We start from the raw sequence: 57,671 nt of genomic DNA, 5'->3' as shown, positions 1-57,671 counted from the left end.
CACCGCCATGGCCAGAGGCGGCATCGGACCGGCCGACGAGCGCTTCGGCGAGATCGGAGCCCGACTGGCGGAGACGGCCCGGGCCCTTTCCGTCGAGGTGGTCGCTCTCCTCGAAGGCGTGGCGCCGAACGCGGCGAGCGAACAGCTCGTCCGGGCCGTCCGCCCCGACATCGTCGAGTACGTCGTGGAGCGTTGGCAGACGGGCGACCCCCTCGACGTCGCCTTCGAGGCCCGTTCGATCGCCCAGGTCCTGCGCCTGTCGTCGAAACGCTTCGACTTCAGCCCGTTCGGCCGCGGTTCGGAGGCGACCCCCGACACATCCGTCGCCCTCAGCTTCGTCGCCGCGTCGACGCTGATGGCCTGCCAGACGCTGCCCTACGACTTCCGCGCGGCGGACCCCGCCGGGCTCCCGGGCCGCCTGCTGGAGGCCGTCATCGACGCGGCCAACGAGAACCTGCCGAAGATGATCGTCGAGACCTCGTCCGACGCGGAGGTCAGGACCGTCCTCCAGTCGCTCGTGAAGCACTTCTCCAAGCTCATGCGGGCCGTCTACGAGCGCGAGACCGAGGTCATGGTCCAGCGTGCCGCGAGCATGGACGAGGAGGCCCGCCGGCGCTGGTTCGAGACGCACGACCCGATCGCCGATCTGGTGAAGGACTTCCGCGCCCGGGCCCACAACATCGTCGCCTTCGCGATCGCCACGATGATCGAACCGGGGCGGACACCGGGCCGCGGGCGCCCGCAGGCGGCATGACGATGACCGATCCCGTCGAGCTCTTCGCGGAGTTCCCGCTCCTCAGCGCGCTGATGGCGGCGATCTTCGGCGCGGCCCTGACGTCCTTCGCGGGTCTCGCCGCGTGGCGGCTGCCCCACCGCTGGGGCCTCGTCGAGGAGCCGGACCCGACGCTCGGTCTCGCCTTCCCCCCGTCGTTCTGCGACTCCTGCTCGCGTCCTCTTCCCCCGCTCGCCTGGGTCCCCGTCCTGGGATGGCTGGCCAAGCGGGGGCGCTGTCCGTGCGGGAAGGTGGCGGTCGATCCGGTCTATCCCCTCGCCGAGGCCGCCGTCGGGCTCGCCTCCGCGTTCCTGGTCCTCTTCATCGGGCCGACGCCGGTCACGGCGGCCGTGCTCGCCATCCTCTGGTGCGGCGTCGTCGCCGGCTGGATCGATCTGACCACCGAGCAGATCCCCGAGTGGGTGACCGTCGGGCTGTTCTGGGGCGGCCTTCTCGTCTCGCCGCTCGAGCCGGACCTGCAGATGCGCGTGTACGGAGCCTTCGCCGCCTTCGCGCTGATCGGCGGGGTCTTCGCCCTGAGCGGCTGGATCCTGAAGGTGGACGCGATGTCGGGCGGGGACGTCGCCCTGGCGACGGCCGCCGCCGCGTGGTTCGGACCGATGCCGGCCCTGGCCATGTTCATCCTCTCGGCGGTCACCCTCCTCGTCTATGGGATCCCGATGCGCCGGGCCGGACTGGACTGGACCCCCTACGGCCCCGCGCTGGCCTCCGGCGCCGTCGGAGCCGCGATCCTCCGGGCGGTCGGGCTCGTCTGAAGGAGCGCCCTTCGGATTTTCGTGCTCCGGTGTCAGAACGAACGGCACCTTCGGCGAGGCTCTGAAGGGACCGGAGCGTGATGGACACAATCGCCGGCATCGTCACCCATGTCCGCAAGAAGCCCGAGGAGGGCGGGAGCGGGCTGTACGTCGTCCGCTACGAGACGGCCGGCGGCATGATCGAGGCGAAGGCTTCGACGCGCGGTCTCGCGCTCGAAGTCGGAGACTGGTTCCTCGCCAAGGGCACATGGCGGCCCAACGTCTTCAGGGGCCGGACCGAGCACATCTTCCAGGCCGTCTCCGTGCGGCCCGACCTGCCGGCCACGAAGGACGGAGCCGCCGTCTTCCTCGGACGCATCTTCGAACCCGCCCGGCACGGCGCCTCGCCCGCGACGATCCGGGCCTTCGTCGAGCGCCACGGCGGGGCCGCCTGCCGGAAGGCCGAGCAGTCGCCCGAACTTCTCGCCGAGATCTCGACCGATCCGGCGCGCTTCCGAGGGGCCATCCTGACCGACTGGGCGAGGCGGCTCTCGAACCGGCGCGCCGTGGTCGCCCTGTCCAAGGCCGGCGTCGACGACCACGCGATCGGCCGGATCCTCGACGCCTTCAAGGACGACACCTGGAAGGTGTTGCGGGAGAACCCCTACACGATCTCCAGGGTGCCCGACGTCGGCTTCCAGAACGCCGACAAGATCGGCCTGGACATGGGCCTCGGCCCGGACGACGCGCGGCGCATCGAGTCCGCCATGCTGGCCGTCCTCGACCGTGCCCGGAGCGAGGGCTCGACGGGCCTGCCGGCCGCACGAGCAGCCGACGAGGCGGCCTCGCTGCTCGGGCGCGACGGCGGACTGCGCGGCAAGGTCGAGGCCTGGCTCATGGCCGCGGCGGGTCGCAAGGGCGGCAGCGTCCACGTCGACCGCTCCCCGAAGGGCGTCGTCGTGCACCTTCCCGAGCTGCTGGTGGCCGAAGCCTACGTCGCTCGGAAGGTGATGGAGCTGCTGAAGACCCCGCAGGCCCATGCCGAGGCCCGGGTCGACGACGCCATCGAGCGCGTCTTCGCCCGCAACAGGAAGTTCGCGCGCTTCGACGCCATCCAGCGCGCGGCGGTGCGCGGCGCGGCGCTCTCGCCCGTCTTCATCCTCGCCGGCGGCCCCGGCACCGGCAAGACCACGGTCACGGAGGCGCTGATCGCGGTCCTGGAGGAACTCGGCCACCGGACGCTCGACCTCGTCGCACCGACGGGCAAGGCCGCCAAGCGAGCGTCGGCCGCCACGAAGCGCAAGGCCGTCACCCTTCACCGCCGCCTACTCGCACGCGAGGACAAGAAGACCGGCGGCAGCATGTTCGGGGTCAACCGGGAGCATCCGATGCCCGGCGGCACCGTCCTGCTGATCGACGAGACCTCCATGATCGACGCCCAGACGATGGCTGCCGTCTTCGACGCCATGCCCGCGGACGGCCGTCTGGTGCTGATCGGCGACCCCTACCAGCTGCCGTCCGTGGGGGCCGGCAACGTCCTGTCCGATCTCCTGGCCGCGCGCACGGGCGAGAGGCCGCTCGTGCCTTCGGTCGAGCTCGTCAACATCTACCGCCAGGAGGAGAACTCCAGCATCGCCAGGGAATCCCGGACCGTGAAGGACGGGAAGGTCCCCTTCATGGACAACAAGGTCCGCGGCGGCCTCGCCTTCTACGAGCACGAGGCGTCCGGAATCGCGGACGAGGTCGTCAGGCTCGTGACCGGCCCGATGCGAACCCAGCTCGGCCTGGACCCGACCCGGGACGTGGCGATCATGAGTCCCCAGGCCCCGGGGCCGGCGGGCACCTGGGATCTCAACGCACGCCTCTCCGCGGCGCTCAATCCGTCCGGGCGGCCGATCGAGGGCGTCTCCCACGGTTCCCGCGACGATCCGAAGATGCCGCTCCCGCGCGTCGGCGACCGGGTCATGGCGACGAAGAACGACGAGGAGAACGACGTCTTCAACGGGGACGTCGGAACGATCCTCGGCGTCGAGGAGCAGTCCTCGGACGGCCGTCCCCGCCGCGTGATCAAGGTCGCGTTCGATCCCGACGCGCCGGGAGCGCGACCGCGGCAGGTGGAGTATCCGGTCGCACGGTGGCGGGAGCTGATACTCGCCTACGCCTGCACCATCCACAAGATGCAGGGGTCCCAGGCCACCGCGGCCGTCATCGTCGCCTCGACGGCCCACGCCGGCATGCTCGACCGCACGATCCTGTACACCGGCTGGACGCGTCCGGAGGAGCTCCTGTTCGTGGTCGGCGAGCGGGCCGCTCTGGACGAGGCCGTCTCCCGTCGCGCCTCCGACGCGCGATGGACGAGGCTCGCCGAATTCGTGGAGCGGGCGGCGGTGGAGGTGGGGTTCGCCCCACCCGTCCGCGAGGCCCCCGCACCACGGGCGCAGACGGTCCGGCCGGATGCCGCACCGGCGCCGCGTCCGGCCGCCATGCCGCCGAGGGTCGGCGTCCCGCCGGCGCGGCCGGCCGGGCCCGCCCGGATCGTCCCGCCAGGTCCGCCGCGGATCGGCGCGGCACCGAGACCGTCGCCGCCGCAGGTCGCCTCTTCCCTCAGGCCGCCGGACGGCGCTCGCCCCGCATCGGCCGCGCAGGTGCCGGGCGGAGCGCCGCCGCGCGTCGAACGTCCGGCGGTGGCCCGGATCGCGCTGCCGCGGCCGGTCCCGGTCGTTCCTTCGTCCGGACCGAGGCCCTGATCCGGCCGCGACACCTATGCGGGCCTGAATTCTCGGGCTAGGGTCGACAGGTCCGTTCCTTCGATCCCATCCCTCCGACCCATGCTGGCCGCCTTCGACACCGAGACGACCGGGGTGCCTCACGCGGGACGTCCGCTGGGGCACGCCTCGCAGCCGCGCGTCGTCGAGGTCGGCTGCGTCCTCTATCGGCCGGACGGATCCGTCGTGGACACCTTCCGCACGCTCCTGAGACCGGACGGGTTCACGATCCCGATGGAGATGCGCGACCTGCACGGCATCTCCCAGTCGAAGGCGAAGCGCGAGGGCGTGCCGGCGTCGGAGGCGTTCGGCCTCCTCCGTTCCTTCCTGACGCGCGCCGGCCGCATCGCCATCCACTACGTGCCGTACGACGCGACCCTGGTGGCCATCGAGATGGCCCACGGAGCGCCCGACCCGTTCGGTCCGGGCCGCGACTTCGCCTGCACCTCGGCCGGATCCGGCCGGGCGGTCGGCGCGGGCGGGCATCTCTCCCTGGAGGAGGCCTGCGCAGCGATCCTGAAGCGGCCGCCGCGCCAGCCCCACCGGGCCCTTCCCGACGCCCTGGACGCGATGGACCTCGCCGTCGCGCTCGAGCGGTCGGGCCACCTGCAATCCTTCGATCCGGAGAGCCCCGCATGGGCCTGACCAGCGCACTCGGCACCGTCGGCTCCGTCGTCGCGAGGTATGCGAAGAAGCCGCTCGAATCCTTCTCGGCGCTGGAGACGTCGGAGGGCGGCCACACCATCGTCGCCAAGGACGGGTCGCTGGCCACCGTGCTCCGGATCGACGGCGTCCGCCAGATCCTCGGCAACGACGAGCTCGAACATCTGATCGAACGCCTCACCGTGCAGCTGAGCCCGTACTTCGGGCGTCCCGGCCATGCCCTGCAGGTCTGGTTCGCCCGCGATCCGGACCTGTCCGATCTCGTCGTCAGGAACCTGATGCGACCGCCGCGCAACGTCGCCAACGAGCTGAATCTCGACTTCGAGGATCTCTTCGAGGCCAGGGAGGCGCATCTCCGGAACTTCATCGTCTCCGAAGGCTTCTACTTCGTCCTCTGGACGCGCCTGTCGATCCTGACCAAGCAGGAGCTCCAGCGGGCCAACATCGACCGCAAGCCTCCGAAGGGGTGGCCGACGTTCGCGGAGGCCCAGGACATCAACCGGGCCGTGCGCGCCCTCGTGACCCGGCACGACTCCTTCGTGGCGTCACTGCTGACCGATCTCGGGGACGTCGGCATCCGCGCGGAGGCGCTCGACGCCCACCAGGCGGTCGAGGTGATCCGGTCTTCGGTCTATCCCGACCTCACGGACTCGAAGTGGCAGCCGGCCCTCCCGGGCGATCCCGTCCCTTCCCGCCGTCCGGAGCTCTCGGCCGGCGATGCCAGCCACTACCTGTGGCCGAGGCTGGACGACCAGATCTTCGACCGCGAGGCCGAGCGCGTTAACCCGCGGATCGTCCGCGTGGGCGCCTACAACTTCGCCGGTGTCGACATGACCATCGGCCCGCAGGAGGTCCAGAACTTCGCCTTCCTGCTCAGTCGCATGATCGAAGGCAGCGTATCGAAGGAGTTCCCCTGGCGCGTCTCCTACCTCATCGAGGGGGAGGGGCTCTCGATGCTGGGCATCCAGAGCTTCCTCGCCGCGATCTTCACGATCACCAATCGGGACAACAGGGCCATCCGGGACGCGATCCAGGAGCTCAAGGCGCAGCGTGCGGAGGAGGGCTTGGTCGTCTGCCGCATGCGCATCTCGTTCGCCACGTGGGCCCGATCCGACGATCTGCGCCTGATCGAGGACCGGGCGTCAAAGCTCAAGCGCGCGGTCGAGGGCTGGGGCTACTGCGAAGCCTCGCAGCTCGCCGGCGATCCGCTCGCTTCCGTCATGTCCTCCGCGCTCGCCCTGGACATCGCGTCGACCGCGCCGGCCGGCGTCCCGCCGCTCTCCGACGTCGTGAGGATGCTGCCCTGGAACCGGGACGCCTCGCCGTGGTCGTTCGGCTCCGTGCTCTTCCGGACGGGCGACGGTCGCCCCTGGGCCTACCAGCCCGGGACCGAGAAGCAGGACGCCTTCATCGATCTCGTCTTCGCCCCGCCGGGCAAGGGGAAGTCCGTCTGGCTCAACACCACCGGTCTGGCCTCCTGCCTGTCTCCGGCGGCCACCGTCGGCACGGGCGGCCAGATGCTGCCCCGGATCGCGATCATCGACATCGGGCGCTCGTCCTCCGGTCTCGTCTCGCTTCTCAAGGAGGCGCTGCCGATCGATCAACGGCACCAGGTCGCCTACCATCGCCTGCGGATGACGAAGGACTACGCGATCAACCCCTTCGACACCCAGCTGGGCTGCCGGTACCCGCTGCCGAACGAGAAGGCGTTCCTCGTCAACTTCCTGGCGCTTCTGGGCACCCCGGTCGGTTCCGAACGCTCGCCCGAGGGACTGGCCGACATCGCGGCCCGCGTCGTCGACGAGGTCTATGCGCGCTTCGACGACAAGAAGATCGCCAACTCCGCACCCAAGCGGTACGTCCCCGGCGAGGACTTCGAGGTCGACGAGGCGCTCCGCGGCCGCGGCATCCACGTGTCGGGCGGCGCGACGTGGTGGGACTGCGTCGACGCCCTGTTCGAGCACGGCGCGGAACGCGAGGCCATCCTCGCCCAGCGCCGTGCGGTGCCCCTCCTGGAGGACCTTCAGCTGGTCCTGCGCGACGACCGCATCGTCAACAACTTCGGCACGGCGATGATCTCGACCGGCGAGAAGGTCATCGACGTGTTCGCACGCATGATCACGGCGGTCGCGGCCGCCTATCCGCTCCTGACCGTGCCGACCCGGTTCGACATCGGCGCCGCGCGCGTGGTGTCCCTCGACCTCGACGAGGTGGCGCCGAGCGTGGGCGACTTCGCGGCCAAGTCCACGGCCATGAGCTACATGCTGGCCCGCTACGCGACGGCCCGGGACTTCTACCTCAACGAGGACATCGTGAACCTCATCCCGGATCTCTACCGGGAGCACCACCGCGCCAGGATCCGCCGCATCCGCGAGACCCCCAAGCGCCTCGTGTACGACGAGTTCCACCGCACGAGCGTGGCGCCGCAGGTCCGCGATCAGGTCATGATCGACATGCGCGAGGGCCGGAAGTGGGGCGTCCACATCGTCCTGGCGAGCCAGCTGCTGGACGACTTCCCGAAGGACATGATCGACGTCGCGACCGGGATCTGGGTCATGGGCGTGGCCAACGCGGGGAATGCCCGCGAGGTGGCCGAGCGCTTCGACCTGTCCCGTACGGCGGAGTCCATCATCAAGCACCATCTGAACGGCCCCGCGGCCGGCGGCGCGCCGTTCCTGGTCAAGATCCAGCTCCGCGACGGCCAGCACGAGCACATGCTGGTCAACACGCTTTCGCCGGTGGAGGCGTGGGCCTTCTCGACGACGGCGGAGGACGCGGAGCTGCGTCAGCGGCTCTACGCGGTGCTGGGGCCGAAGGAGGCACGCCGGCGCCTCGCGAACCGGTTCCGCACCGGCAGCGCCAAGAACGAGATCGCGCGACGGCTCAAGGACGCCTTCGAGCAGGGCAGGATCGGCGACGAGGTGAAGAACGGCATCATCGACCGGCTCGTCCTGGAGCTCTCGCCTGAGGAGGCCGCAAGCCGGGGTGTCGCCCATCCTGAGCCACCGCGCCGCGCCGGACGGCAACCCGCGCACGCCTGACGGAAGCAACGAGAGCGGCCGCGTCCGTCATTCCTTAAGCATCGGGACGCCGATGCGTTGACGGATGCGTGCGAAACCGTAATCGTTCCTTCTCATCGAAGGATCGAGCCGTGGACCTCGACGAAGACCAGATGCGCGCGGCGACCCATTCCGGTCCGCGGCCGGCGATCGTCATCGCCGGGCCCGGCTCGGGCAAGACGCGCACGCTGGTCGGCCGCCATCTCCATCTCCACGGCATCGGGGTGCCGCGCGAGTCGATCCTGATCTCGACCTTCACCGTCAAGGCCGCGCAGGAGGTCGGGGTACGGCTCGTCGAGGCCCACGGGGACATCCCCGAGACCGAGCGCCGGCGCATGTTCGTCGGCACCTTCCATTCCCTCTGCGTCCGCCTGCTGCGGCAGTTCCACGACCGGGCGGGGCTGCCGAAGGACTTCGAGATCGTCTCCGGAGACGCCCAGATCGCGCTCCTCAAGGACACCGGGCTGTCGTGGCACGGCGAGTACCAGGACCTCGTCGACATGATCTCCCGCTGGAAGGACCGGCTGGTCTCTCCGGTGGAGGCCGCCGCCGAGGCAGCGCGCCGCCAGACCCCCGACCTCGTCGCGGCGGCGGAGATCTACGCGGCCTACGAGCGGGAGCTGTCCACCCGCGGCATCTGCGACTTCCCGCGCCTCATCATCGCGACCATCAGGGCCTCCAACAACGACCCCGACTTCCGCGCCTATCTGCAGCGGCGGTTCCGCCACATCCTGGTCGACGAGTTCCAGGACACGAACCGGCTCCAGATCGCCCTCCTGGAGACGATGGTGGGTCAGGGCGGCAATCTCTGGGTCGTGGGGGACGACGATCAGGCCCTGTACGGCTGGCGGGGCGCCGACGTGCGCTACGCGACGGATTTCGGGCGCCGCTTCCGCGGGGGCGCCCGATACGTGCTCGCCCGCAACTACCGCTCGACGCCCGCCGTCGTGTCCGCCGCGAACGCGGTCGTGACCGTCAACACCCTCCGCGTCGCGAAGACGATCGTCCCCATGGTCGAGACCGAGCAGGGGGACGGGGTCTCGATCTCCGGCTTCGGCGACGATCGGGAGGAGGCCGCGGCCGTCGCGAAGGCGGTGGCGCGGCGCATACGCGGCGGCGTCGCGCCGCGCCACATCGCCATCCTGTTCCGGTCCGGCTCCCTCGCCCCGGTGGTGCAGACCGCGCTGGCCCGCGAGAAGGTCCCGGTCCGCCTCGTGGGCGTGGGCAGCTTCTGGGCCCTTCCCGAGGTCAGGCTCTTCGTCTGCGTGCTGAAGGCCGCGGCCGGCATCGCGACGAAGGACGAGCGCGAGACCCTGGAGAAGCACCCGCGGCGGCGGCAGATCGCGGCCTTCCTGCACACCATGAAGGGGGTCCCGCTGTCGGCTGCGGCCGAGCCGGCCTCGAACCTTCTCTCGAACCTCGTGCCCGAAGGACTGCCTCCCGACCGCACCGGGCTCTGGATCGAGGCCTCCCAGCAGGCCGCCATCGAGGCGGGCGAGTTCGGGGGCTACGTCGAGTTCTTCGAGCACGTCGCGGCCTCGGCCGGCACCTCGAACGCGGCCGACGGCGAGGAGGCCGTCGTCCTCTCGACGATCCACGCGTCCAAGGGCCTCGAGTGGCCGGTCGTGTTCGTCGTGGGTGCCGAACTCGCGATGCTCCCCCACCACAAGTCGACCGACGTCGAGGAGGAGCGCCGCCTCCTCTACGTCGCCGTGACCCGGGCCATGCGCCAGTGCTTCGTCAGCTACGCCGAGGAGCGCTTCGCCCGCCCGCAGTTCGCCTCGCCGTTCCTCTTCGAGATGGCCGACCGCTGCGATCCCGAATTCCGGATCGGCTGGCGCAACCGGCCGGCGCGCCCGACGCCGCTTCCGGCCGAAGGGGTCTGACCGCAACATGGACCTGGATCGACCAACGATGACGCTCCCCGTCGCCGGGTTCGCCCAAGCCCGCCGTGCGCCTCCGACGCCGCCGGCCTCGTTCCGGACGGCCTCGGGCGCGCCGGCCGCGGCCGACGCCGCCGACCTGCCCTATCCCTACGTGGCCGAGATCTCGCTGCGCGGGAACCGCTGGGCGGTCCCCAACGAGTTCGAAGGCGTCGACGCCGATGACCCGCTGTTCCTGCCCAAGCAGGTCGCGCTGCTGCGCGGGACCCCGCCGCAAGCCCTGGAAAGCTTCTTCAAGCCGCTCCTCCGGAACAACATGCCGGACCCCAGCAGCCTCGTGGACATGGACGCGGCCACCGCCCGCATCGCGGCCGCCGTCCGCAACGGCGAGACGATCGGCCTGCTCGGCGACTACGACGTCGACGGCGCCACGTCGACGGCCATCATGCTGCGCTGGCTCCGGGCCGCGGGGCACCGGGAGGCGCTCTACTACATCCCCGACCGGATCCGGGAAGGCTACGGGCCGAACCCGGGCGCGGTCGACGCGATCGCCGAGGCGGGGGCGACCCTCCTGCTCGTCCTCGACAGCGGCACGCTCGCCCACGGGCCGATCGCCCATGCGCGCGCCAGGGACATGGACGTGGTCGTGGTCGACCATCACGAGCCGAGCCGGACGCTGCCCCTGCCCGATGCGGTGGTGGTCAACCCCAAGCGCCCGGACGACGCGTCCGGTCTGCGGGATCTCTGCACGGCCGGCCTCGCCTTCATGCTCGCGGTCTCGCTGAACCGCCTGCTGCGTGAGACGGGCTACTTCGGCGAGATCGGCGTTCCGATGCCCGACCCGATGGACCTGATCGGTCTCGCGGCCCTGGGCACCGTCGCGGACGTCGTGTCCCTGACCGGCCTCAACCGCGCCCTCGTGGTGCAGGGTCTGCCGAAGCTCGACCGGAATCCCGGCATCCGGGCCCTCGTGGAGGAGACCGGCGAGACGGAGTTCACACCCAAGACGGCGGGCTTCGTGTTCGGGCCCTGCATCAACGCGGCCGGCCGGATCGACGACACGCGTCTGGGCACCCTCCTGCTGGCATCCGAAGACGCCGAGGAGACGCGCGATCTCGCCCGCCGCCTGCGCGAGATCAACGCCCAGCGGCAGGCGATGCAGAAGGCGATGGTGGAGACCGCCGTCGCCAGGGCCCTCTCGGCCGAGTTCGCCGTCGATCCCGTCATCGTCATCGAGGATCCGGAATGGCATCCGGGCATCGTCGGTCTCGTGGCGGCGCGCGTGCGCGAGGCGACGGACAAGCCCGCGGTCGTCGTCGGCGAGTTCGGCAAGGGATCGTGCCGCTCCGTCGACGGCTTCGACGTCGGCTCGGCGATCATCAGGGCCAGGGAGGGCGGCCTCCTCATCGCCGGCGGCGGCCATCGCATGGCGGCAGGGCTCACGATCGAGGCCGGCCGCATCGGCGAGCTGCGTCGCTTCCTGTGCGCGGAGGCGTTCGACTTCGAGCGCCCCGCTACCGAGGTCGACGTGGTCGCAGAGGTGGGTACGACCTCCGTGGACGCGATCGCCCCGCTCGAAGCCCTGGCGCCCTACGGCGCCGGCAACCAGCAGCCCGCGGTCGCGGTGATCGGGGGCGTCGCGCGGCGCGTCCGCATCCTCAAGGAGAAGCACGTCAAGCTGCTGCTGGAGGGGCCCGAGGGAACGACGGAGGCCATCCTGTTCAACGCGATCGGGACCCGCCTGGGCGACGCTCTCGCGGCGAGCGAAGGCCTGCCCGTGGACGTCCTTGGTCGCGTCGCCGTCGACGACTACAACGCCCAGCCCCGAGTGCAGATCAAGATCGACGACGCCATGATCGCCAGGGCGTCCTGAGCCGATCGCCACTTTTCGGCTGTACCGACCTGAAATCGGGATGCCGTCCGTCGGCCGATCCCCGGCATCGACGGCGTCCAGCCATCCCACACGAACACGGAAGAGCCGGCATCAGCATGCGGATCATCGTCTACGCCGACGGAGGCTGCGACCCGAACCCCGGGCCGGGCGGATGGGGGGTCGTCATCGCCGCCCCCGAGGGCACTGTCGAACTGTGCGGCGGGGACCCGGGCACGACCACGAACAACCGCATGGAGCTGACGGCCGCGATCAAGGCGCTCGAGTTCTTCCCGGCCGAGTCCGCTATCCAGATCGAGATGCGGTGCGACAGCCAGTACGTCGTCAAGTCGATCACGGAGTGGATGCGCGGCTGGAAGGCGAAGGGCTGGCGCACGACGACGGGCGAGGTGAAGAACGTCGACCTCATGAAGCGCCTGGACGAGCTGAACGCGGCGCGCGACGTGAAGTGGACCTGGGTCCGGGGGCACGCCGGCGACCGTCTGAACGAGCGCGCGGACGCCCTCGTCCACAAGGGTCGTCGCGAGGCGAAGCTCGGCAAGCTCGAGTCCCGGAGCGGTGCCGAACCCATGCCCATGCCTGCCCCCGTCCCCGCACCGGCTGCGCCGAGGCAGGGTGCCGAGGTGCGCATCGATCTCGCGCTCGGCCTTCAGGTCGCCCGAGCCGCGAAGGCGGCGGGCGTCACGCCGGACGCTCTGGTCGAGGATGCGGTCCGCTTCTACCTCGATCTCGGGCCCGGCGAAGTCGCTCGTTTGAGATCGGGCCGGGCATAGCGGACGGGTCCGATCGCGGCCCCGCTCCATGGCTGGCCGCGCGGACGCCGGACGTTTGCGTTCGGAGAGGCAGTGGCCGATCGGGGAAGCTCACATGAAGCGCCGCTCCGTCGCGAGTTGGCGCGCCTGCGAGGATCTCTTCCAAGCTCGGCAGCCGCCGGAACGTGGAACCCGACAATTTTATCGAATTCCCGCCCGGTTTCTTGAAGTCGGTCGGCGATCCTGGGCGCGCATCGGAGTCTGACGGACCATGTTCAAGACAGCGGCCGGAGTTGCAGCGGCCTTCGCAACCTTCCTCCTCGTCGCGTCGCCCGCGATTGCATCCGAAGGGTGCCAGCCGGTGGATGCCCTGAAGGATCCAGGCAGCCTACCCGGGAAGCGGGGTTGGATCTGGGCCGACAACGAAGTGGCCATGCGCAACAACCGCCAAGGGGTCGGAATGGCGCATACTTGGAAGCAGATCGGCCCAGACCGATGGGTGATCGGTGAAGAACAGGTTCCCTATGGCGAACCTGTCGAGATCGTAAAATACGAAGAATGGTCGGGCACGTCAGGACGTGCGACGGTCAAGACTGATGATGGACGCATCTACATCGTTCCCGGCGGAACGGTGAAGTTATACGAATTCTGGCATTGTTCGGTGACCCAACTGCTGGAGGAGCGCTGGATCATCGACAAGACGATGAAATATCCGCAGAACGTGCGCCATAAGACCGCCAGTACGGCGTGGGTACGGCTCATCGACAAGAGCACGCCCGTCGAGTCGTACCAGGCCTGGGTGAAGCCCGAAGACGTCGCGAAGATAGATCTGATGCTATGCCGGCAGTGGATCGCCCCAGATCAAACGCCGATCCACGGACAATATCCGCTCAGTTGCCAGCCGTTCACGGCAAAGGGATGGGGGCCGGGCGTGTCCCTCGATCCCAAGGCGGTCGAGCTGGTGTCCCCGACGTCGATGAAGATCATGCTTACGAACTGAACGGGCCGGCACGCGTGCCGGGCCGGAGGCGCGGCACCTAGAGGCCTGGGGTCGGCCCGTTCCACGAAGTCGACACATCCGCGTCGTCGACCGGGCTCCGCGGATGCATGTCCCCCTCCGCGTCAAGATCGGCCCCGTCCGAAAGGACCGGCAGACCTGCCCAGGCCAGCGCGCGCGCGACCCCGCCTGCCGCCATGTGCCGGACGTCGGCGACGTCGTAGGCCCGCTCCGTCGAGGCCGCCTTGGACGGTTTGACGACGGCGCGCACCACGTCGACGAAGAACTCGTCGAGGATCATGCGCTCCGCCGAGCCCGCGGCGGGCGGGGCGATGCCCAGCTCTCTGTAGACGTCGATGCGCCGCTCGTAGATGTCGAGAGCCCGTTCGGCGGCGAAGTCCTGCCATGGGGTCATCCGGGCCAGGATCTCGTCGATGGCGGCCGGCAGGCCGGGATCGCCGTCCTCGAAGCCGCGGAGCGCCAGGATGCGGCCGGCGGCCGTGGCCACGAAGGCGAACGGAAGCTTGTCGCTGAGATCCCACCAGCCGAGCGGATCGCCCATGGTCGCCCGATAGACGCGCGCGGAGGGATCGAGCCGGCTTTCGCCCGCGCACCAGGATACCGGGCGACAGCGGATGAATTCGGCATAGTCGGCGAGCGCCTGCTCGAAGGAGGCGGGTGCCGAACCGGACGCGGCCATGGAAAGGTACAGGGCACGTCGCATGATCCATTCGGCCGGAGCGCCGAACGAGCCTCCGGGGAGATCGACGACGGCGGAGGCGTCGGCCCCGGACAGGCTCTGCGGTGCCGACGGATCGCGCGGCTGGGCCTGCGGAGCCGACCGGACCAGTTGCGGCGGTGCGGGAACATCCGTCATGACGAGCGTTCTCCTGTCGAACGGCCCTTGCGTCAAGCGTCATTCCTTCGTTAACGGTCCCCGTCCGTTCCGGTTGACCCTGTCGTCGCCGCATGCACGATGCGGATCCGCATTTCATTCCTTCGAGAACGATTCCAGCCGCTCCGTGTCGCAACCTTCTCGCCTCTCCTCGGGATCGCTCGTCCAGCGTCGGCTCGCCGCGCTCGGGGCGATCCGCCTCGAGGAGGACGATCTCGCCGGCGTCGCCCAGTCCTACGCCCCCGGCGAAACGATCTTCGGCGACGTGGCGCGCGATCTCGTCGCCAACGGCTGGTCGATCTATCCCCAGGAGATCTACGGCGATCGCCGTCTGCCCGGGAAGGTGCCGGGTCGGCACAGTCGGACCGAAGTCATCAAGTGGCGCGAGAACCACCGCCTCGACGAACGCCTGCCGACGCCCGAGGCGCTGGAGGAGTGGATCCGCTGGTGTCCCGCCCTCAACGTCGCCTGCGTGCTCGGTCGCGGGTCGGGCGACGCCTTCTCGATCGACGTCGACGTCCTGGACGAGCTCCTCAGCTTCGACATCAGGCGGCTCGCGGAGGACATCCTCGGTCCGACGCCCCTGCGCCGCGTCGGCAACGCCCCCAAGGTCGCGCTGTTCTTCCGCTGGACCGCGCCCGAGGAGGCGCAGAAGCTGCAGCGGACGGCGTTCAAGTTCCGGGACGAGAGCGGTCGGGGCCGGGAGCAGGGCCTCGACATCCTGAACTACGCCAAGTCGGTCACGATCTACGGCCGCCACCACAAGACCGGCCGCAACTTCAGCTGGGAGGCCGGCACGCCTCTGACGACCCGGCCGCAGGACCTGCCCGCGGTCACCGCCGAGGATGTCCAGCGCTTCATCGACGCCGTCGACGTCCTGCACCCGTTCGCCCGCGGTGCCGGCTTCCAGGCCGGCGAGGTCGTGCTCGAGTTCGACGAGACCACGCAGCTCACGGTCCCCCGCCGGCGCAGGAGCGCGGACGGGGCCGCGAACTGGGTCGAGGACGCGGACGGCAAGATCGCCGACGGCCGCGAGGAGTATCTGCGCCATCTGGCCTGGACGATCGTGCCGATGAACGCCGAGGCCGCGCTCGCGGAGGGCGGTCTCGAGCGCCTGACCGCCATCGTGGTCGAGCAGTTCCAGCAGAACGCGCTCGTCGACGGCAAGTGGGCGTCGCGCCTCCTGTTCGAGGCCCGCGGCAAGGTGCGCTTCACGATCGACAAGCTCCGCCGCGGCGAGATCAAGCCCTGGACCCCGGAACGGAAGCGCCCGGGCCGCGTGATCGGCCGGGCCGCGGTCGCTCCCCGCGCCGCCGCACCTCGCGCGTCCCGCGATGCGCTCTCGTTCCTGCCGAAGCCCGCCGCCAGCCTCGACCCGTCGAAGGCCCAGGGGCGAACGGCTCTTCCGATCAGCGTCTCCGCCGGCGTGGAGGGCGCGGCCGAGGCCCGCGCGCTCCGCCCGGACCGGACCGCGACCGGCTCGGTCGTGACCTCCGGCATCCAGACGGTGCTCAAGCAGTTCTTCGACGCGATCTACCAGCCCGTCGAGCAGCGTCGCGCGCCGCTCACGCTCATCCAGGCGCCGACGGGTGCCGGCAAGACGTCCCAGACCCTGGAGTTCATCGCAAAGGACGGCACCGAGCGGCCGGATCCGGACGTGACGGGCGGGTTTCTGGGGCCGCGGGTCGCCGAGGACTACGAGTACCTCGACGAGAACGGCGACAAGGTCGTGGGCCGGTGCCCGATCGTGTTCATGCTGCCGACCTACGCCAACATCGAGGAGCTGCGTCAGCGTGCGCACATCCTCGGCCTCGATCCGCGCGCCGCGTCCTCGGATCTGCGTCGCGAAGCGGCCGAGCTCGGGCTGATCGAGGAGGATGCCGCCGAGGCGCGTCTCGCCGAACTGGTCGGTCAGGCGCGCAACCTCAAGCTCCGCTGCATGATCTACAAGGGGAAGATCCAGGCCGGCTGCGCGATGCGCGACAAGGTCGAGCTGGCGGCCCAGGCCGGCATCGGGACCGCCGGCTTCTGCTCGTCGGAGTCCGGCGCCGGGCTCGAACGCACCACCAAGTACTGCGAGTTCCACCCGGCCGTGAACCAGCAGGAGCCGTGCCCGGCGATCGAGCAGCGCTACCGGATCCGCGAGATGGACGTGGTGTTCCTGCCCCACGCCTTCTTCGCGCTGCCGCTGCCGCCCGAGCTGCAGCACGTCCGCGCGGTGATCGCCGACGAGCGGGTGCACCATCTCTTCCTGCACACCGACCGCTTCGAACTCGGCATCCTGCGCAAGGAGCGCCCGACCCCGAAGCTGACGAAGAAGGAGCGCGACGCCGGCATCGACCCCGAGACCATCCTCGAAGGGCGGCGGCAGGCCGTGGACGTGGTCATGGACGCCCTGGTCGCCCGCTCTGCCGACGATCCGGTTGCGGCCCTGATGCGCTTCCCGGAGGCCGGCGAATGGGTCAAGTGCGCCGTCCGCTGCTGCAGCACCGCCTTCGACGTCGGGCGCCTGATCACACCGGAGCTGGATCTGGACCAGGTCGCGGAGATCTGCTCGCGGCCGACCGGTCTCGGCATCAAGCAGGAGCACCGCTTCTGGCAGATCGTGGCCGAACGGCTCGAGGCCGCGAACGTGGACCGGGTCCATCGCGAACTCTCGGAGGCGCGCCGGCTCCCGTGGGAGCGTCGCCTGCAGGAGATCGAGACCGAGCTGGCGGGGGCCGAGCCGGCCTCGGAGAACGAGCGGGTCCTCCTCGAGGAGCAGGAGAACCTGACCAAGGATCTGCGGATGCTGGTGTGGCGGGACCGCGCCAAGGGCCCGCGCGACATGCGCATCCAGCGCGTCGAGGAGCGGGCGACCGACGGAAGCGCCCGCTACTACGTGCGGATCTCCTGGCGCACGGAGCCGAACTGGATCGACAAGCCGCTCCTCCTCCTGGACGCGTCCGCGCAGCCCGAGATCATTGCCCGCATCTGGACGCGCTCCGGGGAGGACGACCGGCAGGCCGAGGTCGCGGTCGTCCGCGATCTGAACGTGCGCGTGGTCGCCATCGCGGACTCGACCTATGCCACCTCGAAGCTGCTGCCGGGTCGCGGCGCCACGCCGGCGGTCGCCCAGGACTGCGCGCGGCGTCTCGCGAAGGTGCGGCGCGCGATCTCCCTGATCTCGGCCATGTACGGCCACAGCCGCGTCGTGGCCGGCGCGACCATGAAGGCCCGCCGGCTGATCAACACAGGATGGAAGTCGCCCGAGAACGTCGACTGGATGCACTACGGCGCCGTGCGCGGTCTCGACTTCGCCAAGCACCACGACGCGGCCATCTCCTTCGGTCGGCTGGAGCCGCCGGTCTGGGTGGTCGACGGCGTGGTCGCGGCGCTGACCTACGACGAGGACGCCCCCGAGGAGCCGTTCGACGGCAACGGGAACGGCCTCGACGCCCAGGGCAACGCGCTGCGCGTGCCGCCGGACGACATGATCGTGCACATGCGCTCGGGCCACGACGTCCGGATCGAGGTGCCGCGCTATCCCGGCAAGTGGGCGAGGATGGTCCAGCGGCAGTACCGCGAGGAGGAGCAGTCGCAGTTCCTCGGGCGTCTCCGGCCGGTCTACCGGTCGGGCGAGGCCTCGACGTGGTTCTGCTTCTCCTCCGTCATGCCGGAGGGCCTCTACGTCGACGACATCCTCCACATCGACGACATCGCGGACGAGCGCGCCCTGCCGGGTCTCGGATCCGACTGGCTGCTCGTGGAGCTGGTGCGCAGGACCGGCGTGATCGACGCCGCTCTCGGCGCCAAGCTGGCCGGCGACCTGTTCGCCGACGAGGCCTCGCTCCGCGATCTGATGGAGCGCAAGGGCTTCGATCCCGCCAAGGGTACGGACATGCGTCGCGAGGCGTGGGGCTTCGTTCCGGTCCTCTACGCATGGAACGGCACGCGCCGCTGGGCCTACGTGCGCGGGGACGTCGCCGATCCGCCGGCGCACCTCGTCGAGCTTGCGCGCACCTACCTGGGCCGCGACATCGAGATCCTGGGTGCCAAGGCCGGCCCGATCGACACGGACGCGTTCCGCGCCGCCAACGACGGCCGCTGGCCGACCGTGTTCGACGCCGTGCATCTGGAGACCGGCGAAGACGGCAGCCACGTCCTCCACGAGGAGACGCACCGGCGGTTCCGCACCCGCGGCCGCCTGCCGGACAAGGTCGACGACGCCCTCGGCTCCCTCTACGAGCGCGAAGCTCTCGAACAGCACCTGATGGACCGGAGCGCCGCCGACATCATGCGCTACGTGGCGCACGAGTGGTGGCTCAAGCGGAGCTCGGCGGGGCCGTCGGGCGGCTACAAGACCTTCGACCAGAAGCCGATCTGCTATCCCTTCGAGAACAAGGGGCAGCCCGTGCCGCTCGATGCCCACAAGGCTCTGCAGGCGATCGACCACATGCATGCCGCCATGGCTGACGAAGGCCTCTGACCGAGGCGCGCGGGTGTCGTCTGGCGCGACCGCCGATGTTTCGCGGGGGATCGTCCGATCCATCGACGCGAACTATATTGCGGCAGCCAATCGAGTCGTGCGGATGGCAGGATGGTGTTCGCAAGCCTGATCGCTCTATTCGCCGCGACCACGCTGGGCTTCAAGTGGGCGATGTACAACCCTTTTCCGCGCGAGCCGGGAGTCAGCTGGCGCGCATGCTTCGTGAACGCGTCGTTCGTATTCGGCCTCTTCGCCGTGGCGATGATCCTGAACGCCACGGAATACAAGCTGCTCGCAGGTGGGATCGCTGCCTATGCGGCCGGCGAGATGACCGGCAAGGGATACACCCTGTACGGGATCGACAATCCCGCCAACCCGTCCCGGCCTCCTCCGGATCAGGCGACCATCTGGGAAGAGGTCATGCTCGGACAGGGCGACGTCTTCGCCGCGACCCTCGTCGCCATCATCCTGTCGGGCATCGTCTACGTCGTCCTGGCAAGGGACGCCCTGGCCGAGATCTCCCTGGCGATCTCGGCATTCCTGCTCGTCGGGAAGATCGGCGTGGCCCGAAGGCATACGGGACGGCGGGTGGTCCGCCTGGGGCGTCTCGCCCTGCCGCTGATTCCGTTCGCCTTCGCATCCACCGCAGCGTACGTCGCGTCGTGTGCCATCGCGCTGAGCCTCCAGGAGCACTTCGCGTCGATCGAGACCTTCTCCGCGGCGAACGTCGCATCGTTCGTCCTGGGGATGCTCTGCTCGTATCTGTTCGAATGCGTCGCGCGCCGCATCGCCCCGTAGCAGCCCGGTCGACGGATCCGTGGAGACCCGGACCCGGTCGCCCGGGCTGGCGTCTCAACGGCGGGACCACTTCTCTGCCGCGTTCGCCTTCGTGAGGAGCGGCTGCCGCTCCGCCTCGCTCCGCATCTGACGCAGCTTCAGCGCATTCACGGCATCGGCCGCGGACAGGTAGTGGACCCGCACGATGTGGGCGTCGCCGGCGGGGGCGCAGTCGACCACCTGCAGGGGCCAGACGGCGACGTCGGGGGACAGGACCGACTCGTCGACGACGCTGAGGAACGACGTGTCGGCGTGTACGACGGCCCCGGGCACGACGCCGAGGCGCACCAGCTCGTCGCGCCCTCCGATGAACAGCCCCGTCAGCTTACGGCCTTCGAGAGGCTCGAGAACCCGGTGCACGAGAGCGAGGTCGTCGTTCATGAGGCGGTTGATGTGCGTGGACATCTCGCGGCTGACCGCGCTGCGGGCATGGACGATGAAGGATTGCTGCTCCTGCTCGGCTCCGTCGAGCTTGCGCAGGTAGTAGGCGAAGGGATGGTCGCTGGGGACGGTCACCCTGAGGCCGCCGATGGCGACGCGCAGGCCGTATCGCCTGGACAGGCAGAGTTCCCGCTGGACCGATCCGACGCGCGCGCGCCAGACCTCGGGCGCGGCCTCCGCGAGGGCGTTCTCGACGGCTGCCGCGACGTCTTCGGCGGTCTTGCGCGCGAACTTGAACGTCACCCGCCAGCAACGCTTGTCGGCCATGAAGCGCGCGCCCAGCCCCTTCACCGCGGCCTTCGTGGCCGAGTCGCCGCGGCCGAAGAAGACGTCCGCCGTCTCGGGCGACGCGAAGATGCGGACGGTCGCGTAGTCCCTGGGCACCATCGAATTTCATTCCTTCGCAACGTGAGGACCGTCCAACGAAATTGATTGACCATTCCTTTGGAGGGTGCAAGATGGTCTTCGCTCAGGCGGGACAGCGTCGCCCTTCGGTACGCTCCGACGACGCGGAAGGAACGACCATGACCGATGCCCACCCCCAGAAGACGTGCACGCTGATCGGCTCCAACAAGGGCGGCATCGGCAAGAGCTTCGTTTCGACGACGTACATCGCGGCTCACGACGCCTGGGCGCGCAAGGCCCCCGAGGGCGGCGAACCCCGCGAGCCGCTCGTCGTGATCGAGATCGACAACGAGGCCAAGCTCTACGCGACGATGAAGGAGCGGGTGAACTTCTCGCTCCGCGCCGCTCCCGATCTCGCCATGGTCTCGCGCGACCGGCGCGCCGTCGAGCGCTACTTCAATCCCGTCTTCCAGTGGTGGAACGTCGGCGACAGCCTGACCGACCTCGGCGCCAACGTCACCTCCCCGATCTTCGACTGGATGCGCCAGACTGCCGTTCCCGAGATGGCCCTCGAGCGCGACATCCACTTCCGCTTTCTGGCCGTGGCCATCCCGGACGCGCAGTCGCTCAAGTCGGCCCGGCAGGCCATCGAGCTCGCGGTCGACACGCTCGGGGAGAACGTCACGCCGGTCCTGATCTTCAACGACCTCTGGGGCCTCGATCAGGGTTCGGGCTTCACGCCCTACCAGGACAATCCCGACCTGCTGGAGCTCGGCGCCTACCAGCGCGACGGACGCATGCTCCGCATCGACATCCCCTACTGCCACAGCCAGCTGATGGAGTACGGGCGCGCCCGCAACCTGTCCGTCCTCGACGTCTGGCAGCGCGAGGAGCACATCTCCCGGGAACTCGGCCTGGACGAGCTCGCCCAGCGCACCGAGAAGAAGCGGCTCGTGAACTGGCTCCTGGAGGTCCAGCAGGGTCTCGCGCCGCTCTTCGTCCGCACCGCCCCCCGGGCCTCCGCGCCCGTCGAGCAGCGGTACGAGCAGCAGCCCGCCGCCGCGGCCGCCCCGCCGGTGCAGCCCCAGCCGCAGGCCCAGCGGCAGGTCCCGCCCCAACCGCCGCGCCCCGCCGCCCACATCAGCCCCGCGGTGGGAGGCATGCGGCCTCGCGTCGAGCCCCGCTTCGGCCAGGAGCCGAAGGGGTCCGACCAGCGCGGCGGCATTGCGGCCTGACGCCCAGGACCACAGGCACGATCCCGAGACCCTGCAGAAGACCGGACCAGCACCGAGATGAACTCAGCCGCCGAAAGACTTCCGTTCAGCGCCGCCCACGCGGAGCATTCCGGGTACGGGGATCCGAGAGGCGAGAACGTCGTGGCGTTCGCGCCCTTCGTCGACGCGCAGGAGGCCGAGCGCGTCATGGCGCAGGGCGACCCCTCCGACGAGCTCCACGCGTTCCTGCGTCAGAGCCTCGGCAAGCTCGACCGCAAGCTGCAGGCATCGCCCCCGCACGCGCCGATCCGACAGGAGCCCGCCGTGCAGGCTGCGGAGGTCCATCCGGGGCTCCGGCACGTCCTCGGGCGTGGAGGGGGCGACCTCTCCCCGCATCATCCCGCCTACGAGGCGGCGCGGCCCGTCCACTTCGATCAGCCGCTGCACCTGCGCGAGCCGCACCGCGAGCCGGAGCCGGCACCACCCCGCCTCGCACCCCAGCCGGCTCCCCAGCAGCGCTTCCCGTTCCCGCCGGCCCCGACGCGTACCGGATTCGTCGACGACGGCGCGCCGACGGAGGACGGGACGGCCTTCGACATGCCGTCGTTCCTCCGCGCCCGTCCCGGCATTCCGCCGGTGTCGGCCTCGGAGCCCGCGGCTCCGGAACAGGCGTCGCGCGAGCAGGTCGCGCCCGTGCGCGTGCAGGCGCCGCAGCCCGAGCCGGCGAAGCTCCGGCGTCCGAACCACACGGCGCTGCGGAGCGTCGCGGGCGAGTTGATCTGGCTGTATTCCGTGTTTCCCGCCACCATCGTCCTGCAGATCGTGCTCGGTCTCGTCTGGGGGCCGCTGGCCTCGTTCGCCGCCTGCTTCGCGTTCGTGGGCTACGCCGCCGTCTGGGCGCTGCTGCGGCCGTCGCTCTTCCAGATGCGGGTCTCGACGGGATGGCAGATCGTGGTGGCGTTCGCCGCCTTCAGGGCGCTCGACGTCGGCTCGCCCGAGCAATGGATGCACATGTTCGCGGTCTTCGCGGCCACCGCCGTCGTCGTGGTCGCGATGGGTGGCGTGGAGATCCAGCAGCGCATCAAGGCGCGCTGACTGTCCGCTGCCTCTGGGCAGCGGGGTCGTCGAAGACCGGTCGCGCCGCTCCCAGCATCTCGAGGGAGCGGTCGACCACCATGGCGTGCTTGCGGAGCTGACGTTCGCCGCCGCGCTCGGTGCCGTCCGGGATCAGTGCGAGGTCGGCGACGTTGGGCGTGTGCGAGAAGGTCGGGTCGAAGTCCTTGTCCTTGCGCCATGCCCGCGGCGAGAAGATCGGAACCGGCTTGAGGACCCCGCGGGATTTGCGCCTGAGCTCCATCGCCCCGGCGGCCGCGTCCATCGCTCCTTCGACGTCGTAGCCTCGGATCTCCATGAACCGAAGGACCGCGTTGAACCCGCGGCGGAGCTTCTCGGGATCGTCGAAGAGCTCGTGCTGCCCGGGCTTGGCTGCCTCGGCTCCGTCGTAGGCCTCCAGCGCCTCCACCAGCGCCAGCAGCCGCTCCGGGAAGCCCTCGGTGGGCGCCGCGACGGAGATGCAGTTCGGACTCGGCCTGCCGGTGGCACGGATGCCGAGATCGCGTACGGTCGCGATCAGATGGGCGAGTTCCTTGCGCATGGTAGTCTCCGTTCCTTCGAGATCATCCGCCGAAACGTCGCTAGACGGAAGCGTCGGCGCGTCGATCGCCGGCACAGTCCCGCCCAGCGCGCCGGCGGTCCTGCGCTGGCCGCCGCGCGGCCGGATCGAGATCCGCAGAGGCAGCCTCCTCGACGCACGCGAGCGCCACATCGTCCACGGCTGCAACGCCTCCGGCGGGTTCGGCAAAGGCGTGGCCGAACAGATCAAGGCCGCGTATCCGGCCGCCTGCGAAGCCTACAAGGCCGAGCACCACGCGGGCCGTCTGCGGCTCGGCCACGCCATGTTCGTGGACTGCGGCCGCCACGTGGTCGTCAACGGCGTCACCCAGCGTGCATACGGCCACGACGCCGCCCGCGGCCGTGTCTACGTCGACTACGATGCGGTCAGGACGGTCTTCCGTTCGATCGACGACAGGGCTCGCCGGGAGGGCTTCTCGGCCATCGGGCTGCCGTTCATCGGCACCGGATACGCCGGCGGATCCTGGTCGCGGATCTCCGCCATCCTGCTGGAGGAGGCGCGGTGGTTCGAACCGGTCGTCTACAGCCTGGACGGCCGCGTTCCACAGGGGTGACCGGAGCCTGGAGGTCGGATCTTGCCGCCTCCGGAGACCGTTCTCTATGTTGCCCGCGCAACACGCTGCGGAGGAGGGCGACATGGGCTACGGCGACGGCGGCAAGCTTCACAACCTCGGCCTCTCCAGGCGCGACCTGCTTCCGGCCACCAAGAGGCAGCTCTCCACCCTCTACAAGCTCACCCGGCGCGACCACACCTCGGCCGGCCTGACGCGCGGCAGGGCGAGCGAGCTCATCGACGAGGCCATCGAGCGCAAGGAGGAGCGGCGCGCACGCAGCGAACCCGGACACTTCTCGCGGCTGTACGAGGTCGTGCTCCGACAGGCCACCCAAGCCGCGACGGACGCCGCACGCGACTGGCTCGTCCGCCATCCCGAGAAGAAGTTCGACGTCCGCGTCGGCGACGTTTCGGTCCCGTGCCACGGGGTGGTCGGCGACGCGTTCCTGCGCAAGCCCCCGAAATCCACCCCCTTCATGAAGTGGTTCGCCAGCGAGCACCCCGAGAGCAAGGGGGACGTGCTGGTCATCGACCACGAGTACCGGGACCGCTGGGAGCGCGATCTCCACGTCGGAGCCCAGGCCGCGGCCCTGCGGGTCCTGAAGCGGCAGGGCGTGTCCGACGTGAGGCTCTACGTCCGGGAGGAGCCGGGCGAGAACTCCCGCATACAGCCCTGAATCCGGCTCAGAGGGCGAAGGCGACGGCGATCCGCTCGATGCCGGGGCGGTGGCCGATCTCGACGAAGATCCCGTGGGCCTCGGGATAGATGCCGGCCAGCGCCTCCTCGATCCCCTGTGCGTCCTTGAGCAGGGTGAGGCGGGCCATGCCGACGAAGCTGCGGACGTCGCCGAACTTCGGCTCGAACGCGGCCCTGGCTTCGGCCGTGCCCGAAAGGACCGCGACGTCCACGAGGATGGTATCGTCGGTGGACGTGCCCGTTGCGACCATCATCGTCGATGACATGTGTTGACCCCTGGATCGGCGCGGCCGAACACCGGTTGTCCGGCTTGTTCCGGAGCCCCTTCGGGGCCCTTCATCGACCGCGGTCACAGGAATATGATCGCGTGCGGCCCGACGCTATGACGCAAAAGCCACGCATCCCAAGCGACGTTGCCGCCCGTCAGGCGGCGCGGGGCAGATCTTCCGGCCTCGCCGTCGGTCCTTCCGGCGGCGGTTCCATCGTCTCGACCAGGCCCGGGACGGCCTTCTTGGCGATTGCGGGGACCTTCGTCTTCGGCGGGCGCACGATCTTCGGCATGATGCCTTCCGGGAGCTTGGGCCGCGCGAGCACGTCGTAGCGGGGGAGTTCCGTATTCCCCTTGAGCCATACGAACCAGTTGACGTTCATCACCGGCCGGCCCAGCCCGCGGAAGTCCGGGCGCCAGGTCAGGCCCAGGTTGAACGCGGGCGGGCAGCGTCTGAACAGCGGCATGTGGCTCCGCGTGTTGTAGTAGGTCGTCTTGAGCACCATCGCGACCATGAGGAAGTCCTGGTCGAGGATGTGCTCCAGCATCGCTTCCGCGCCGAAGAAGGGCGGGTTCGTCACGACGACCGGCGAGCGGAGCGGCGCCCGCCGGGTCATGTCGCAGTCCGCGCCGTGGCGGTCGCCGTAGCCGCGGTCGACGAGGTCGGTCGCGATCACGGGATGACGCATGGCCAGGATCCTCGCCATCCTGCCGTCGCCGCAGCAGCATTCGTGGAAGGGCGTCCCGGGCGGAACGTGGGACGCCAGTACCCCGCTGGTCTCCAGCCAGTCGAGGAGCCCCCACGTGACGTCCTCGGGGGTGCTGTAGAACCCGTCCTTCTGCTGCTCGCCTTCGACGGGGTTGCCCCCTGCGAACGCCACGCCGACGCGTCTCTCGGCCATGGCTCACTCCTCGTCTTCGAGCAGGGCGTCGAAGAACTGGCCCATGCTGACGGCTTCCTCGAGCCCGAGCGCCGACTTCTTCGGCGGAGCGCGATCCTCCCGCGGCGGGGCGCCGGCGGTCTCGAGCTCCCGGACGCGCTCCCGAACCGGCTCCTCGTCCTCGACCGGCCATTCGCCCCGGCCGGCCGCCGCATCGGAGATCCTCCTGGCGTTCTCCATCTCGCGCGGCGGCGCCTCGGCGGTGCGCGCGGACGGGTTGTAGCCGTGGAGGCTGCTGACCGCGTCCTCCATTTCCTGCTTGACGCCTTCCGGTCCGCCGTCGCTGTCCATGGCCGACATGAACCGGACCATGATCTCGCTCCTGTGGAGGTCGTGGGCCATGTCGACGTGGCTGTCGCCGTCCACGTCGATGGAGTGCGGCACGCCGTCCTTCTTCGCGACGGGAAGCTGCCGCTTGACCGGGGGCGGGGAGGTCATCATCGGACCGCCGTCGTCCAGGTCGTCCGCGTCGGCGAACACCGGAGGCTGCTGACGGATCGGCCGCTGCGGCTGGCGCGGCGCCTCCCGGACCGCGTCGTCCGACCGCCCGAAGTCGCCTGCGAGCTGCTCGTAGGGATCCGTGACGCCGAGACCGCGTCCGCGTTGCGGCGCGCCGGGCTGCACGCCGGGCCGCCCGGGCGGGCGTCCGCCCTGTCCGCCGCCCATGCCGAAGCCGGCTCCGCCTGCCGCCGTTCCCGGGTTGTCGAAGGCCTTGAGGCTGTCGAGCGCACGGATGTCGCCGCCGACCTCGTGGGCCCTCGCCTTCTGCGAGCGGAGCATGGCGGCGACGCTGGCCGCGGCGGCCTCGGTGCGGTCGCGCGGGTTCTTGCCGGTGCGGACGGCCGTGATCGCCATCGCGCAGACGGCGATCTCGTCCCCGCTCCGCGCGCGCTCCTCGAGGCTTCCGACGAGTTCCTCCGCGGCGCGGCGCATGCGCTCGACATGGTCGGCGCGCGACAGCGTCTCCGCGATCGCGGGCAGCCGCTGCTTGAGGCTGACGTCCTCGGGGTTCGGCCGGGCGATCTTGAGGAACTGGTTCGGCGCCAGGACGAGGAGGTTCTTGTTCAGCGCCTCGGGCGGGTTGACGTAGAAGCCCTTGGCGCGGGAGAGGCGCGTCTTCCAGACGATGTGCATCTCGCCTTCGTCCTGGCCCTTGAGATCCAGGAAGTTGATCTTGTCCACCTCCTTGATCTCCGCCGAGTTCCGGTCCGAGTAGCGCATCCCCATCTCGCCGACGTTGGCGTCGAACCCGGCGGAGAACGCCCGGAGACCCTTGCCGCCCTTCTTGATGATGAGGTCGGCGGTCGCCTGAGGATCCTCGACCTTCATGGCGATGGTGGTGTTGCAGTTCGAGATGACCGCGTCCGCGACCTTCTCGTTCTTCTTCTTCATCGCGTTGACGTCCTGGCCGGCGAACACGAGGCAGAAGCCCAGGCTTCGCGCCTGGGCCGCCATCATGTCCATTCCTTCGACCATGTAGTAGCCGACCTCGTCCATGATGGTGACGAACGGCGAGGGCGAGTTCGTGACGCGCTTGTCGACGACGTCGTTCCAGGTTCCCGTGAGGCTGTCGCCCAGGGCCTGACCCATCATTCCTTTGAGGTTGGCGACGACGATCTTGCCGAGGTTCTCGGTCTCGAGCGGCGACTTCTCCAACGAGGGAAGCATCACGATCAGGATGCGGCGGTTCAGCACCACGTCGGCCATGTCGATCTCGCCGAACGGGGTCATGAAGATGAACCCGTAGACGTCGGCCGCGGTCGCAAGCACCTTGGAGAACTGCATCTGCAGGTAACCGTGCTGCTCCATGGTCTGCTGGGCCTGCTTGGTGCCCTTGGACTTGTCGAAGCCGGGGATCTGCGCGATGTACTTGACGATGGCGTTGCGGATGTTGTGCGGCAGCATCTCGTCCGCCGCGAGCTCGATGATCTTGTCGAGTGCGAGGTAGTCCCGGATGATGCCGATGTTCAGGTCGAGCTCGCCCTGGTCGCGCTTCCAGACGAGCGCGCGCATGATGCCGCCCAGCATCGCCACCGCGCGCCCCTTCCAGACCGCTCCGTCGCCGCCCGCGTCGTCCATCAGGCTCACGCACATCTGCGTCAGCTGGTCGGACGAGCCGCTCGTGAACGGGTTGAGCGTGTTCGACCGCATCACGCCGCCGCCGCCGCTCAGGACGTCGGTGCCGCCGGTCATGAAGTTCATCACGAGTAGGTCGTCCTCGCGGCCCATCCTGCGCGTCAGCGCGTAGGCCTTCGCGTAGAGACTGACGTCGCCCTTGCCGTCGACGAACAGGAAGCCCGACCCCCAAGAGAGGGCGTTGGCAGCAAATCCCAGGAGCGTCTCGGTATTGTGCGTGACGACGTATTCGTTGGTGATGAACAGGTGTTCGGGGTGGTCGATGCGGATGCATGCGGCCTGGGCACGGCGCTTGAAGCGGATCGCCTTGATCCCGAGTTTCAGCCCGGCCGCGTATTGGTACGGGCGGGAAGCCAAGGCCACCTTGCGCGGCAGTGAGAAGAAGTTGTCCGGCTCGGGGTGGCGGATCGCCACGACGTAGCTGATCTGGCCTTCCTGGCGGTTGCCGTCACGATCCCGGAAGAATGGACGCTTCGGGGATAGCGTGGCCAAGCCACCGAGTGAGCGCACGACCTCTTGGAAGTCAGTGGCGAGACGAAGCGACGACGACGCGAATGTGAGCGCGACCTTGCGATGATCGCAGGTCCCGTCCGTATCCATGAGCCCCTGCACGAGAGCCCATCTCTGCGCGACCGAGGCCTCCTTGTAGACTTCCGGGATGAATTTTCCGAAGCAGTCGGTCCCTTCGAGGCCGAGATCGCGGATGGCTTGGCGAAGCCGCCCCGGGTTGGCGCCCGGATGCGTCTGATCCGGAGCGAGGCGCACGTGGTAGTCGATGGGCGCGCTCGATCCGTATCTGTGGAGTTCGCATCCCAACGGAGCAAGGGCTTGGTCGACGCTCTCGACGAGTTCGAGATCGGCACTCGAGAACCTGAATGACTTGCCTGTCAGATCGCCGTCCCCGAGCAGCGCACCTACGAGGTAGGGGTCCAGCGTCAGGGCAGCAGTCGGCTTCTCGACCGCAGCCGGCAGCCGGATCGAGAACTTGCCCTTATTGCGCTCCAGCAGTTGCACGATTTCACGAGTGCGGAGAAGGCGCGGTTTGGCGGCACCCGCCCGTGAGACGCCCGCCTTGTATTTCCCGACCCAATGCTTGTGGTGAACCTCCCAGAGGTGCTCCGGGCATGCCTCCGCAATACGGCCGTCCTCGAACTCGATCTCGAAGATGTCGAGTTCGCCCTGGGGAAAGACGCCGTCGACCTGAGCGGATCGCCCGTCCGGGGTGGACACCCATGTGCCCACTTCGATGTCGGCCATCCGCCGCCAGCCTGTCGGCGTATGGACGAGGGCATCCAAGGGAAGTGCTTTGCCCGCGCCCGTGGTGCCGAGGACGATGAAGTGGGTCCGGGCGTCCGAATTGGTGAACCAGATCTCCTTGCCGGTAACCTTGTCGTTGCCGATGAAGAATATGCCTGCGGCCTTCTTGGGCTTGCCCGAACCGCCCTCGACCGGATCCATCAGTCCGGACTGGATCGGCAGCTTCATCGCGCCTTCCTCGCGGCGCGTCAGGCCGAACGACGCCAGAAGCAGCGCTACCAGGAAGATGAGGTCGGCCATGCCGTGGAACACGAACGCCGTCACCGCGAGGCAGACGAGCGTGATGGTCATGTTCTGCTTGACGCTCAGGAAGTCGCGCGCCTTGCCGAAGATGCCGCGGGTGTCCCTTACGAGGTTCTCCTCGGACAGCTCGTCGCTGTCGCGGACCCCGCGCGTCCGCTGTAGTGGCAGTTTGGCCATACCACGCCCCATTCCTTCGGCATCCGACCTTAGCCTCAGAAACGAAGGAGCCGCAACAGCCCTGTCTCAGACTCGGGAAAAGAGTTTGAGCACAAAGGTTTACCTGGGGAATCTATGAAATTCGTAGGAATGAACCGCGCAAAGCGGCCTTAACGGCTCAGCAATTTTTTGGCGGCCACCCTCTTCCATTCCTTCAATGGCTGAGCTTCATTCGTTGACGGGTGCAGGCGGGACAACACGTCGGGCAACCATCCACTCCTTCTTTTGTTCCTTCAGAGGCGTCGATGTCCGAATCCCTTGCCCTCCCGCCGACCGTCGCCACCAACGCCCGCCGCACCACGACCGCCCGCCGACCCCATGCCGCGGCCCGCAATTTCCGCTTCCCGAACACGCGCAACGCGAAGGGCCCCAAGCTGGGCGAGTCCGCCGAGGACAAGGCCATGATCGAGGCCTTCATCCGCGAGAAGGGGATCAGCGTGCAGAAGCCCGGGCACGCATTCGGCTCGATGTCGATGCCGACCTTCGAACAGTTCGCGGCACCGAGCTACTGAACCCTAGTCAGTTTTCGATCGTCCACTGGTACCAAAATCGTCAACAAAGCCAGCAGCTTACTGCTGGCTTTGTTTTTTCATGACACCGCTAATTTTCCATCGTGAACCCCAGCTCCCAATCGGACGTCCACAAAAGTGAGATTCACATCCTTGTTCAGGGTGTTAGGCTAGATACCAGCCCGCCAATCGTCCACTGACGGACGCGGGCTCTTCCAGAACAGCTCCAGAAAGCGGCCGCGGCCCAAACCCGCGTCACCGCAAGATCGTCCACTGATCGTAGTAAGCGGCTGATACGACGACGAAAATCGCCTCGGAAGGTCAATTTCCATCATCCGTCGTTCTGGCGATCCCGCTCGAATCCGCCACGCCTACGTTTCGTCCACTATTTCGCAATAAACCATATAAGTCAGTATCTTAGATCGAAATACGCTCGGCGCCCCGTCCACTATCCGCAGGACTTGTGTCCTTAACCCTTGAGATCCAGTCTGGCGGGCGATCTCGGGAACCGCCGGCGTGACAAGACCCTATCCCGCTCCAGGCCCATGGCGCCTGAAGAGCCACGACATGCTCCCTGGCGAACGGACCGTCACGGTCGTGGACCGGAACGGGATGCCCGTGTGGTGGCCCAACATCTTCCACGCAAACGAACTGCGGGATGCAGGCCACAGCTATTCCCACCAGAAGCGGACGATGTCGGCCGTGGTCACGGCCTTCAACTGGACCTTCGAACGGGGCATCGACCTCGAAGCCCGCATTGCGGGCTTCGAGTATCTTTCCGACGGAGACGCCAAGAGCCTGCAGCGCGTCCTGCGGCGCAACCAGGACGTCGCCGCCGACGATGGCGGTTCAGTCATGGTCGGGCCCGGCTACTGGGATGCCCGTTGCCGCGCCGTCGTGCGGTATGTCCGATGGCGCGCCGGCGCCGCGATGCACAAGCTCGTACGCACTGAGGCGGAAGGCCCTCCCGCATACCTCTACACCATGGCCGAACGACAGCTGGAGAAGTTCGCCGACGGGATGCTGTCGGGCATCCCGAAGCCGGACGAGGTCGAAACGCTCGGCCTCGACGAACGCCAGCTGGCCATCCTGCGAGACGCCATCGAACCTGGGAGCGCGACCAACCCCTTCGAGAAGAAGCACCAGTTCCGCAACTTCGCGCTGATCCTCACCCTCTACGAACTCGGAACCCGCAAGGGTGAAGCGCTCGGTCTGATGAAGCAGGATCTATCACTGCACGGGCCCGAGCCGACGATCGACATCCACAGGCGCCAGAACAATCCCGACGATCCTCGCGCAAGGCCGCCCGCAGCCAAGACGAGGGCGCGGCGTCTCCCAATCTCGCTCGCGCTCGCGCATGTGCTGGACGTCTGGCTGACGGAGCACAACAACGACGACGAGCGCTATCCGGGAGCGAAGCGGCACGGATACGTCTTTGTATCCGAACTCGGACGCCCCATCGCCGAGAGCACTGTCGAGGCGATCTTCGTCACCCTTCGCACAAAGGTCGAAGGCCTGCCGCCCTGGACCACCGCGCACAGGCTTCGGCACAGCTTCAACGACCGCCTGTCCGAGGCGATCGACGACCAGCCGGACCACGTGCTCCGCGAAGGCGTCGAGCAGCGGATGCGCAACTTCCTCAACGGCTGGAGCAAGACCTCGGAGCAGGGCGAGCACTACCGGCAGCGCTTCATCAAGGAAAAGGCCGGCTCGCTTCTGCTGCGCCTCCAGAAGCTCAGCGCGGAAGGAAACTCCCGGTCATGAATGTGCCCTTCCAGGGACCTCCCGGGATCGATCACCCCATCCTGGTCCCGCATCTCCGCGAAGCCGTGTTCGACTCATACCACGAGAGGGTGCAGCTGGACGGCCCGGTCTGGCACTTGAACGATCCCGGCCACAACTTCCGGCTCGACTGGACCGCGCTCGAATTCACCCACCGCGGAATGGTGGAAGCCACCGCCGACTACCTCGTCGACCTGATCACCTCGAGTTCGGCGAGCCACGTCCAGAACGCCTTCCAGGCGCTCAAGAGGCTCAAGACCCTCGGCGCGTTCCGACGCTGGTCGCATCCGACGATCCGCTTGGGAAACCGTCCCGACCTGCTGCAGACCTTCTTCTACGAGGCCCGCGAAGCCGCCAAACTGTCGGTCGGCGAGCTCCACCACCTCCAACATTGGTTCCGCTTCCTGTCGAAGCGCGAAGGGTCTGGGGTCAACCCGACCAGCGCCTCCATCGTCAACGCAATCACGGTCGGCGGCAACCCGAAGGGAGTCGCCGTCCTCACCCGGGATCCCACGGGTGGCCCGCTCGACGATGCCGAGACCACGGCGCTGCTGCAGGCGCTGCGTGCCTCCCAGGAGACCAATTCGGTTCCGATCGACCGTCTCGCCCTGGTCTGGCTCTGCGTCATCCTCGGGCCGAACCCCCGCATGATCTCGTTGATGCGCGACGAGGACTTTGAGGACGAGAACGGCCATGCCCAGATCGCCGTGCCGCGCATCAAAGGCAAGGACAGGCTCGTCCGAACCAAGTTCAAGATCCGAAAGCTCGATGCCCATTCCGCCGGCATCATGAAGCGCCTCGTCGCCACCAACAGAGCTGCGAGGCAGGCCGTGCCGTGGGAGGACGAAGCCTTCGGACACGCCCTGTTCCACCGCACTACGCCTGACCCCGCCAAGGTCGGTCGTCCGCGGCACGCCTATGCGATGCACCGGACACCCAAGGAGATCGGACGGCTCATCACGCAGACCGTCCTGGCCCTGAAGGTCGTTTCGCCGCGGACGGGCAAGGTCCTCAGGGCCGGCCCGCGCCGGTTCCGCTACACCTTCGCGACCCGGCTGCTGCGCGAAGGTGCATCGAAGAGGGTCGTCGCCGAACTCCTCGATCACAGGGACGAGCAGACGGTCCGAGCATACGTGAACCTGCGCGGAGACGTCGTCGAGAAGCTCGATGCCGCCACGGCCCGCGAGCTCGCGCCTATGGCGCAGGCCTTCCTCGGCACCCTGGTCGGATCGGAGGCGGAGGCCTTGCGGGGCGGCACGCGCGCGAGCCGCATCTTCGGTTCCAGTACCGCGCCCGAAAGCGGCGTCGGCACCTGCGGCAGCTTCGCCTTCTGCGGCCTCGCCGCGCCGACCGCCTGCTACACCTGCGTGCGCTTCCAACCGTGGCTGGATGGTCCGCACGAACGCATTCTCGACACGCTCCTGAAGGGCCGCGAAGAGCGGCGCGCCCGTCGCCTCGACGGCCGCATGATCACCATGCTCGACAACACCATTCTCGCCGTAGCGGACGTCGTCATGCGCTGCGAGGAGGTGAAACGGGCCCGCTCCGAACGGAAGGACGACGCGGCATGATCCGTCCCGGTCGCCGTCATCGCACCTCGCGCGTCCGGAGCAGCGTCATGGCCACGCTCGGAGCCACGCCCAGGCAGAACCTCGAGATCTTCATCGAGTCCGGACGCCTTGCGCCGGCCTTCGGCGACAGCCCGTTCGACGACCGCATCTGGATCGTGCCCACCCGTTCGAACAAGCCGGGCGGGACCGGCAAGGGCGAACTCGCCTTCACGGTCCGATCGACCAGCGAGGATCCCGACGGGCCCGCGATGGCCAAGGACTTCGGAGATTTCCTCAAGGCGGTGGTGCGCCTCGACGACGTGAGGAAGCCGTCGCAGATCAACCGGTATCGCCGCATGGTCGCGGTCGCCCGGATGCTATACGGCGCCTCGAAGGACGTCGGCCACGACCCCTGCCGCCTCACGGGCGCGACGTTCAAGCGAGCATTGAGGTTCGCGGAATCGATCGGTGCTGGAACTTCCAGTCCCTACGAAGCCGGCACCGTCCTCGCGAAAATCGCCAAGATCCTGAACGACGCCGGCATCACGATGTCGCCGATCCAGTTCACGAACACGGCGAAGCGGCCGCTCGACCGGCATCACGTCATGGTCGAAGGCAGCGACGAAGACCAGGAGGACTCCCGCATGCCGGATGAGGGCGCGCTGGACGCACTCGCCCGCGCCTCACAGCTGGTGTCGTCGCCGCCTGACATCCTGCGCATGCGCATCGTCGAACTCCTGCCCTGCGCACCTTGGCGGATCAACGACATCCTCAGGCTGCCCTACGACTGCGAGGTCGAGGAACCCGTCACCCGCAACGGCAAACCCATCCTCGACGCCGACGGCCGCCCCGTCGTGCGCTACGGCATCGGGTACCGCGGCTCCAAGGGTTTCTTGGCCGACATCAAGTGGATCCCGACCGCCATGGTCGACGTCGCCCGCCGTGCCATCAGGCAGATCAAGGAACTCACCGCCGAAGCACGCGCGATCGCGGCATTCATGGAGGAAAACCCCGGGCGGGCCTGGTTGACGGATCGCTGGCGGCTCTCTTCGCCCGACCGGATCCTGACGGGGGAGGAGATGCGCGAGGCCGTCGGCATCCAGGGCTTCCAGAACATCGTCGTGTTCGTCCGCTCCTACCGCATCCCGCGTACCCCATGCTCGACGCAGAAGAAGTGGCGCTACCGGCTCGGAGACATCGAGAAGGCTCTGCTCGACGCCATCCGCCCGATCGGCGGCGACCACGTCATGAAGCGGTCGGAATACCTCATGATCGCCACACGCAACTTCTTCGGATCGCGCCGGGGCCTCGTTCCCGCCATCGTCGACAACGTTTCGTACGACGTCGTCAAGGACTTCCTGCAGAGCAGGCCCGGCTCGATGTCGGTGTTCGAGCGGTTCGATCTGAAGGATGCGAACGGCGAGTTCTTCGTCCTCAAGACCCATCAGGTCCGGCACTTCCTGAACACCATCGCCGCCGAAGGCGGACTCGGAGAGGTCGACCTCGCACGCTGGTCGGGCCGCGAGGACGTGCGGTCGAACCAAGCCTACGATCACGAGCCCGGATACCAGCTCGCGCGGAAGGCCCGGAAGCTGCTCGAGCAGGGCAAGATGAAAGGGCCGATCGCTGCGACGTGGTCGCGCAAGCCGCCCGTCGAACGGAAGAACTTCTCGCTGGTGCAACTTGCGACGGTCCATACGACCGACATCGGATTGTGCCTCCACGACTGGGGCACCGCACCCTGCCCGCATCACGGCGCCTGCGCCGATTGTCTCGATTGCGCGGTCGTCAAAGGGGATCCCGTACATCGCGCCCGCATCGAGCTGCTGCTGGCGGACGTCGACCTCGCGCTCGCGCGATCGCTGGAGGAAGTCGAGGACGGGACCTACGGCGCTTCGAACTACGTCGAGCATCACCGCCGCATGGCCGTCGGGTATCGTCGCATGCTGGCGGCCCACGATGATCCCGACATCGAAGATGGTACGATCGTACAGATGCGGCCCGACGTCCTGCGTCAGGGGCCGCTCGATGGGATCGGGCTCGCCACCTGAACGTCCCGGCCGCTCCTCACCGGAATGTTGAAGCCGCTGGACGGATGGCACCGCCGGGATTGCGAATCGCTCTTACCACAAATAATATCACTCCGGATTTTATCTGGGTGATGGGATGGGCGGTTCGGATCTCTTCGACGAGGATGAAGAGGAAGCTCTCGAAAAGCTCGAGCGACTCTGGATCGCCTTCGAGGAGGCCTCGGACACGGCCGCGCGCTACGCCGGCAGCATCGGCTGGAAGACGAATGGCGGCGTCGAGTACCTCACGCACACTGTGAACCTGCGGTACGAGGGCAACCGTCAGCGTACCCGCTCACTGGGCCCCAGGTCCCCGGATACCGAGCGCCGCAAGGCAGCCTTCGAAGCCGGACGCGAGCAGGCCAAGGTGGAGCTCGATCGCATCCAGGGACGCCTCGATATCCATGCGAAGGTTCTGAAAGCCCTCCGGATCGGACGTGTCCAGGCCGTGACGGCACGTTTCCTTCGCGAACTTCGGAGCGAGGGGTTCGGAGCCGCCCACTTCACGATCGGAGGCAATGCCGCCCTGGCGGCGTACGAGGTCCGGGCCCGCAGGCGGATGCCGTTCTCCGCCGGCGTTTCCCAGGACCTGGACCTGATGCCGACCGAACTATTCGTGGGGGACCGCGGCCTCTTCGATGCGATCGCTGCCCGCAAGATCTTCGGCCCGGTCGAGGAGCGACGCGACAGCCTCGTGTTCGGTCGCGGCATCGTCCTTCGGCTGCTGTCCGGCGACGTCATCGAGGCATGGAGGCGCAGGATGCTCCGCGCCGATGCCCCGGACGAGGAGATCGATGCTCTGAACTGGGCCTTCGAAGGGCCGGAAGCGATCCCGCTTCTCGCCGTCGGCCTGGACGGAACGCCGACGCCGCTTCCGGCGCTGGATCCGAGGGCTTTCGCGATCCTCTCGTCTCTCGAAGGCCGCTATCTCGTCGATCCGTCGCGTGCCGAGCGCCTTCCGGCACTCGCGGCGGCCTGCGCGGCCGTTGCGAGCACCATAGTAGCCGAACCGTTCGAGCGCGGACATCTCGCGCTCTTCCCAGAGATCGCCGACGCCATCGACGAAGGAGGCGGCCATGCCGACGACCGGATCGTGATGCGTCTGTAGCGGACGCGGACAACCCATCTCCGAAGCCTTCGTTCGAAGGAGCGACGCCGTGCAGACGCAGGAGGCGAAGGAACGGTCGTGTCCGCATGCACCGTTTCGAAAGAAGGAATGGCGGAAGCTGATCCCCTATCCCGGGAGCACGCCTCACATGCGTCGGACATTGGCGGGCACCTCGATCAAGAAGGTGCAGCCTCGACAACGTCTGGCGCTCGGCCCCAAAATCCGTGAATGGTTCGTTGCGGAGATCTCGGCATGGCCGAGCGATGCGAAGCAGCCGCTGACCTGGGATGCGGTCATCGCGAAGGGGCTCGTCATCCATCGATGGAAGTGGAGTAGGAGCGGCCTGTGCCGCTTTCCCGAGATCTCCGAAGCCTTCGCGAAGAGGACGGACGAGATCCGCGCCGGCCGAAGGAAGATCCCCCGTACGGGCCCGCGTGCCGACGAGGCGAAGTCCCGTGCCCGCCTCTTGGCGATGATCGACAATCTGCGCGAGGAGAACGAAGAGCTGACCCGCCGTATCCGCACTTGGCAGAGGAACGCCCGCGCTCTGAACATCACCGAGGCGCAGCTCGACGAGGGGTGGGACGAAGTCGATCGGGGGCAGACGGACCTGGATCTGCGGAAGGAGAAGGGGTTGTCGCTTCCGCAGCACGCTCGGCGCAAGGCGAAGAGGAAATGACCGGCGTCTCCGGGCGCGAGATCGGCGAGCGCAACGTCGCCACGCTTCGCGCCTATCTGGACCGCCTGCAAGCCGCCGGCGAGCTGCTGCCGGAGAGGAGCGGGAAGCCGAACCTGTCGGCCATCGCTATCGCCTGCGGCTTCGACCGGCAGACGCTCTACAAGAACCCGACCGCCAAGGCACTCCTCGATGAGGCTGTCAGGCGGCTGGGAACGGCGCCGCCGGCGGACGATGCATCCGACGAGCTTGACGCGAAGCCGAAAGCCGACCGCCGCGATCGACGCATCCTGCAGCTCGAGCAGCACAACGCAGCCCTGAGAGCCGAGGTGCGCGGTCTGCGGGAGCAGCTCGCCCGATACAGGCACGTCGAGGAGGCTATGATCACGGGGCGCGGAGTTCGGGGCGTATGACGGCGGCGACGACCGCTCCCCTGAACACGTCGCGCGAAAATGTAGTCCGATGACGGAGCCTCGGCGATAGGGTAGGATATGATCCTCTCCGAACCTTCGGATGTCCGAGACATGGCCGGAACCGTTCAGCTGGAAATCAACGCCGACGTCTACGAAGCCGCGCGCCGCGTCGCGAAGCTGGACAATGTAGACGTGTCGACGCTCGTCGAAGACCTCGTTCGCCGCCACTCCGAATACGTAGCGACCCTCGGCGATCTCGATCCGGCGATGCCGGCATTCGATCTCGACCACTACGAGATGCAGCGCGATCCGGATGAAACCGACGCCGATTACGAGACTCGGCTGAGCCTCTTCCGTTGACCGGACCCATACCGTTTCGATCAGGTGACTTCGTCTGGACGCGGTTTCCCTTCGAGAACGAACCGGATGAGCCCGGCTTGGTTCGACACGCGGCCTGCGTCATCGCTGCCTTCACGCAGCAGCAGGCCGGTGCGGCGACCTCTGCGGATGTCCCAGCCCGTGGATTGGTCGTGGGCGTCTACACATCCTCGAAGGTTGGAAAATTCGGCGACGCATTGCCGATCGGCGTGATCCAGGTCGGACGGGAACAGGCATCCCGTCTCGGCGGTCAGGTCGCATTCTTCATCGACGTCCGTAAGCGCGCCTTTCTGCCCTACACTCGTAAATTCTTCCCCGACATCGACGAACCCGGCTGCGGCCTCATCGCCCCCGCAAGCCGGGCCCTGTTCGACGAGGTGAAGAGGCAATACCTCCTGGTGAACCAGCGTCACCAGGACCTCATCGTCAACGTAGGCCCGTTGAGACCGCCGGGTACCTGACGGCGCCGCCGCTCCGCGCGAAGTCGTCCTCCTGGTGGTGCAAATCCGACACTTGGCATCCGCCGCCAAGAGCCGCTACCGACCCAACCCAGCCGCCGGGACCGCCGTTTGCGTTTCTCCAAAGCGGTCGTTCGTTGGCCACGCCGCAAGTTCGGCTCGGGGTGGAGAGCGGCCTTTGGCTCTTCGGCCTAAAGCGGACGTTCCGCAACCGACCCTTCTACCGTCGTCCTCGGGTTGCCGCTGCAATCCCGAACGCGGACACCGACGACGGGGGATAGTTCTGCTTGGCGTGTCGGCATCGCTCTCGCTGAAGGAAAGGCAAGGCACCTCGTCGTCGCTTGCGTCTTGAAGGCCGATACCGAAGCTCGGTTCCCTGGCGCAGTGTTCGACGAACCTCTGCGATGCCGGCGCACCCTTCCCTTCTAATTGGAAAAATCCGCATCGCCCTAAATACGATCTTGACTGACTGGTCGCTCTTTTATAGCATCTCGCTATGGCAAGACCGAAAAGCAACTCGAAGCGCAACGAGATCATGGAGGCGGCGATCCGGATCGTTGCCGAGCAGGGACTGCGCGCGTCGACAGCGTCGATCGCAAAGGCCGCGGGCGTCTCCAACGGAGCCTTGTTCATCTATTTTGAGACCAAGGCCGACTTGCTGAACGAGCTCTACGTTGAGCTGAAGTTGCGGATGGCCGCCGCGACCACTGACGGCATCCCGGAGGATGTCGAGTCTCGCGAGCAGTTGCGGCATGTCTGGTATGGAATGCTGAGCTGGGCGCGGGAGAAACCGCTGGAGCGCTTGGCGCTGGCGCAGCTCGGCGTTTCGAACGATCTGACGCCTGCCACGCGCGACATCGCGAGCCGACCTTACGCCCGGGTCGTCGCGCTCCTCGATCGCTGCCGCGCCGACGGGGCGATGCGGGACGCCTCCCCGATGTTTGTTGCCTCGCTGGTGATGGCCATCACGGAGGCCACCATCGACGGCGTCGCGGCTGACCCGGCCGCCGCCGAACGCCATTCGGCGATCGGGTTCGACGCTCTATGGCGTTCGATCAGCTGAACCGAGAACAAGGATCGGAGACTTCATGTGCAGCGCCGAAATCCAACCCGGCTCGCGTCGAGAGGTGGCCGTCGTCACCGGAGCGTCGAGCGGCATCGGCGCGGCGACAGCGCGCGAGCTCGCTGAGCGGGGCTATCATGTCCTGGCGGGCGTCCGCCGAGAGGTGGACGGCGACGCACTGCGCACTGCGAACATCGAGCCTATCATTCTCGACATCACGCACGAGGCCGGGATCGCCGCGCTCTCGCAGCGCATCAGGAACGATCCCGAGTGTCGACGGCTCGGCGTGCTGGTCAACAATGCAGGCGTGGGGATCAATGCTCCTGTGGAGACCTACGCGCTGCCGGACTGGCGCCGCCTGTTCGAGGTCAACCTGTTCGGCCATGTCGCGGTCATCCAGGCCCTGCTTCCCGCCTTGATCGAAAGCGGCGGGACGATCGTCAACGTATCGTCGGTGGGTGGCCGGGTGGCGATGGCGGCCTACGGTCCCTACGCATGCACCAAGTTCGCGCTGGAAGCGCTCAGCGACTCACTGCGCCGCGAAGTCGGTCCGCTCGGGGTGAGGGTCGTCGTGATCGAGCCGGGGGCTGTCAGGACAGAGATGCTCGGACAGGTCGGCGCCCGGGCCGAGAGGGTCATCGACGCCATGACCGCCGTGCAGCGGGGGCGCTACGCGGCGCTGTTGCGGGCGGTGGTGGCGCAGGCCGAAGCCTCGGAAGTAGGCGGGGCCTCGCCCGAGGATGCAGGTCGCACCATCGCGGATGCGATCACCAACGCGGGCCCCCGAACCCGGTACACCGTCGGCCGCTGGAGCGGGGTCTTCGTCGGCTTGACCCGCCTTCTGTCGGACCGGGTACTCGACCGGCTCCTCGCCGCGGGCCTGAAGCCGCACCTCACCAAATCGGCGCACGCCATTAGGGGGGCTGAGCGGCACGAGCGTCAGGCATGACCACGATCCTTATCGCCGGTGCTACCGGTCTCGTCGGTGGCCTTGCGCTGGGATTAGCGCTCGCTGACAGCCGGATCGACCACGTGGTCGCCCTGACCCGCCGCCCGGTCGAACCCCATACCAAGCTGCGAAACGTTGTCATCGACTTTTCGGACCTCCCCGCCGATGCCGAATGGTGGAACGTGGACGGCGTCATCAGCGCCCTGGGCACAACGCGCGCCCGCACCCCATCGCCGGACCAGTATCTGGCGATCGACCTGAACTATCCGCTCGCCATCGCGCGCCTTACGCGCAGCCAAGGCGCGACCCGGTTTGCGCTGGTCTCGTCGCTTGGCGCCGATCCCCACTCGCGCTTCGCCTATACGCGCAGGAAGGGCGAACTAGAGAGCGAGCTCGCGGCGCTGGCTTTCCCGTCGTTGACAATCGTGCGTCCGAGCGCCCTCGACGGGCAGCGCGAAAGCGCGCGGCTCGACGAGCGATTGGCCGTCGCAATCCTGAAGTCCCTCGCACCCGTCTTGCCGTCTCCCTGGAGGCCGAGCTCGGCGACCGCGATGGCCGAGCTCCTGGTCGAAGGTGCCGTTGCGGCTCGGCCGGGCATCGCCGTCAAGACGAACGCCGACGTGGGATCGTGCTCGACCTGACGATCTCGCGAAGGCATTTGGTATTAGCTGTTTGAGCCCGGACCCGCTCGAAAGCGGGCGGTCAGGAAACCACCCAACTCGGCCGCTGGCCTCCGCCCCCAACAGCCTGGGAGCGGACCTTCCCAGGGCCCGCAATGGGTCGTGAGCGGGCACGGGACCGATGTCCGCTTCCATCGATTACCTCCCGAAAGCGGACCGGCGGAAAACCACCCGTTGCGGACGCCGCGACCGGGTATCAAGCATCAGATCTGGTCCACTAGATTGCCGGCCCCTCGGAGCATGCCGCGGCCGGATCAATTCTGCGCCGAGGTCGACATCGGTCTGAAGCAGTCCCTTGGTGGGATCGGAAAGAGACCGTCCCTCGGAGCCGACCTGGGCCCCGAAGACCACCGCGCGCAGTGGAGGTGAAGGGGTCGCGAAGCGACGCTTGCGCTTGCCCCTTCGCCGGAACGAGCACGGTGGTATCGTGGCGCGGTCGGATCGGGGGCTCGTCCTCGGTATGCCGAATTGTGCAGCACCCTGCTGCACGGTCTCGAGGTGGAGATCGTGGGTGGATCCGAGGCGCGATAATACGGCTCTCGTTCGCCACCTCGCGGAGGATCCAGCTTTCGTAGGGATCGGCTACGCGACCGCCGGCAAGCTCCAGGCTGCTCTCGGCGACGATCTGGGCCGCGCACTGGCCGACGGCGACCTCGTCGCCCTTGAGCCGATCCTCGGGATCGAGCGGGCGCACGACCTAGTAGCGATGTGGCGCGATCGGCAAGCCGAAGGCGACGTCGTCGTCTGGCTCGGGGAGAACGGCTTCGACGGACGCCTCGCCCGCAAGATCGTCGCCCTTTGGGGCGTCGAGGCTCCGCTCCGCCTCCGGGAGAACCCGTGGCTTATGATGGCCGTGGCCGACTTCGAGAAGGTCGACGCCGTGGCCCATCGGCTCGGCCTGCCGCTCGACGCCGACGATCGGAGCATCGCGGCCGTGGAGGCGGCCCTCTACCGGCGGCTCGACGAGCATCACACCTGGATCCGCGACGCCGAGGTCGTGCGCCTGGTCGCTCGACTCCTGCGATGTTCGGCGTCGCGCGCCTCCGAGGCCGTATCCAAGGCGGTAGCCCTTGGCGTCGCCGTTCGGATGGGCGAAGGCCTGCAGCCGGCCGGCGCGGCCATGATGGAGGCCTACGTCGCCGGCGCGATCGCCCGGATGATCGAGGGGCAGGCGAGCGAGGATTTGATCGCCCGTGAGGTCCCCGCTCCGGAACTCGACGTTTGGCTGGACGAGGCGGCAGGCACCATCGGCGTCGATCTGGGCGGCGAGCAACGGAATGCCGTCCACCTCGCTCTGAGAAGCCGTTTCGGCCTCGTCGTCGGTAGCGCCGGCGTCGGCAAGACGACCGTGCTCAAGGCGATCGTCGCCGCCTCCGAGCGGTTCGGGCGAGCAATTCACATGATGGCGCTCGCCGGCCGGGCCGCCGTCCGGATGACGGAGGCGACGGGGAGGAAGGCCTCGACGATCGCCGCCTTCCTGAAGGCCGTCGAGGCCAAGCAGGTCGCCGTCGGGCCCGAAGCCTTGGTCGTGATCGACGAAAGCTCGATGCTCGACCTGCCGACGTTCTACCGGATCCTGCGGGTCATGCCGCCGAGCGGCCGTCTCCTGCTGGTCGGAGACGAGGCACAGTTGGCGCCGATCGGGTTCGGCCTGACGCTGCATGCGCTCGTCGGCATCCCGGAGATCCCGAAGGTCGAACTACGGACCATTCGGCGGCAGACCGCCGCCTCCGGCATCCCTGCCGTCGCGGCTGCCATACGCGACGGACGGCTCCCTTGGCTTCAGCCTTTCTCCCCTGACGTCGGCGGCGTCACGCTGCTCGAATGTGAGCCCCACGCAATTGCGGACCACGTGAAGGACGCCCTCGCCGAGCTCGGCGGGGTCGAAGGGGCCACGATACTCTCGGCTCTCAAAACCGGTGCGAGCGGAACGGTCGCTCTTAATGCTGAGCTCCACCATCTGGTGGCCCTCGGATGCCCACCTGGGGAGCGCGGCCGGTTCATTGTGGGAGAGCCAGTGCTGTTCTTGCGGAACGACTACCGTCGGGACCTACGCAACGGCAGCCTGGGCACCGTGACGGAAATCGACGATGATGGGGTGGCCGTGAACTTCGACGGCAACGAGCAGCGGTTGGCCGGACGCGACCTCGACGATCTTGATCACGCCTATGCGGTCACGGTCCACAAGGCGCAGGGCACGGCCTTCGAGAACGTCGTGATCCCGATTGTCTCGTCTCGCCTGCTGGACCGCTCGTTGATCTACACCGCCGTCACGCGCGCGATCGGGCAGGTCGTCCTAGTCGGGAGCCGTGAAACGCTACGCTTAGCTGTGGAAAAGCAGCCGATTTCTGCCGATCGGGAAGTCGGGCTCGGCCTCGCCCTTGCCATGCCGAACCAGTCGGAGTGACCTGTTTACGCCTCAATGGACGCGTAGCATGTCTCGAACCCGATTCAATGAGCGTTTGCAGGGCGCTAACACACACAGTGTCAGGGTATGCAAGGGTTTCCCGTTCTAGACGACCTATCCGACCCTGCCGGCGCCGAACGCCAGGCGGGTTTTTATTGGTCGGTGGCATCCAGCTGCCGTCCGCGTTCCGGTCGGAGATGCTGCAGGTCTTCCCGCCGCACCGTTCGGGACCTCCGTCCATTCCCGCCATGCGTGTCCGCGCGTCGGGTCCGCGGCCCAGGCCTCGGACGACGCGCGATACGCCGTGGAGACGCCTTCGGCCCCGAGGCGCCCGGGCGTCCGTCCGCGGTGCCGAATGGACGTGTTCATGCTCAGACCATCCGCAGTCGCCAAGTTGCTCCTGGCCCTCGCGCCGACCCTGCTCTCCCTACCCGCCGCCTCCGCCGAGGACGTCTCCGGCATCGAGGTGTCGGTGCGGGCGAGATCGCTGGAGGAGGGCAGGGCGCTGGCCGTGCGCGCGGCCGCCGACGAGGCCGCCCGAAGGCTGGGCCTCGATCCCGCGACGACGGTCGTCGACGGTTCGACCTTCCGGGACGAGCGCTTCCAGGACGGCCGCCTCGACGCCGTGGTCGATCTCGCCGTCGAAGGTCGGCCGAGCGGCACGCGTGAAGGTCGACAGGCTGCCGATCGGCGGATCGGGTCGCCCGGGATCCCCTGGATCCTGGTGGTGCACGCCGTGCGGGATCGGACGGGGCGTCTCGTTCCCTGGGACCGGTCGGACCCATGGGGTGCGATCTGGCGGGTGCCCACCGTGCTGGATCGCTTCAAGCTCGTGCCGGTCACGGGCGATGCGGAGGACGCCGGCATGGTCACCGGCCCTGCCCTCGATGCCTTCGAAGGCAAGGCCTTCCGCCACCTCGTCGCCAAGTACCGGGCACCGGCGGTAGCCGTGGTCGTCCGCGAGGGCGGGGAAGCGGCGCTCGCCGTCTGGAGGAACGGCTCCGCCACGGAATGGTCGAGGCTACCGATCGCCGACCTCGGCGATCCCGCTGCGACGCGGATCGCCATGTCGAAGGCACTTGCGGATCTGGTCCGTTCCGCCCCGTCGTCGCCGTCGTACGCCGACCGGGACGCGGGACCGCCCGATCGGAGCGGGGACAGCATCCGCATCTCGGACTGGCGCATGGGACCCGCCGGTGGGGCGGAGTACAGGGCTCTGCTGGCCGCGGACGACCGCGACGACGTCGTCGGGCGGCTCTCGGCCGAGGGGATCGAGGTCCTCTCCATGCGGGACGGCCCGTCGGGAACGGAGGTCGTGCTGTCGTCGCCGGAGGGGATGTCGATCGAGGCCGGGCTCAGGCGGGCGGGAGTGCGGATGTCCCGCTAGTGCGAACGCAAACGGGGCCCGAAGGCCCCGCTGGTCGTGACATGGCCCATGGCCTTCAGAAGCGCGGACGGTAGGAATCCTGCTCCTGCTGGTAGCCGGGGCTATATTCCGGCCGCGCTTTGATGAAGTTGTCCCACGTTTCACCGATGTCTGGGCCGATCGCCACCTGCTCGAAATCGGCGACAACGTCCAAAAGCGCACCAATTCCCAACTGATCGACCTGACCTCCGGGCGATTCGCTGATCTGATATCCCCATTTGCCGTCTTCTCTGAGCAGCGGTTCCATCTTCGCGACGCCATCCGGGCCCTGCAGATAGATGTCTCCATTCACGCCGACCTGCCACTCGCCATGTATGCGCGGCTCGCCTTCCTCCAGCGGCTTTCTGGCCTCGTCCGCGTAATGGATGAGGGTTGCCTTGTAGCGAGCGTAGGTCCTTACCGTTTCAGGCGACCTGTCGAAGCCTTTGGGGAGGTCCATTCCAGCGAGGTCCGCAACTTCTCGGACGAACCGTTCCGGAGGGACCTTTTCGTTGTACGCCTGCTTCAGTTTCGCCATCTCTGAGCCGGGCGCGCAGCCGTGGATGTCCCGCCAGAGCTCGTCGGCGGAGTAGGTGGTGCCGTAGCGGGCCGAGAGCAGGTCGTTGACCTTGCGCAGGTACTGCGCACCGGTGAGCACCTCGGCGGTGAAGGATCCGTCGTTGATCTGTTCCATGGCCTCCCTCCCTGGGCGTCCGGCCCGGAAGTTCATCTCACGGGAAGATTGGAGAAGGCCGTCGCAAGGGACAACGGCGAAAAGCGGTGTCCCGGACATTTTTCTTGGAGAAGCCTGCGGCTCCTCGAAGGAACGACGAAAAAGGCCCGCCTCTTACGAAGCGGGCCTGAGCCTTGGTAGGGGCTGCAGCCATTCCGGTGCGCCTCCGAAGAGCCGCCGCAAGGACTTGCAGGACCGACCATGACCCGGATGAGGAAGCTCCGCAAGCGGTCCTGGCGGCGTTCCCTGAGATTTATCGATGCCTTCGTGTTGCGGCTTTCGCTCCCCCGAGCCACCCTCGTCACGAAGGATCAGGTGCCATGGAAACGAAAAGCTACGTCGCCCGGGTTCCCTACAACAGGAAGTACATCGCTTACGGCTGCCGCAAGCCGAGCGACGCCACGCTCGGCTACGACGTCGCGCTGCCGATCCGTTCCTTCACCGATGCGGAGGCGCCGACCGTGCTCCGATTCGTCCCTCCCGGCGGCGAGCCGGCCTCTCCGTTGTCGTTCCGCCTGATCGACGATCGCGTGTTCATGCCGCTGAAGATCAGCGGCGTCGTCGACGGCGAAGCCCGGATCCGCCTCGCGACCGAAGCCGATCTGCCCACATTGTTCGGTTACGGGCGGACCGACAACATCGACAACCCGCTCATGCGCCCGCGGACGCACCACGGCCGCGACGGCGGCCGCCTCGAGATGTTCGAGGAGCGCAGAGCCGCGGAAGCCGCCAGGAACGAGCGGAGCCGTTGGCTTGAGGACGATGCGGAGAAGGCCCTGGTCCACGCCCACCGGAACGCCGAGGCTCTCGCCGTCGTCGACGGCGTCGTCCATCTGAGGACCGCGGAGCCGGTCTGGATCGCGGACGGCGACCGGATCGAGGCGGTCCTGGGCCGGTCCGTGGGGTCGAGCCTCTACTGGGCGGACGACATCCTCTTCGTCGGCTTCCCGGACAGGGGGCACGAGCGGCGTGGCGCCTTCGACAAGCATCTGGAGGCCGATGCCTCCACGAAGAAGCAGTACTTCCGGGCCGACCGCCTCGACGACGCGATGGCCTTCGCCTCGGGCTTCGGCGAGCCGAAGGTCGAAGGCTCGATCGAGGTCGTGTCGCAGGTCCCCCTGCATCTCCTCCACTTCGTGGAGCACGCCCCCTCGTTCGTCGCGCGGCTCGAGAGGGACATACGCGGAGACGATCTGCGCCGCTTCAGCCGCGAGGAGTTCCTCGTCTACGCGGACCTGCGCGACGCCGCCGCCCTCCTACGGACGGGCGACCGGACCGCTCTCGACGCGGCCTTCGACGCGATGCGGCGGCTGTCCGGCACCTTCGTGCCGGACGCGAAGGATGCCGGCCTCCCGCGCTGGGGGAAGTGGGTGCCCGCCTTCCGTGCGTTCGTCCGGCGGTGGGAGAGCGAGACCGCGAGGCCCGACTTCGATCCGTACCCCGAGGAGGAGCGTCCGGGCGTGGAGACTCCGGAACTCGCACCGCAGGCCATGGTGGCGGCATGATCGTCCATCTTCCGATCCACTGGCGCGGCCGCGTGGTGCTCCACGGGACACGCGTGTTCCGGGACAACCTGTTCCGCGAGGTCGTGCCGATCGCCGTACCCGAACTCTCGGAGAGCGAGGCCGTCGAATTCTGCCGCATGCAGGCGCCGTGGGACGCCGCGCGGGGGCAGGTGGTCTCCACCCGCCATCATGAGGGTCTGTTTCTGAGACCGTCGTGGGACGTCGGGTGCGCATCCCGCCTCACGGGCGCGGACATCGGAGCGAGCTTCCGGGACGGTACGCTGCTGCGCCACTGGACCGTCGCCGACGAAGCCTACGTGCGCGACGGCGGCAAGGTTGCCAACCGGGATGCTCCCCTGGCGGCGGACGCCCCGATCAAGTCCCGCGAGGGCGACGATCGGCAGGAGCGCATCGCCGCCGCCACGCGCTGGGTCCGGGAGCGGTGTACGCTCGTCGAAGGCATGGCCTACGAACGCTGTCACGAGCCGGTCCTGTTCGCGACGAGCACGCCGAAGGCAACGTCGCTCGATGCGGCGGTGCCCGACGCCCGCTGGTCCGTCGTGTTCGACGGTACCACCAAGCTGACGCACTCCGACACGTTGGGCGTACATCCGGCCGCGGCCTGCGCGGACGCCTTCCGCATCAACCGTCTGGAATCCGCCGTCGAGCATGCCGCCGCGCGGGGCAGCCGCCCGCCGGAGGAGGTGTGGCGCGTCCAGGGTCTCGAGGTACTCCGACCCGATCTTATCGCCTATCCGGACGAGGAGCGCGCGATCGCCGCGGCGGCCGCGGAAGCCTACAACCAGCTCCGGATCAGCATCTTCCTGCTGCCCCGCCCGGCCGCCGAGGCCGTTCTCGACCTTCGGGACGCCCGGACCATCGGTTCCTGCGCGGATAGGACGGAGATGGTCCAGGGCGCTCTGTCGGTGCTGGAGGCGCTCGACCCCGCGGCGCTGGCGCCCGCCCTCGAGGAGCCGCTGCCGAAGGCGCTCGCGCGTCTGCGGGCCGGGATCCTCCGGCACGAGACCTTCGTCGCGCCGACCCCGGACCTCGCGAGCTTCGGCCCGACGCCGTGATCGTCGTGCCTTCCGATTTTCGCAGGTCCGGGCAATCATGAGCCGCGGCCGATCCTTCGATCGGCTTCATTCCTTCGGGCAGCCCGCCATGATCGTCGAGGAAGACGTCGTCTACCGCGCCACCATCCGCCTCCATGGCGAGCGCACGGAGCGTCTGCGCGTCGTCAAGGAACGGGTGCCGTTCGTCGTCGAGGAGCATCAGGCCTCCTCGATGGTCCCCGTATGCCAGTGGAACGCACCTGCGCGCGGATCGGTCGTCGACGGCGACGTCGAGACGAGGGTCAGCGAGGTCGTGGCCGTCGACGGCGGCTTCTTCACGAAGGCCGGTGGTCGCCCCGGCGATCCCGACGCGCTCCGTCGGATGCTCGACGGATTCGGCGTGTTCAAGCGGGAGTTCTTCGACGAATTCTCCCTCCATGCAGGCGCCTACCGCCCGGCCGAGGTGGTCGACCTCTCGCGTGCCGCCGTCGCGTCGATCGAGCCGTACGACCGCCGGCGATGGGTGGGAGCCCTGGAGCGGAAGGTGACGGGGTTTGTCCTGCTGGACGGCCGCCTCCACAAGCGCGAGAGCGAGCCGGTGCTGGTCGCCGGCACCAACGGATCCGGGCTGCCCGGCAAGGCGCACATGGAGCGCATCGGCCGATCGGTAGGCGTCCCGACCGTCGTCACGGCCTGGTCCGCCGACGTCCTCGACGGCTCCAAGGGGCGCGGCGTCTTCCGCCTCGACCGACTGGACGATGCGGTCGCGTTCGCGGCGGCCTACGCCGGCCGACCCGTGGACGAGGTCAAGGTGTCGGGCGCGTTCGAGCTGCTCGACCGGAACAGCCTGCGCCTCGACGACGAGATCTTCGCCCTCGCGGCCGGAGCCCGCCAAGCCGTCCGCCATCTGGGCGGGGAGCTCACCTGGATGCCGCGACCGGCCGTCGATGCCGTCTTCGATCTGCGCGACATGCTGGGCTGGCCGGACCTGCACCTCGATCTCCTGGTCGACGCCTCCGAACGGATGCTGGAGAATCTCCGGCCGTTCGTCGCCGACCCGGACAGCGAGCGGAATACGCACCTCATCCGCGACGTCGTCGAGCAGATGGACGAGGCCGTCGAGCGCATCGCGGCCAGCCGTCCCGCCGTCGAGACAGCCCCGGGGCTCGGAAGACCATGAAGCACCGCATTCTGGACGTGCCCTTCGCCTACAACCTCAAGGGGATGAAGAAGGGACAGCGCAAGGATCGCGACTTCATCCGCGAGACCTCGATCTCGGTGAAGATCCCGTGCCCGACCGATGCGGAGGCGCCCGTCGCGCTCGTCTGCCATCGCCGCGGGCGCTGGGACGATTCCGTCAGGCATCCGGTCCGCGACTATCGCGTGCACGAAGGCAGGCTCTACCGCCCGATCGACGTCGAGGCCGGCTACGACAATCCCGACCGGCAGGTGTCGGTCGACGGTCTCGCCGCGGCCGTCGCTGCCCGCCAGGAGGGTTCGGACAACCTGCTCGAGTTCGGCGCGCGCCGCGGCTGGTGGGACTACAAGGACAAGCTGAAGGCCGCAGCCGAATTGGGCGACGCCCTGATCGTCTCCTCGTCCGAGGAGGAGCAGGTCGCGGCCATGATCCGGAGGAAGGCCGAGCAACTCATCTTCGTCGACGGGAAGGTCTACCGCGAGACGGCGGAGCCGATGTACGTGGTCAAGAGCGGCCATTTCGAGCATCGGATCGGTGCCGAGATCACCGACCTGGACCGGATCGAGGGGCCCAAGGACGTCGCCGTCCATTTCCGGGCCGACCAGCTGCCGGAGGTTCTGGAGGCCATCGCCGCGAGGTTCGGCAGGCGCGAGCTTCAGTTCGACGCCGAGCGGCCGGCGACCTTCAAGGCGTACGTTCCGGACTGGATCGAGGTCCGGGAGGGCTTCGAGCACGTCCTGACGTACCGTCACGACCAGACGCCGCAGTTCCTGGCCGCGGTCGATCGGGCGGTGGCCGCGGTCGGCAAGCATCTGGCCGATCAGCCGATCCCCGTCCTTCTGGCCTACGGCGAGCTGCGGGACGCGTACCGGGCCGAGGCGCACGCGTCGGGCCTCTCCGACCTCGCCGGCAGGCTGTGCGACGCGCTCGGCGACGAGGTCTTCGACTCGAGGCAGCTCCGGGAGGAACTCGAGAAGTACCGCATCGCCCCGGTCGCCGACGCGCCGACCGCGCCGTCGCCCAAGGCATAGGACCGCGCCATGACCATCCTCCAGGTCCCCCACAGCTACAAGGTCGCCGGCGCGCTGAAGGGGAAGCGCAAGATCGAGAACTGGGCGTTCGCGGGATCAATCGCCGTGCAGATCGCCACGCCTTCCGCGGACGAGGCCCCCGTCGCGCTGCGTCTTCACCGCCCGCCGTCGGGCGGCTCCTACGGGAAGCCGCTCCGGCCGAACGCGCCGCTGGACTACCGGTTCTTCGACGGCCGCCTCTACGCCCCGTATCTCGTGGGCCTCGAGGAGGGCAGCGAGACGCCGCTGGCGGTCGCCGACATGCTGGAGGCGGTCCGGGTCGGGACCGGGGGCCAGGGCAGCCCGCTCTTCGACGGGGTGCAGAGCCTGTTCATGCGCAGCCCGCTGGCCGAGGACGACGAGCGTCGGCGGACCATGAAGATCGACCAGTCCTGGGAGGGCGAGGTCGCCGCCGAGATCGCCGCCAGGGCGCGGGACCTGATGCTCGTCGACGGACTGGTGTTCCAGCATCGGCCGGGACTGGAGCCGGTCTACCAGGTCGAGCCCGACGCCGCGATGATCGACGGCGAGGTCCGGTACACCGGCACGATCCTGACGCGCTCGGTCGCGGACTTCGAGGCGACGCCCCACGAGATAGACGTGAGGCGCCATTTCCGTGTCGACCAGATCGCCGAGGCCCTGATGGCCTGTTCGGCGTGGAACTATCGACTGACGGACTGGGACCCGGAGGATCCGGAGTCGTTCGCGCACGTCATCGAGCGCCGGGTCGAGATCCTCGACCCCTCGGTGCTCGCCTTCCGGCCGGACCAGGGCCCGAAGCTTCTGAGGCGCGCGCACAAGATCGTCGCCGACCACGGCGACGCGCTCGCCGAGAAGCCCGTGGGCTTCATGATCGCCTACGCCGGGCTCCGGGACGCGCTGCACGCCTCCGCGCCGGCCCACGACGTCGCGCCGCTGATGCGGGCGTTCGCGGATCAGGCCGCGCGCGTGGACGGCCCGGAGCACGTCGAGGTCCGCAACATCCTCAACGAGGTCGAGACCTTCGAGATGGCTCCGGCCGTCGAACCGGTGCCGGCCTCCGCCGCCCGCGCGATCATCTAGGAGAACGGCGATACCCATGTTCGAGGTGCCGTACGCCTACATCGCGATGACGGTCGCCCAGGGGAAGCGGAAGGTCGCGCCGCGGACGCTCATGTCGTCCGTGATGATCGACGTGCCCTCGGTCTCCGGCGAGGAGGCGCCGCTCGTGTTGCGCTGGCATCGCTACAAGAACAGGCACGCCGGGTTTCCCGCCGACGGGTGGAGCCATCCCCCGTTCGACTACCGGCGCTTCGACGGCGACCTGTTCACGCCCGTCTTCTACCAGTACTCGGGCCGCGCGGATCACCACGTCACGCTTGAGGAGGCGATCGAGGCGGTCACGCAGGGATACAGCGGCAGGCACAACCCCCTGTTCGCCGGCGAGGAGTTCCACCGGTTCCCCGACGACCTGCGCCTGCGGGCCGAGGACCTCGCGGGCATCGCGAGGATCCGCGAGAGCGACGAGGACAAGATCGCCGCTGCCATCCGCGGGCAGGCATCCGATCTGGTCTCCGTCGACGGACAGCTCTTCAGGCGGGATCCGGATTCCGAGCCGGTCTACGACCTCGGCCACGGCTACCTGGACACGAAGAGGCTGGGGAGCATCAAGCCGGAGAAGCGGGACATCCGCACCCTCTTCCGCGTCGACCAGATCGCCGAGGTTCTGGACCTTGCGGGCGCGCTCGATCAGGAAGCGGCGCGGGGGCGCCCCGAGATCGATCTCGACGATCCGGCGACCTACCGCGGCAGGTTCAGGGAGTTCGTCGAGGTCTTCGACCCGTCCTGCCTCCGGTACCGGGCCGACCAGGGACCGGCACTCCTGGCCTACGCCGCCGAGATCGTGCGGCGCGACAGGGACAAGATCGGAGACGCCCCGGTCGAGACGATGGTCGCCTATGCGGGGCTCCGCGACGTGGTGAAGGCCAAGGCCGGAGCTTCGGAGGTCTGCGGGATGCTCGAAGCCTATGCCGACACGCTCCCGGCGCGCGACGCCGATCTCGTCGTGTACCTCGGTCCCAGCGACCGCGAAGAGATCCTCCGCGAGACGGAGGCCTACAGGATGAGCCCGGTCCGCGATGCGGAACCGGCGGTGCATGAGGGGCCGCGCCCATGATGGTCGAAGTACCCTTCGCCTACGAGGCGGACGTCATCCCGAAGGGCAAACGCAAGCCGATCACGAAGTACCTGATGTCGTCCGTCATGGTCGACGTGGCCGTGGCGACCGACGCGGAGGCGCCCGTCGTGCTGCGATGGCATCGCCCGGGCGAACGAGCGACCGAACGCGCGAACCCTCCGATAGACTACAGGCGCTTCGGCGACGCTCTGTACGTTCCCATCTTCTACACGCACGCGAGGGAGCCGGACCGGCCCGTCGGATTCGACGAGATGGTCGAGACGGCGCAGCACGGCTACCGCTCCGCATCCAATCCGCTGTTCGCCGGCGAGGAGTACGGCCGCTACCGGTCCGACGGGCGGGAGGCCGACTATCCCGGGGCGGCCATCCGGAACTCGAAGGAGTCGGAGGTGGCCGCGGCGGTCCGCGAGAACGCCGCCGGCTTGGTGTGCGTCGACGGGGCCATGTTCCGTCGGGCGGGGGACGAGGAGCCCATCTACGAGCTTCATCCCTTCGGCTGGTACGATCGCGAGCAGGGCGTCCAAAGGAACAGCTGCTACGTCAATACGAAGACTCTGTCGCATTTTCCGCCTGAGACCCGGGACATCCGGAAGCTTTTCCGCGTCGACCAGGTGCCGGAGCTTCTCAGCGCGGCCGAGGCGGCCGGCGCCGGGATCGAAGGCTGGGACCCCGAACGTCCCGAGACCTTCGCCGCTGCGGTGTCGCAGTACGTCGAGGTCTTCGACGCGACCGCTCTGCGCTATCGTCCCGACCAAGGGCCGCAGCTTCTGAAGTTCGCGAAGCAGCAGCTGTCCAGAGACAAGGAGGATGTCGCCGAGGCTTCGCGCGCCCAGATGCTCGCCTACGCCGACCTGCGCGACGCGATCCGGGAGGATGCTCCCGCTTCCGTGGTCTGCGAACGCCTCGAAGCCTACGCGGCCGTTCTCGTGCCCAAGCACGCCGACGATGACTGGTGGGTCAGGCATCTCGAGGAGCGGAAGGCCGACATCGCGCACGAGATCGAGACCTTCCGCCTCGCTCCGCTGCCCGAGCCGGACATTCCTTCGGGAGCTCCAAGGCCATGATCGTCGAAGTGCCCTTCGTCTACGAGCGCCGGGCCCGCGAACCGGGCAAGCGCAAGTACGTGCCGATGAAGCTCCGCTCGGTCGCCTCCGTGCGGCTGGGCGAGATCGCCCGGGACGCGTTTCCCGTGGCGATCGCCATGGACAGATGGGACGCCGTGGCCGGCGCCTATCGTCACGACGCCCAGTACCGCGTCCACGACGGCGCGCTGCACGTGCCCCTTCTCGGCTACGGTCCGGCCCGTCATACGCCCCAGGCGACCCTGGAGGCCATCCTTGCGCACATCGCGAAGGGTTGCCGCACCGACCTGTCCAGGGGATTGCCCCAGCACGAGCCGACATTCCGCGATCCGGCAGTCGAGGCGACGCTGCATCCGGACCCGGACGACCCGGGCGACCGCGACGAGCTCGCGGCGGAGATCGCCCGCAACGCGGCCGCGACCCTGGTGTGCGAGGGCGCCCTCTGGCGCAGGATCCACGACGAACCGTTGCTCGTCGCGATACCGGCGGATCGGGTCAACGGGCCGATGCTCGACGTGCGGTTCCGCAGCACCCTCATGGCCAGAGGCCCGCTGGACTGCGCCCGGCACTTCCGGGTCGACCAGCTCGCGGAAGGACTGCTCGCGCTCGGCATCGATGCCGACTTCGATCTCGATGCGCCGGAGACCTTCGCGGCCTACGTGCCGATCCTGCCGCGGGTCGAGATGCCGGAGATGGTGCGCTACCGGCACGACCAGGGACCGGCGCTCGTGGCGGCCGCGAAGCGCGCGAAGGAGGACCTCCAGAGCGAACTGCACGCGATGCCGACCCCCGTCCTCGTCGCCTGGGCGGCACTGCGGGACGACCTCGAGGTCGGTGCCGATCCGTCCCGGGTCGTCGAGTCCTTCGCGCGGTTCACGGATGCCGTTGACGTCGCGGACCTCGACGAGGAGGTCGTCGACTGGCGCGTCGACATCGAGAAGTGGCGGAACAGTCCGCACGTCGAGGTGGACGTGCGCTACGACGGTCCCCGGCCATGAGGATCGAGGTCCGGTTCGTCGCCTGCGGGACCGCGAAGCTGCCCGGGCAGCGCAAGTTCCACGAGGTCCGCATCCCTGCCGCCACATGGGTCGACGTGGCCGAGGCGGCCTCCGACGCCGCGCCCGTCGCGCTGAGCATCTCCCGCGTCTCGGGCCCGGACCTGAAGATCCGCAGTCGCGACGGCGGCCTGCTCAGGCCGTACGAACGGGCGCACGGTAGACCGCCGAAGTCCTCCGGTCCGACGGTCTCCGCAGCGGATCTGGTCGGAACGGCCGCCGGCGGCACCGGCCCCTTCAATCCGTTCATCGTCGGCGTCGGTCAGCTCGCGCCCCTCGGCCTCAAGCCGGCCCAATGGGATCGACGGCCGCTGCTCGACGAGGCCCAGGCCGAGACGGCGGAGATCGGAAGCTCCACCGAGGAGGAGGCCCGCGCGATCATCCATCGCAACGCGGCCTCGCTCGTCCTGGTCGAGGGGCAGGTCTGGATCGCGACCGTCGAACCCCTCTACGTCGTCGGGTACTCGTCACCCGAGGACTACCAGGCGGGCATCCGCTCGGCCTGGATCGAGATCGACGAGGTCGGAGGAGGGCGCCGCGAGATCGGCAAGCACTTCCGGGCCGACCACCTCGCCGACGCGCTCCTGGCGGTCGCGCCCGACGGAGACTGGGATCCGGACGATCCTTCGACCTTCGGCGACCGCGTGCGCAACGTCGCGACCGTCCGGGACGGGGCCGTCCTCAGGTACGGCTACGATCAGTATCCGGCGCTGCACGGCAGCCTGAAGCAGCTTGTTCAGATCGCGGGCGCCAAGCTTGCGACTTTCACGTCCCCGACCATCATGGAATGGACCCGGACGCGCGACCTGATCGAGGCGAAGGCGCCCGGCGGAGCGATCTCCGGGGCGGCCGACCGCCTCGCGGAGGCCCTGCAGGGCGAATTCGAGCCCGGGCTCGCCGCCTCCATCCGCAGGGAAACCGAGCTCTGGCGCCTGTCGCCGATCGCTCAGAACGCAGACGCCACCACGGGGCCGCGCCCATGATCCTCACCGTGCCCTACGTCTACCCGATGAAGGCGCGCATGCCCCGGCAGCGCAATGATCGGGACTTCCACATCCGGTCGAGCGTCATGGTCAGGTGCGCTGCGCCCGAGGAGGGCGAGGCGCCGGTGGTGATGCGCTGGCATCCCGCCACCCCTCTCGGGGGTCGGCCGGATCCCGACGGTCCGATCACCGAGTTCAGGCAGTACCAGGGGCAGCTGTACAGGACCATCGTCAGGCGCGAGCCGTATGGTGCGGCCGACCGCACGATCCTGACTCCGCACGCGGCCGTCGCCATGGCCGCCGACCTCGAGGATCCGCGCAACCTCTTCCTCGGCGGCGCCGGACCCTGGGGCGAGTTCGAGAAGAGGTCGACGTCACACGCCGATCCCAAGGAGGAGGACGAGATCGGGGAGATGATCGTCTCCTACTCCGGAAAGGACCGGGTGCTCGCCGCGATCCACGCCTTCGCCGAGAGGACGCTCTGGATCGGCAACGAGGTCATGGTGCGCTCGGGCGAGCCCGTCTACATCCTGGAGGAAGGCTGGGGGGACCGGCCCAGGCGCGGCCGCGTGAGGACGACCGACGACCTCGGCCAGCCGCACGAGGCGGAGTATCCCGCCGCCGAGCAGGTCCATCGCGCGAACGCCATCCACGAGGTCCTCGCGGCCGCCGCGAACGGCACGGTCGACTACGATCCGGAGGACCCCTCGACCTTCCGTCAGCTCCTGCCCGACTTCGTCGAGGTCATCGACGGATCCATGCTGAGATACGTCCACGACGAGACGCCGCGCTTCATCTCCCGCATCAGAAGCGTGGCCGAGCAGCTCTGGGAGCGGATCCGCGAGGAGCCCGTCCCGGTCCTCGTCGCCTGGGGGGAGATGCGGGACGCGGTCAGGAAGGAGGGGGTGTCGGGTCAGGAGGTGGCCGATGCCGTCCGTGGGCTCATCGCCGCGGTCGAGCACTGCTACCCGTCCGCCAACGGCCGCCTCAACTGGCGCGCGGAGAACGCCAGGAGGGAACTCGAGCACTGGGAGTACGCACCCATTCCAGAGGACGGACCCGCTCCTTCGGGCCCGGCGCCTCGCTGAAGCAATGGCCTTCCAGCTCCTTCGGCCCTATGGTCGGGCACGAAGGAGCGGACCACATGACCGAAACCATCCTCGCGATCCTCGGCTACGTCGTCATGATGTCGGCCGTGATCGGGTTCCACGAGTTCGGACACTACGCGGCGGGCCGCCTCCTCGGGATACAGCCGGTCGAGTTCGCCCTCGGGTTCGGCCGCATCCTCCTCTCCCGGACCGACCGCAACGGCTGCCGCTGGTCCGTACGCGCCGTGCCGATGGGCGGCTTCGTGAAGTTCCTCGGGGACGGCGACATCGCCTCGGCGAGTTCGGTCGCCGTCGCGCCCGGCCTTCGCCGGCGCACCCTGGACGGTGCGGGTCCGGCGCGACGCGCCGTCGTGGCGTTCGCCGGCCCCCTGGCCAACTTCGTCCTGACATTCCTGCTGCTGACCGGCCTCTACGCCGGCGTCGGGCGCGTCTACACGCCGGCCCTCGTGCAGGGGACC

Annotated in this window: 47 protein-coding genes (2 of these 47 cut by a window edge); 40 read left to right on the top strand and 7 right to left on the bottom strand. The window is 68.4% G+C overall.

The window, feature by feature from the left end:
• From PQI07_RS30525 to PQI07_RS30485, 9 genes are all read left to right on the top strand, one after another.
• On the top strand, positions 1-754 hold the 3' portion of the coding sequence (locus PQI07_RS30525; RefSeq protein WP_274928644.1) for a hypothetical protein. 113 nt of this gene lie to the left of the window's left edge; the window shows 754 of its 867 coding nt (coding positions 114-867); its start codon lies off the left edge, out of view; its stop codon occupies positions 752-754.
• Positions 755-756: 2 nt separating this feature from the next.
• Positions 757-1,548, top strand: coding sequence for a prepilin peptidase (locus PQI07_RS30520; protein WP_274928643.1), 792 nt, complete (start codon positions 757-759; stop codon positions 1,546-1,548).
• An 80-nt stretch (positions 1,549-1,628) separates the two neighbouring features.
• Positions 1,629-4,274, top strand: coding sequence for an AAA family ATPase (locus PQI07_RS30515; protein ID WP_274928642.1), 2,646 nt, complete (start codon positions 1,629-1,631; stop codon positions 4,272-4,274).
• Positions 4,275-4,355: 81 nt separating this feature from the next.
• Positions 4,356-4,937 (top strand): 3'-5' exonuclease, encoded by a 582-nt coding sequence (locus tag PQI07_RS30510; RefSeq protein ID WP_274928641.1) that lies wholly within the window; start codon positions 4,356-4,358, stop codon positions 4,935-4,937.
• The gene (locus tag PQI07_RS30505) at positions 4,928-7,996 is read left to right on the top strand and encodes an ATP-binding protein (RefSeq protein WP_274928640.1); all 3,069 of its coding nucleotides are present in this window, start codon (positions 4,928-4,930) and stop codon (positions 7,994-7,996) included. The genes PQI07_RS30510 and PQI07_RS30505 overlap by 10 nt, the downstream gene beginning before the upstream one ends.
• Before the next feature lie 110 nt (positions 7,997-8,106).
• Positions 8,107-9,900 carry an ATP-dependent helicase gene (locus PQI07_RS30500; protein WP_274928639.1) on the top strand — a complete coding sequence of 598 codons (1,794 nt, stop codon included), beginning with the start codon at positions 8,107-8,109 and terminating at the stop codon, positions 9,898-9,900.
• Between the two features lie 28 nt (positions 9,901-9,928).
• The gene (recJ, locus tag PQI07_RS30495) at positions 9,929-11,770 is read left to right on the top strand and encodes a single-stranded-DNA-specific exonuclease RecJ (protein WP_274928638.1); all 1,842 of its coding nucleotides are present in this window, start codon (positions 9,929-9,931) and stop codon (positions 11,768-11,770) included.
• A gap of 116 nt (positions 11,771-11,886) precedes the next feature.
• On the top strand, positions 11,887-12,561 hold the full coding sequence (rnhA, locus tag PQI07_RS30490; RefSeq protein WP_274928637.1) for a ribonuclease HI: 675 nt from the start codon (positions 11,887-11,889) through the stop codon (positions 12,559-12,561).
• 250 nt (positions 12,562-12,811) lie between these two features.
• Positions 12,812-13,540 (top strand): hypothetical protein, encoded by a 729-nt coding sequence (locus PQI07_RS30485; RefSeq protein ID WP_274928636.1) that lies wholly within the window; start codon positions 12,812-12,814, stop codon positions 13,538-13,540.
• Positions 13,541-13,577: 37 nt separating this feature from the next.
• On the opposite strand, the gene PQI07_RS30480 is transcribed toward PQI07_RS30485, so the two are convergent.
• The gene (locus PQI07_RS30480; protein ID WP_274928635.1) at positions 13,578-14,414 is read right to left on the bottom strand and encodes a hypothetical protein; all 837 of its coding nucleotides are present in this window, start codon (positions 14,412-14,414) and stop codon (positions 13,578-13,580) included.
• A 145-nt stretch (positions 14,415-14,559) separates the two neighbouring features.
• Here PQI07_RS30480 and PQI07_RS30475 point away from each other — a divergent pair, with 145 nt between their 5' ends.
• The gene (locus PQI07_RS30475; protein WP_274928634.1) at positions 14,560-18,900 is read left to right on the top strand and encodes a hypothetical protein; all 4,341 of its coding nucleotides are present in this window, start codon (positions 14,560-14,562) and stop codon (positions 18,898-18,900) included.
• A gap of 111 nt (positions 18,901-19,011) precedes the next feature.
• Entirely contained in the window at positions 19,012-19,698 is a 687-nt protein-coding gene (locus PQI07_RS30470; protein WP_274928633.1) for a hypothetical protein, read from the top strand.
• Between the two features lie 54 nt (positions 19,699-19,752).
• Here the strand turns inward: PQI07_RS30470 and PQI07_RS30465 are convergent, their stop codons facing one another.
• Positions 19,753-20,565 (bottom strand): hypothetical protein, encoded by an 813-nt coding sequence (locus PQI07_RS30465; RefSeq protein WP_274928632.1) that lies wholly within the window; start codon positions 20,563-20,565, stop codon positions 19,753-19,755.
• Positions 20,566-20,702: 137 nt separating this feature from the next.
• Here PQI07_RS30465 and PQI07_RS30460 point away from each other — a divergent pair, with 137 nt between their 5' ends.
• Positions 20,703-21,758, top strand: a complete 1,056-nt coding sequence (locus PQI07_RS30460; protein WP_274928631.1) for a P-loop NTPase family protein — start codon at positions 20,703-20,705, stop codon at positions 21,756-21,758.
• A 57-nt stretch (positions 21,759-21,815) separates the two neighbouring features.
• The gene (locus PQI07_RS30455) at positions 21,816-22,832 is read left to right on the top strand and encodes a hypothetical protein (RefSeq protein ID WP_274928630.1); all 1,017 of its coding nucleotides are present in this window, start codon (positions 21,816-21,818) and stop codon (positions 22,830-22,832) included.
• Here PQI07_RS30455 and PQI07_RS30450 read toward each other — a convergent pair.
• Positions 22,819-23,391: a hypothetical protein gene (locus PQI07_RS30450; RefSeq protein WP_274928629.1), complete on the bottom strand. Its 573-nt coding sequence runs from the start codon at positions 23,389-23,391 to the stop codon at positions 22,819-22,821. The two genes, PQI07_RS30455 and PQI07_RS30450, sit on opposite strands and share 14 nt — an antisense overlap.
• Between PQI07_RS30450 and PQI07_RS30445 the strand changes: the two genes are divergently transcribed.
• Positions 23,390-23,983 (top strand): macro domain-containing protein, encoded by a 594-nt coding sequence (locus PQI07_RS30445; RefSeq protein ID WP_274928628.1) that lies wholly within the window; start codon positions 23,390-23,392, stop codon positions 23,981-23,983. The genes PQI07_RS30450 and PQI07_RS30445 overlap by 2 nt on opposite strands.
• 46 nt (positions 23,984-24,029) lie before the next feature.
• Entirely contained in the window at positions 24,030-24,659 is a 630-nt protein-coding gene (locus PQI07_RS30440; RefSeq protein WP_274928627.1) for a hypothetical protein, read from the top strand.
• 7 nt (positions 24,660-24,666) lie between these two features.
• On the opposite strand, the gene PQI07_RS30435 is transcribed toward PQI07_RS30440, so the two are convergent.
• The 3 genes from PQI07_RS30435 to PQI07_RS30425 form a co-directional block, all read right to left on the bottom strand.
• A complete protein-coding gene (locus PQI07_RS30435; RefSeq protein ID WP_274928626.1) occupies positions 24,667-24,945 on the bottom strand; it encodes a hypothetical protein in 279 nt (92 codons plus the stop codon).
• 157 nt (positions 24,946-25,102) lie between these two features.
• Positions 25,103-25,849: a hypothetical protein gene (locus PQI07_RS30430; protein ID WP_274928625.1), complete on the bottom strand. Its 747-nt coding sequence runs from the start codon at positions 25,847-25,849 to the stop codon at positions 25,103-25,105.
• Between the two features lie 3 nt (positions 25,850-25,852).
• The gene (locus PQI07_RS30425; protein ID WP_274928624.1) at positions 25,853-29,761 is read right to left on the bottom strand and encodes an LAGLIDADG family homing endonuclease; all 3,909 of its coding nucleotides are present in this window, start codon (positions 29,759-29,761) and stop codon (positions 25,853-25,855) included.
• Positions 29,762-30,045: 284 nt separating this feature from the next.
• Here PQI07_RS30425 and PQI07_RS30420 point away from each other — a divergent pair, with 284 nt between their 5' ends.
• From PQI07_RS30420 to PQI07_RS30355, 14 genes are all read left to right on the top strand, one after another.
• Positions 30,046-30,312: a hypothetical protein gene (locus tag PQI07_RS30420; RefSeq protein WP_274928623.1), complete on the top strand. Its 267-nt coding sequence runs from the start codon at positions 30,046-30,048 to the stop codon at positions 30,310-30,312.
• 564 nt (positions 30,313-30,876) lie between these two features.
• Positions 30,877-32,073 carry a tyrosine-type recombinase/integrase gene (locus tag PQI07_RS30415; RefSeq protein WP_274926785.1) on the top strand — a complete coding sequence of 399 codons (1,197 nt, stop codon included), beginning with the start codon at positions 30,877-30,879 and terminating at the stop codon, positions 32,071-32,073.
• Positions 32,070-33,662: a tyrosine-type recombinase/integrase gene (locus PQI07_RS30410; RefSeq protein ID WP_274926784.1), complete on the top strand. Its 1,593-nt coding sequence runs from the start codon at positions 32,070-32,072 to the stop codon at positions 33,660-33,662. Before PQI07_RS30415 ends, PQI07_RS30410 begins: the two co-directional genes overlap by 4 nt.
• 47 nt (positions 33,663-33,709) lie before the next feature.
• Positions 33,710-35,692: a hypothetical protein gene (locus PQI07_RS30405; protein WP_274926783.1), complete on the top strand. Its 1,983-nt coding sequence runs from the start codon at positions 33,710-33,712 to the stop codon at positions 35,690-35,692.
• Between the two features lie 115 nt (positions 35,693-35,807).
• Positions 35,808-36,818 (top strand): GSU2403 family nucleotidyltransferase fold protein, encoded by a 1,011-nt coding sequence (locus PQI07_RS30400; protein WP_274926782.1) that lies wholly within the window; start codon positions 35,808-35,810, stop codon positions 36,816-36,818.
• A 49-nt stretch (positions 36,819-36,867) separates the two neighbouring features.
• Entirely contained in the window at positions 36,868-37,497 is a 630-nt protein-coding gene (locus PQI07_RS30395; protein ID WP_274926781.1) for a hypothetical protein, read from the top strand.
• Entirely contained in the window at positions 37,494-37,907 is a 414-nt protein-coding gene (locus tag PQI07_RS30390) for a hypothetical protein (RefSeq protein WP_043759040.1), read from the top strand. Before PQI07_RS30395 ends, PQI07_RS30390 begins: the two co-directional genes overlap by 4 nt.
• Positions 37,908-38,018: 111 nt before the next feature.
• Positions 38,019-38,267 carry a hypothetical protein gene (locus tag PQI07_RS30385; protein WP_274926780.1) on the top strand — a complete coding sequence of 83 codons (249 nt, stop codon included), beginning with the start codon at positions 38,019-38,021 and terminating at the stop codon, positions 38,265-38,267.
• A 77-nt stretch (positions 38,268-38,344) separates the two neighbouring features.
• Positions 38,345-38,746 (top strand): hypothetical protein, encoded by a 402-nt coding sequence (locus tag PQI07_RS30380; protein WP_274926779.1) that lies wholly within the window; start codon positions 38,345-38,347, stop codon positions 38,744-38,746.
• Between the two features lie 493 nt (positions 38,747-39,239).
• The gene (locus PQI07_RS30375) at positions 39,240-39,806 is read left to right on the top strand and encodes a TetR/AcrR family transcriptional regulator (protein WP_274926778.1); all 567 of its coding nucleotides are present in this window, start codon (positions 39,240-39,242) and stop codon (positions 39,804-39,806) included.
• A 25-nt stretch (positions 39,807-39,831) separates the two neighbouring features.
• On the top strand, positions 39,832-40,755 hold the full coding sequence (locus tag PQI07_RS30370) for an SDR family oxidoreductase (protein WP_274926777.1): 924 nt from the start codon (positions 39,832-39,834) through the stop codon (positions 40,753-40,755).
• Complete coding sequence (locus tag PQI07_RS30365) at positions 40,752-41,396, top strand: NAD(P)H-binding protein (protein WP_274926776.1); 645 nt, start codon at positions 40,752-40,754, stop codon at positions 41,394-41,396. Before PQI07_RS30370 ends, PQI07_RS30365 begins: the two co-directional genes overlap by 4 nt.
• Positions 41,397-41,946: 550 nt before the next feature.
• Entirely contained in the window at positions 41,947-43,842 is a 1,896-nt protein-coding gene (locus tag PQI07_RS30360; RefSeq protein ID WP_274926775.1) for an AAA family ATPase, read from the top strand.
• Between the two features lie 367 nt (positions 43,843-44,209).
• Positions 44,210-45,229 carry a hypothetical protein gene (locus PQI07_RS30355; RefSeq protein WP_274928622.1) on the top strand — a complete coding sequence of 340 codons (1,020 nt, stop codon included), beginning with the start codon at positions 44,210-44,212 and terminating at the stop codon, positions 45,227-45,229.
• A 55-nt stretch (positions 45,230-45,284) separates the two neighbouring features.
• Here PQI07_RS30355 and PQI07_RS30350 read toward each other — a convergent pair whose 3' ends face one another.
• On the bottom strand, positions 45,285-45,941 hold the full coding sequence (locus tag PQI07_RS30350; protein WP_274928621.1) for a hypothetical protein: 657 nt from the start codon (positions 45,939-45,941) through the stop codon (positions 45,285-45,287).
• 359 nt (positions 45,942-46,300) lie between these two features.
• On the opposite strand from PQI07_RS30350, the gene PQI07_RS30345 reads away from it, so the two are divergent.
• The 11 genes from PQI07_RS30345 to PQI07_RS30295 form a co-directional block, all read left to right on the top strand.
• Positions 46,301-47,485, top strand: coding sequence for a hypothetical protein (locus PQI07_RS30345; RefSeq protein WP_274928620.1), 1,185 nt, complete (start codon positions 46,301-46,303; stop codon positions 47,483-47,485).
• The gene (locus tag PQI07_RS30340; protein ID WP_274928619.1) at positions 47,482-48,561 is read left to right on the top strand and encodes a hypothetical protein; all 1,080 of its coding nucleotides are present in this window, start codon (positions 47,482-47,484) and stop codon (positions 48,559-48,561) included. The genes PQI07_RS30345 and PQI07_RS30340 overlap by 4 nt, the downstream gene beginning before the upstream one ends.
• 88 nt (positions 48,562-48,649) lie before the next feature.
• Positions 48,650-49,720, top strand: a complete 1,071-nt coding sequence (locus tag PQI07_RS30335; protein ID WP_274928618.1) for a hypothetical protein — start codon at positions 48,650-48,652, stop codon at positions 49,718-49,720.
• The gene (locus PQI07_RS30330; protein ID WP_274928617.1) at positions 49,717-50,769 is read left to right on the top strand and encodes a hypothetical protein; all 1,053 of its coding nucleotides are present in this window, start codon (positions 49,717-49,719) and stop codon (positions 50,767-50,769) included. The genes PQI07_RS30335 and PQI07_RS30330 overlap by 4 nt, the downstream gene beginning before the upstream one ends.
• A gap of 9 nt (positions 50,770-50,778) precedes the next feature.
• Positions 50,779-51,870: a hypothetical protein gene (locus tag PQI07_RS30325; RefSeq protein ID WP_274928616.1), complete on the top strand. Its 1,092-nt coding sequence runs from the start codon at positions 50,779-50,781 to the stop codon at positions 51,868-51,870.
• A 16-nt stretch (positions 51,871-51,886) separates the two neighbouring features.
• Positions 51,887-52,963 carry a hypothetical protein gene (locus PQI07_RS30320; RefSeq protein ID WP_274928615.1) on the top strand — a complete coding sequence of 359 codons (1,077 nt, stop codon included), beginning with the start codon at positions 51,887-51,889 and terminating at the stop codon, positions 52,961-52,963.
• Positions 52,960-54,048, top strand: a complete 1,089-nt coding sequence (locus PQI07_RS30315) for a hypothetical protein (RefSeq protein WP_274928614.1) — start codon at positions 52,960-52,962, stop codon at positions 54,046-54,048. Before PQI07_RS30320 ends, PQI07_RS30315 begins: the two co-directional genes overlap by 4 nt.
• On the top strand, positions 54,045-55,064 hold the full coding sequence (locus PQI07_RS30310) for a hypothetical protein (RefSeq protein WP_274928613.1): 1,020 nt from the start codon (positions 54,045-54,047) through the stop codon (positions 55,062-55,064). Before PQI07_RS30315 ends, PQI07_RS30310 begins: the two co-directional genes overlap by 4 nt.
• Positions 55,061-56,104: a hypothetical protein gene (locus PQI07_RS30305; RefSeq protein WP_274928612.1), complete on the top strand. Its 1,044-nt coding sequence runs from the start codon at positions 55,061-55,063 to the stop codon at positions 56,102-56,104. The genes PQI07_RS30310 and PQI07_RS30305 overlap by 4 nt, the downstream gene beginning before the upstream one ends.
• A complete protein-coding gene (locus tag PQI07_RS30300; protein ID WP_274928611.1) occupies positions 56,101-57,192 on the top strand; it encodes a hypothetical protein in 1,092 nt (363 codons plus the stop codon). Before PQI07_RS30305 ends, PQI07_RS30300 begins: the two co-directional genes overlap by 4 nt.
• 56 nt (positions 57,193-57,248) lie before the next feature.
• Positions 57,249-57,671: the start of a M50 family metallopeptidase gene (locus PQI07_RS30295; RefSeq protein WP_274928610.1), read on the top strand. Its footprint extends 672 nt past the window's final position; the window shows 423 of its 1,095 coding nt (coding positions 1-423); its start codon is at positions 57,249-57,251; its stop codon lies off the right edge, out of view.

This window comes from Methylobacterium sp. 092160098-2 (assembly GCF_028920805.1).
GTDB lineage: Bacteria > Pseudomonadota > Alphaproteobacteria > Rhizobiales > Beijerinckiaceae > Methylobacterium > Methylobacterium fujisawaense.
Note: the sequence above shows the minus strand (reverse complement) of the source record. Positions and strands in the feature narration are given on the sequence as shown.

Excerpts from the sequence above, each read along its gene's own strand:
- PQI07_RS30520 (WP_274928643.1), top strand. The coding sequence starts at position 757 with ATGACCGATCCCGTCGAGCTCTTCGCGGAGTTCCCGCTCCTCAGCGCG.
- PQI07_RS30515 (WP_274928642.1), top strand. The coding sequence starts at position 1,629 with ATGGACACAATCGCCGGCATCGTCACCCATGTCCGCAAGAAGCCCGAG.
- PQI07_RS30510 (WP_274928641.1), top strand. The coding sequence starts at position 4,356 with ATGCTGGCCGCCTTCGACACCGAGACGACCGGGGTGCCTCACGCGGGA.
- PQI07_RS30505 (WP_274928640.1), top strand. The coding sequence starts at position 4,928 with ATGGGCCTGACCAGCGCACTCGGCACCGTCGGCTCCGTCGTCGCGAGG.
- recJ (WP_274928638.1), top strand. The coding sequence starts at position 9,929 with ATGACGCTCCCCGTCGCCGGGTTCGCCCAAGCCCGCCGTGCGCCTCCG.
- rnhA (WP_274928637.1), top strand. The coding sequence starts at position 11,887 with ATGCGGATCATCGTCTACGCCGACGGAGGCTGCGACCCGAACCCCGGG.
- PQI07_RS30485 (WP_274928636.1), top strand. The coding sequence starts at position 12,812 with ATGTTCAAGACAGCGGCCGGAGTTGCAGCGGCCTTCGCAACCTTCCTC.
- PQI07_RS30480 (WP_274928635.1), bottom strand. The coding sequence starts at position 14,414 with ATGACGGATGTTCCCGCACCGCCGCAACTGGTCCGGTCGGCTCCGCAG.
- PQI07_RS30470 (WP_274928633.1), top strand. The coding sequence starts at position 19,012 with ATGGTGTTCGCAAGCCTGATCGCTCTATTCGCCGCGACCACGCTGGGC.
- PQI07_RS30465 (WP_274928632.1), bottom strand. The coding sequence starts at position 20,565 with ATGGTGCCCAGGGACTACGCGACCGTCCGCATCTTCGCGTCGCCCGAG.
- PQI07_RS30460 (WP_274928631.1), top strand. The coding sequence starts at position 20,703 with ATGACCGATGCCCACCCCCAGAAGACGTGCACGCTGATCGGCTCCAAC.
- PQI07_RS30455 (WP_274928630.1), top strand. The coding sequence starts at position 21,816 with ATGAACTCAGCCGCCGAAAGACTTCCGTTCAGCGCCGCCCACGCGGAG.
- PQI07_RS30445 (WP_274928628.1), top strand. The coding sequence starts at position 23,390 with ATGGTAGTCTCCGTTCCTTCGAGATCATCCGCCGAAACGTCGCTAGAC.
- PQI07_RS30450 (WP_274928629.1), bottom strand. The coding sequence starts at position 23,391 with ATGCGCAAGGAACTCGCCCATCTGATCGCGACCGTACGCGATCTCGGC.
- PQI07_RS30440 (WP_274928627.1), top strand. The coding sequence starts at position 24,030 with ATGTTGCCCGCGCAACACGCTGCGGAGGAGGGCGACATGGGCTACGGC.
- PQI07_RS30435 (WP_274928626.1), bottom strand. The coding sequence starts at position 24,945 with ATGTCATCGACGATGATGGTCGCAACGGGCACGTCCACCGACGATACC.
- PQI07_RS30430 (WP_274928625.1), bottom strand. The coding sequence starts at position 25,849 with ATGGCCGAGAGACGCGTCGGCGTGGCGTTCGCAGGGGGCAACCCCGTC.
- PQI07_RS30425 (WP_274928624.1), bottom strand. The coding sequence starts at position 29,761 with ATGGCCAAACTGCCACTACAGCGGACGCGCGGGGTCCGCGACAGCGAC.
- PQI07_RS30420 (WP_274928623.1), top strand. The coding sequence starts at position 30,046 with ATGTCCGAATCCCTTGCCCTCCCGCCGACCGTCGCCACCAACGCCCGC.
- PQI07_RS30415 (WP_274926785.1), top strand. The coding sequence starts at position 30,877 with ATGCTCCCTGGCGAACGGACCGTCACGGTCGTGGACCGGAACGGGATG.
- PQI07_RS30410 (WP_274926784.1), top strand. The coding sequence starts at position 32,070 with ATGAATGTGCCCTTCCAGGGACCTCCCGGGATCGATCACCCCATCCTG.
- PQI07_RS30405 (WP_274926783.1), top strand. The coding sequence starts at position 33,710 with ATGGCCACGCTCGGAGCCACGCCCAGGCAGAACCTCGAGATCTTCATC.
- PQI07_RS30400 (WP_274926782.1), top strand. The coding sequence starts at position 35,808 with ATGGGCGGTTCGGATCTCTTCGACGAGGATGAAGAGGAAGCTCTCGAA.
- PQI07_RS30390 (WP_043759040.1), top strand. The coding sequence starts at position 37,494 with ATGACCGGCGTCTCCGGGCGCGAGATCGGCGAGCGCAACGTCGCCACG.
- PQI07_RS30385 (WP_274926780.1), top strand. The coding sequence starts at position 38,019 with ATGGCCGGAACCGTTCAGCTGGAAATCAACGCCGACGTCTACGAAGCC.
- PQI07_RS30375 (WP_274926778.1), top strand. The coding sequence starts at position 39,240 with ATGGCAAGACCGAAAAGCAACTCGAAGCGCAACGAGATCATGGAGGCG.
- PQI07_RS30370 (WP_274926777.1), top strand. The coding sequence starts at position 39,832 with ATGTGCAGCGCCGAAATCCAACCCGGCTCGCGTCGAGAGGTGGCCGTC.
- PQI07_RS30365 (WP_274926776.1), top strand. The coding sequence starts at position 40,752 with ATGACCACGATCCTTATCGCCGGTGCTACCGGTCTCGTCGGTGGCCTT.
- PQI07_RS30355 (WP_274928622.1), top strand. The coding sequence starts at position 44,210 with ATGCTCAGACCATCCGCAGTCGCCAAGTTGCTCCTGGCCCTCGCGCCG.
- PQI07_RS30350 (WP_274928621.1), bottom strand. The coding sequence starts at position 45,941 with ATGGAACAGATCAACGACGGATCCTTCACCGCCGAGGTGCTCACCGGT.
- PQI07_RS30345 (WP_274928620.1), top strand. The coding sequence starts at position 46,301 with ATGGAAACGAAAAGCTACGTCGCCCGGGTTCCCTACAACAGGAAGTAC.
- PQI07_RS30340 (WP_274928619.1), top strand. The coding sequence starts at position 47,482 with ATGATCGTCCATCTTCCGATCCACTGGCGCGGCCGCGTGGTGCTCCAC.
- PQI07_RS30335 (WP_274928618.1), top strand. The coding sequence starts at position 48,650 with ATGATCGTCGAGGAAGACGTCGTCTACCGCGCCACCATCCGCCTCCAT.
- PQI07_RS30330 (WP_274928617.1), top strand. The coding sequence starts at position 49,717 with ATGAAGCACCGCATTCTGGACGTGCCCTTCGCCTACAACCTCAAGGGG.
- PQI07_RS30325 (WP_274928616.1), top strand. The coding sequence starts at position 50,779 with ATGACCATCCTCCAGGTCCCCCACAGCTACAAGGTCGCCGGCGCGCTG.
- PQI07_RS30320 (WP_274928615.1), top strand. The coding sequence starts at position 51,887 with ATGTTCGAGGTGCCGTACGCCTACATCGCGATGACGGTCGCCCAGGGG.
- PQI07_RS30315 (WP_274928614.1), top strand. The coding sequence starts at position 52,960 with ATGATGGTCGAAGTACCCTTCGCCTACGAGGCGGACGTCATCCCGAAG.
- PQI07_RS30310 (WP_274928613.1), top strand. The coding sequence starts at position 54,045 with ATGATCGTCGAAGTGCCCTTCGTCTACGAGCGCCGGGCCCGCGAACCG.
- PQI07_RS30305 (WP_274928612.1), top strand. The coding sequence starts at position 55,061 with ATGAGGATCGAGGTCCGGTTCGTCGCCTGCGGGACCGCGAAGCTGCCC.
- PQI07_RS30300 (WP_274928611.1), top strand. The coding sequence starts at position 56,101 with ATGATCCTCACCGTGCCCTACGTCTACCCGATGAAGGCGCGCATGCCC.